At 71.4% G+C, this 56829-nt stretch carries 48 protein-coding genes and 1 riboswitch (1 of these 49 only partly in view); of the genes, 22 read left to right on the forward strand and 26 right to left on the reverse strand.

Going from position 1 to position 56829, the window contains the following annotated elements; translation table 11 throughout:
* Nucleotides 1-1410: 1410 nt before the first annotated feature.
* Together ACFRCG_RS24825 and ACFRCG_RS24830 are read left to right on the forward strand one after the other, a co-directional pair.
* Nucleotides 1411-2442, forward strand: a complete 1032-nt coding sequence (locus tag ACFRCG_RS24825) for a DUF916 domain-containing protein (protein WP_380034927.1) — start codon at nucleotides 1411-1413, stop codon at nucleotides 2440-2442.
* A 42-nt stretch (nucleotides 2443-2484) separates the two neighbouring features.
* Nucleotides 2485-3633 carry a hypothetical protein gene (locus ACFRCG_RS24830; protein ID WP_380034930.1) on the forward strand — a complete coding sequence of 383 codons (1149 nt, stop codon included), beginning with the start codon at nucleotides 2485-2487 and terminating at the stop codon, nucleotides 3631-3633.
* 73 nt (nucleotides 3634-3706) lie between these two features.
* Here the strand turns inward: ACFRCG_RS24830 and ACFRCG_RS24835 are convergent, their stop codons facing one another.
* Together ACFRCG_RS24835 and ACFRCG_RS24840 are read right to left on the reverse strand one after the other, a co-directional pair.
* A complete protein-coding gene (locus tag ACFRCG_RS24835; RefSeq protein ID WP_380034933.1) occupies nucleotides 3707-5188 on the reverse strand; it encodes a trehalose-6-phosphate synthase in 1482 nt (493 codons plus the stop codon).
* Between the two features lie 195 nt (nucleotides 5189-5383).
* Nucleotides 5384-6361 (reverse strand): glucosyl-3-phosphoglycerate synthase, encoded by a 978-nt coding sequence (locus ACFRCG_RS24840; RefSeq protein WP_380034936.1) that lies wholly within the window; start codon nucleotides 6359-6361, stop codon nucleotides 5384-5386.
* Nucleotides 6362-6553: 192 nt separating this feature from the next.
* Nucleotides 6554-6707: riboswitch (SAM riboswitch) on the forward strand.
* Between the two features lie 16 nt (nucleotides 6708-6723).
* Here ACFRCG_RS24840 and thrC point away from each other — a divergent pair.
* From thrC to ACFRCG_RS24875, 7 genes are all read left to right on the forward strand, one after another.
* A complete protein-coding gene (thrC, locus tag ACFRCG_RS24845; RefSeq protein WP_380034939.1) occupies nucleotides 6724-7998 on the forward strand; it encodes a threonine synthase in 1275 nt (424 codons plus the stop codon).
* Nucleotides 7995-8273: a MoaD/ThiS family protein gene (locus ACFRCG_RS24850; protein WP_078976705.1), complete on the forward strand. Its 279-nt coding sequence runs from the start codon at nucleotides 7995-7997 to the stop codon at nucleotides 8271-8273. The genes thrC and ACFRCG_RS24850 overlap by 4 nt, the downstream gene beginning before the upstream one ends.
* Before the next feature lie 421 nt (nucleotides 8274-8694).
* Nucleotides 8695-8898, forward strand: coding sequence for a cold-shock protein (locus ACFRCG_RS24855; protein ID WP_020557826.1), 204 nt, complete (start codon nucleotides 8695-8697; stop codon nucleotides 8896-8898).
* Between the two features lie 905 nt (nucleotides 8899-9803).
* Entirely contained in the window at nucleotides 9804-11432 is a 1629-nt protein-coding gene (gene groL / locus ACFRCG_RS24860) for a chaperonin GroEL (protein WP_379999334.1), read from the forward strand.
* 140 nt (nucleotides 11433-11572) lie between these two features.
* The gene (locus ACFRCG_RS24865; protein WP_380034942.1) at nucleotides 11573-11785 is read left to right on the forward strand and encodes a hypothetical protein; all 213 of its coding nucleotides are present in this window, start codon (nucleotides 11573-11575) and stop codon (nucleotides 11783-11785) included.
* A 238-nt stretch (nucleotides 11786-12023) separates the two neighbouring features.
* On the forward strand, nucleotides 12024-13544 hold the full coding sequence (locus tag ACFRCG_RS24870; RefSeq protein WP_380034945.1) for a hypothetical protein: 1521 nt from the start codon (nucleotides 12024-12026) through the stop codon (nucleotides 13542-13544).
* Nucleotides 13541-14548, forward strand: a complete 1008-nt coding sequence (locus ACFRCG_RS24875; RefSeq protein ID WP_380034947.1) for an ARPP-1 family domain-containing protein — start codon at nucleotides 13541-13543, stop codon at nucleotides 14546-14548. The genes ACFRCG_RS24870 and ACFRCG_RS24875 overlap by 4 nt, the downstream gene beginning before the upstream one ends.
* Here the strand turns inward: ACFRCG_RS24875 and ACFRCG_RS24880 are convergent.
* Nucleotides 14512-14895 (reverse strand): hypothetical protein, encoded by a 384-nt coding sequence (locus ACFRCG_RS24880; protein WP_380034950.1) that lies wholly within the window; start codon nucleotides 14893-14895, stop codon nucleotides 14512-14514. The two genes, ACFRCG_RS24875 and ACFRCG_RS24880, sit on opposite strands and share 37 nt — an antisense overlap.
* A 78-nt stretch (nucleotides 14896-14973) precedes the next feature.
* Here ACFRCG_RS24880 and ACFRCG_RS24885 point away from each other — a divergent pair, with 78 nt between their 5' ends.
* The gene (locus ACFRCG_RS24885; RefSeq protein ID WP_126640748.1) at nucleotides 14974-15243 is read left to right on the forward strand and encodes a DUF4031 domain-containing protein; all 270 of its coding nucleotides are present in this window, start codon (nucleotides 14974-14976) and stop codon (nucleotides 15241-15243) included.
* A 69-nt stretch (nucleotides 15244-15312) separates the two neighbouring features.
* On the opposite strand, the gene ACFRCG_RS24890 is transcribed toward ACFRCG_RS24885, so the two are convergent.
* Both ACFRCG_RS24890 and ACFRCG_RS24895 read right to left on the reverse strand, forming a co-directional pair.
* The gene (locus ACFRCG_RS24890) at nucleotides 15313-15975 is read right to left on the reverse strand and encodes a metal-dependent phosphohydrolase (RefSeq protein WP_380034953.1); all 663 of its coding nucleotides are present in this window, start codon (nucleotides 15973-15975) and stop codon (nucleotides 15313-15315) included.
* Between the two features lie 183 nt (nucleotides 15976-16158).
* Nucleotides 16159-18312, reverse strand: a complete 2154-nt coding sequence (locus tag ACFRCG_RS24895) for a HelD family protein (RefSeq protein ID WP_380034956.1) — start codon at nucleotides 18310-18312, stop codon at nucleotides 16159-16161.
* Nucleotides 18313-18647: 335 nt separating this feature from the next.
* Between ACFRCG_RS24895 and ACFRCG_RS24900 the strand changes: the two genes are divergently transcribed.
* Complete coding sequence (locus ACFRCG_RS24900; RefSeq protein ID WP_380034959.1) at nucleotides 18648-19967, forward strand: M14 family metallocarboxypeptidase; 1320 nt, start codon at nucleotides 18648-18650, stop codon at nucleotides 19965-19967.
* 8 nt (nucleotides 19968-19975) lie between these two features.
* Here the strand turns inward: ACFRCG_RS24900 and otsB are convergent, their stop codons facing one another.
* The 3 genes from otsB to ACFRCG_RS24915 form a co-directional block, all read right to left on the reverse strand.
* Nucleotides 19976-20827 carry a trehalose-phosphatase gene (gene otsB, locus ACFRCG_RS24905; protein WP_380034962.1) on the reverse strand — a complete coding sequence of 284 codons (852 nt, stop codon included), beginning with the start codon at nucleotides 20825-20827 and terminating at the stop codon, nucleotides 19976-19978.
* A gap of 124 nt (nucleotides 20828-20951) precedes the next feature.
* A complete protein-coding gene (locus ACFRCG_RS24910) occupies nucleotides 20952-21671 on the reverse strand; it encodes a LytR C-terminal domain-containing protein (RefSeq protein ID WP_380034965.1) in 720 nt (239 codons plus the stop codon).
* A 9-nt stretch (nucleotides 21672-21680) separates the two neighbouring features.
* Complete coding sequence (locus ACFRCG_RS24915; RefSeq protein ID WP_380034968.1) at nucleotides 21681-22016, reverse strand: DUF3263 domain-containing protein; 336 nt, start codon at nucleotides 22014-22016, stop codon at nucleotides 21681-21683.
* Nucleotides 22017-22177: 161 nt separating this feature from the next.
* Between ACFRCG_RS24915 and ACFRCG_RS24920 the strand changes: the two genes are divergently transcribed.
* Entirely contained in the window at nucleotides 22178-22522 is a 345-nt protein-coding gene (locus tag ACFRCG_RS24920) for a cupin domain-containing protein (protein ID WP_020557698.1), read from the forward strand.
* A gap of 120 nt (nucleotides 22523-22642) precedes the next feature.
* On the opposite strand, the gene ACFRCG_RS24925 is transcribed toward ACFRCG_RS24920, so the two are convergent.
* From ACFRCG_RS24925 to ACFRCG_RS24940, 4 genes are all read right to left on the reverse strand, one after another.
* The gene (locus ACFRCG_RS24925) at nucleotides 22643-23566 is read right to left on the reverse strand and encodes a carbohydrate ABC transporter permease (RefSeq protein ID WP_380034971.1); all 924 of its coding nucleotides are present in this window, start codon (nucleotides 23564-23566) and stop codon (nucleotides 22643-22645) included.
* On the reverse strand, nucleotides 23563-24444 hold the full coding sequence (locus tag ACFRCG_RS24930) for a carbohydrate ABC transporter permease (RefSeq protein ID WP_379999304.1): 882 nt from the start codon (nucleotides 24442-24444) through the stop codon (nucleotides 23563-23565). Before ACFRCG_RS24930 ends, ACFRCG_RS24925 begins: the two co-directional genes overlap by 4 nt.
* A gap of 78 nt (nucleotides 24445-24522) precedes the next feature.
* Nucleotides 24523-25848, reverse strand: a complete 1326-nt coding sequence (locus ACFRCG_RS24935) for an extracellular solute-binding protein (protein WP_380034974.1) — start codon at nucleotides 25846-25848, stop codon at nucleotides 24523-24525.
* Nucleotides 25849-26349: 501 nt separating this feature from the next.
* Complete coding sequence (locus tag ACFRCG_RS24940) at nucleotides 26350-27141, reverse strand: DeoR/GlpR family DNA-binding transcription regulator (RefSeq protein WP_379999300.1); 792 nt, start codon at nucleotides 27139-27141, stop codon at nucleotides 26350-26352.
* A 235-nt stretch (nucleotides 27142-27376) separates the two neighbouring features.
* Between ACFRCG_RS24940 and ACFRCG_RS24945 the strand changes: the two genes are divergently transcribed.
* Together ACFRCG_RS24945 and nagA are read left to right on the forward strand one after the other, a co-directional pair.
* Nucleotides 27377-28342, forward strand: a complete 966-nt coding sequence (locus ACFRCG_RS24945) for an ROK family protein (RefSeq protein WP_380034977.1) — start codon at nucleotides 27377-27379, stop codon at nucleotides 28340-28342.
* Complete coding sequence (nagA, locus tag ACFRCG_RS24950; protein ID WP_380034980.1) at nucleotides 28339-29481, forward strand: N-acetylglucosamine-6-phosphate deacetylase; 1143 nt, start codon at nucleotides 28339-28341, stop codon at nucleotides 29479-29481. Before ACFRCG_RS24945 ends, nagA begins: the two co-directional genes overlap by 4 nt.
* A 46-nt stretch (nucleotides 29482-29527) precedes the next feature.
* On the opposite strand, the gene ACFRCG_RS24955 is transcribed toward nagA, so the two are convergent.
* Together ACFRCG_RS24955 and ACFRCG_RS24960 are read right to left on the reverse strand one after the other, a co-directional pair.
* Nucleotides 29528-30631, reverse strand: coding sequence for an ADP-ribosylglycohydrolase family protein (locus ACFRCG_RS24955; RefSeq protein WP_380034983.1), 1104 nt, complete (start codon nucleotides 30629-30631; stop codon nucleotides 29528-29530).
* A 154-nt stretch (nucleotides 30632-30785) separates the two neighbouring features.
* Nucleotides 30786-33383, reverse strand: a complete 2598-nt coding sequence (locus tag ACFRCG_RS24960) for a bifunctional FO biosynthesis protein CofGH (protein ID WP_380034986.1) — start codon at nucleotides 33381-33383, stop codon at nucleotides 30786-30788.
* A 290-nt stretch (nucleotides 33384-33673) separates the two neighbouring features.
* Here ACFRCG_RS24960 and ACFRCG_RS24965 point away from each other — a divergent pair, with 290 nt between their 5' ends.
* Nucleotides 33674-34120, forward strand: a complete 447-nt coding sequence (locus ACFRCG_RS24965) for a hypothetical protein (protein ID WP_380034989.1) — start codon at nucleotides 33674-33676, stop codon at nucleotides 34118-34120.
* Nucleotides 34117-34374: a hypothetical protein gene (locus ACFRCG_RS24970; protein ID WP_380034992.1), complete on the forward strand. Its 258-nt coding sequence runs from the start codon at nucleotides 34117-34119 to the stop codon at nucleotides 34372-34374. The genes ACFRCG_RS24965 and ACFRCG_RS24970 overlap by 4 nt, the downstream gene beginning before the upstream one ends.
* A 76-nt stretch (nucleotides 34375-34450) precedes the next feature.
* On the opposite strand, the gene ACFRCG_RS24975 is transcribed toward ACFRCG_RS24970, so the two are convergent.
* The 3 genes from ACFRCG_RS24975 to ACFRCG_RS24985 form a co-directional block, all read right to left on the reverse strand.
* Entirely contained in the window at nucleotides 34451-36226 is a 1776-nt protein-coding gene (locus ACFRCG_RS24975) for an amidohydrolase family protein (protein WP_380034994.1), read from the reverse strand.
* Between the two features lie 154 nt (nucleotides 36227-36380).
* Nucleotides 36381-37169 (reverse strand): glucose 1-dehydrogenase, encoded by a 789-nt coding sequence (locus ACFRCG_RS24980; protein ID WP_380034997.1) that lies wholly within the window; start codon nucleotides 37167-37169, stop codon nucleotides 36381-36383.
* A 35-nt stretch (nucleotides 37170-37204) separates the two neighbouring features.
* Entirely contained in the window at nucleotides 37205-38152 is a 948-nt protein-coding gene (locus ACFRCG_RS24985) for a TIGR03619 family F420-dependent LLM class oxidoreductase (RefSeq protein WP_380035000.1), read from the reverse strand.
* 171 nt (nucleotides 38153-38323) lie between these two features.
* Between ACFRCG_RS24985 and ACFRCG_RS24990 the strand changes: the two genes are divergently transcribed.
* Nucleotides 38324-39163: an enoyl-CoA hydratase/isomerase family protein gene (locus ACFRCG_RS24990; RefSeq protein ID WP_380035003.1), complete on the forward strand. Its 840-nt coding sequence runs from the start codon at nucleotides 38324-38326 to the stop codon at nucleotides 39161-39163.
* 331 nt (nucleotides 39164-39494) lie between these two features.
* Here ACFRCG_RS24990 and ACFRCG_RS24995 read toward each other — a convergent pair whose 3' ends face one another.
* Nucleotides 39495-41126, reverse strand: a complete 1632-nt coding sequence (locus ACFRCG_RS24995) for a FadD3 family acyl-CoA ligase (protein WP_380035006.1) — start codon at nucleotides 41124-41126, stop codon at nucleotides 39495-39497.
* 135 nt (nucleotides 41127-41261) lie between these two features.
* Between ACFRCG_RS24995 and ACFRCG_RS25000 the strand changes: the two genes are divergently transcribed.
* The gene (locus ACFRCG_RS25000; RefSeq protein WP_380035009.1) at nucleotides 41262-42038 is read left to right on the forward strand and encodes an enoyl-CoA hydratase/isomerase family protein; all 777 of its coding nucleotides are present in this window, start codon (nucleotides 41262-41264) and stop codon (nucleotides 42036-42038) included.
* A 118-nt stretch (nucleotides 42039-42156) separates the two neighbouring features.
* On the opposite strand, the gene ACFRCG_RS25005 is transcribed toward ACFRCG_RS25000, so the two are convergent.
* Together ACFRCG_RS25005 and ACFRCG_RS25010 are read right to left on the reverse strand one after the other, a co-directional pair.
* Entirely contained in the window at nucleotides 42157-43185 is a 1029-nt protein-coding gene (locus ACFRCG_RS25005; protein WP_380035012.1) for an acyl-CoA dehydrogenase family protein, read from the reverse strand.
* A 13-nt stretch (nucleotides 43186-43198) separates the two neighbouring features.
* Nucleotides 43199-44341 (reverse strand): acyl-CoA dehydrogenase family protein, encoded by a 1143-nt coding sequence (locus ACFRCG_RS25010; protein WP_380035015.1) that lies wholly within the window; start codon nucleotides 44339-44341, stop codon nucleotides 43199-43201.
* Nucleotides 44342-44532: 191 nt separating this feature from the next.
* Between ACFRCG_RS25010 and ACFRCG_RS25015 the strand changes: the two genes are divergently transcribed.
* Nucleotides 44533-45699, forward strand: coding sequence for an acetyl-CoA C-acetyltransferase (locus ACFRCG_RS25015; protein WP_380035018.1), 1167 nt, complete (start codon nucleotides 44533-44535; stop codon nucleotides 45697-45699).
* A 93-nt stretch (nucleotides 45700-45792) separates the two neighbouring features.
* Here ACFRCG_RS25015 and ACFRCG_RS25020 read toward each other — a convergent pair whose 3' ends face one another.
* The 5 genes from ACFRCG_RS25020 to ACFRCG_RS25040 form a co-directional block, all read right to left on the reverse strand.
* A complete protein-coding gene (locus tag ACFRCG_RS25020) occupies nucleotides 45793-47988 on the reverse strand; it encodes an MMPL family transporter (protein ID WP_380035021.1) in 2196 nt (731 codons plus the stop codon).
* A gap of 236 nt (nucleotides 47989-48224) precedes the next feature.
* Entirely contained in the window at nucleotides 48225-49337 is a 1113-nt protein-coding gene (locus ACFRCG_RS25025; protein ID WP_380035024.1) for an NAD(P)H-dependent flavin oxidoreductase, read from the reverse strand.
* The gene (locus tag ACFRCG_RS25030) at nucleotides 49334-50107 is read right to left on the reverse strand and encodes a CoA-transferase subunit beta (protein ID WP_380035027.1); all 774 of its coding nucleotides are present in this window, start codon (nucleotides 50105-50107) and stop codon (nucleotides 49334-49336) included. The genes ACFRCG_RS25025 and ACFRCG_RS25030 overlap by 4 nt, the downstream gene beginning before the upstream one ends.
* On the reverse strand, nucleotides 50104-50973 hold the full coding sequence (locus ACFRCG_RS25035) for a CoA transferase subunit A (RefSeq protein ID WP_380035030.1): 870 nt from the start codon (nucleotides 50971-50973) through the stop codon (nucleotides 50104-50106). Before ACFRCG_RS25035 ends, ACFRCG_RS25030 begins: the two co-directional genes overlap by 4 nt.
* A gap of 35 nt (nucleotides 50974-51008) precedes the next feature.
* Nucleotides 51009-51767: an enoyl-CoA hydratase family protein gene (locus ACFRCG_RS25040; protein ID WP_379999262.1), complete on the reverse strand. Its 759-nt coding sequence runs from the start codon at nucleotides 51765-51767 to the stop codon at nucleotides 51009-51011.
* 214 nt (nucleotides 51768-51981) lie between these two features.
* Between ACFRCG_RS25040 and ACFRCG_RS25045 the strand changes: the two genes are divergently transcribed.
* A complete protein-coding gene (locus ACFRCG_RS25045; protein ID WP_380035033.1) occupies nucleotides 51982-52785 on the forward strand; it encodes an SDR family oxidoreductase in 804 nt (267 codons plus the stop codon).
* 4 nt (nucleotides 52786-52789) lie between these two features.
* Complete coding sequence (locus tag ACFRCG_RS25050) at nucleotides 52790-53440, forward strand: TetR/AcrR family transcriptional regulator (protein WP_078976670.1); 651 nt, start codon at nucleotides 52790-52792, stop codon at nucleotides 53438-53440.
* Nucleotides 53441-53991: 551 nt separating this feature from the next.
* Here the strand turns inward: ACFRCG_RS25050 and ACFRCG_RS25055 are convergent.
* Nucleotides 53992-55146: an acyl-CoA dehydrogenase family protein gene (locus ACFRCG_RS25055; RefSeq protein ID WP_380035036.1), complete on the reverse strand. Its 1155-nt coding sequence runs from the start codon at nucleotides 55144-55146 to the stop codon at nucleotides 53992-53994.
* A 218-nt stretch (nucleotides 55147-55364) separates the two neighbouring features.
* Between ACFRCG_RS25055 and ACFRCG_RS25060 the strand changes: the two genes are divergently transcribed.
* Nucleotides 55365-56829, forward strand: the 5' portion of a protein-coding gene (locus ACFRCG_RS25060) for a class I adenylate-forming enzyme family protein (protein WP_380035039.1). 53 nt of this gene lie beyond the right edge of the window; only the first 1465 of its 1518 coding nucleotides appear in the window; it begins with the start codon at nucleotides 55365-55367; the stop codon falls past the right edge of the window.

The following is a 56829-nucleotide window of genomic DNA, read 5'->3' on the forward strand; positions in this document are numbered from 1 at the left end:
GACCGGGCCCGGCGACCGATCACGGCCGGGGCCACGCCCACCCCCGTGGCGCGTCAGCGCCCACGGCCCGGGCCGTGGGCGTGATCGACGCGCGCAGCGCGGAGAGCGGCGGAGCCGCGGAACTTGGGCTGGGTGACCCGGAGCGAAGCGGAGGGGCAGCCGGCCCCGAGCGAGGGGCCGCTTTTTTCTCGGAGGAGCGAAGCGGGGGAGAGAAAAAAGTGGCCCCTCGCGAGCCGGCGCGAAGCGCCCAAAAAAAGGAGCAACGCTGCGGACACGACTCTGGCTCCGCCCTTTGCTTGCGTCGCGACTCCGGTTATCCGATCGGCTTGCGTCGCGACTCCGGTTATCCGATCGGCTTGCGTCGCGACTCCGGTTATCCGACCGGCTTGCGTCGCGACTCCGGTTACCCGACCGGCTTGCGTCGCGACTCCGGTTACCCGACCGGCTCACGTCACGACCCCGACTCCCCCACCGGCTCGCATCACGACCCCGGCTACCCGACCGGCTCACGTCGCGACCCCGGGTTACCCGACCTGCTCACGTCCCGACTCCGACTCCCCCACCTGCTCGCATCGCGACTCCAGTTACCCGACCTGCTCACGTCGCGACCCCGGCTCCCCCACCTGCTCACGTCCCGACTCCGACTCCCCCACCTACTCACGTCGCGACCCCGGTTACCTGACCCACTCACGTCGCGACCCCGGCTCCCCGACCCGCTCACGTCCCGACTCCGGTTACCCGACCGGCTCGCGTTGCGACCCCGGTTACCCGACCCGCTCACGTCACGACCCCGACTCCCCGACCGGCTCGCGTTGCGACCCCGGTTACCCCACCCGCTCACGTCCCGACCCCGACTCCCCGACCCGCTCACGTCCCGACCCCGACTCCCCGACCCGCTCACGTCACGACCCCGGTTACCCGACCCACTCACGTCCCGACCCCGACTCCCCGACCCGCTCACGTCACGACCCCGACTCCCCCCCACTGGCTCGCATCACGACCCCGGCTACCCGACTGGCTCGCGTTGCGACTCCGGTTATCCGACCGGCTCGCGTCGCGACCCCGGTTATCCGACCGGCTTGCGTTGCGACTTCGGTTGCCCGACCGGCTTGCGTTGCGACTTCGGTTGCCTGGAACCCTCTGTCCGAGTCCTTGGTAAGGCCGCGGTCGGCGCGGTTGTGAAGTGGTTTCTCCTCCGCTTCGCCTCCGTCGGGCGCGGAAGGGGGGCGTTGCCGCTGCGCGGCGCCTTTCGGATTTCGGCTCCGCTGCGCTTCACCGGTTGTGCAGTGGGGTGCGGCTCCGCTGCGCTCCGCCGGCGGTGCGCGGATCCGCTCACCACACGTCCGACTCCGACCCACTCGACTCACCGTGCCACCCACCCCGCAGCAAAGCCGCCCCGGGAGCCCCGCAATGCTCGCCCCCCTCCCCCGCCTCCTCTACGTACTCCTGGCCGCCCTACTCCCCCTGGTCGCCCTCACCACCCCCGCCCGAGCCGCCGACGAGTTCACCTGGGGGGTGCAACCAGCCGGCGGGCGCGATCACTTCGTGCTCACCGCCGCTCCGGGCCAGACCCTGGTCGACGTGGTCGGGGTGTCCAACTTCGGTGCCGAGCCGCTGACCCTGCGGGTCTACGCCACCGACGCGGTGCTCGCCGTGGACGGGGGGATGACCCTGCTGACCGGCGCCGAGCAGCCTCGGGACGTCGGCTCGTGGATCGGTTTCGACGCCGAGTCGTACACGATCGCGCCGGGCAAGCGTGCGGACATCCCCTTCCGGCTGACCGTCCCGGCGGGCGCCACGCCCGGCGATCACACCGGCGCCATCGTCGCCTCGATCAAGGCCGCCGCGACCGGGCCCGGTGAGCAGCGGTTCGACGTGGACCGGCGGGTCGGCGCGCGGGTGTACCTGCGGGTGGCCGGTCCCGCGCTGCCGGGGCTGGCGATCGAGGACCTGCGGGTGTCCTACGACAACCCGCTCGCGATGTTCGGCGGTGCCGAGGCGGTGGTGCGCTACCGGGTCCGCAACACCGGCAACGTACGGACCACCGCCCGGGCACGGACCACGATCTCCGGCCTCGGCGGCCGGCAACTCGGCGGTCCGAAGCACGCCACGTTGCCCGAGTTGTTGCCGGGGGCCACGCACGAGGTGGTGCAGCGTTTCGCCGGCGTCGTCCCGGCCGGGCGCCTCACCGTCGACGTGAAGGTGACGGGTGATCCGGCGACCGCGGCCACCAAGTCGACCGCCATATGGGCGCCGCCGTGGTTGCTCCTCGGCGCGATCGTGCTGCTGATCGGCGCGCTGATCGGCCGGATCGTTCGGGGCGTGCGGCGCCGCCGACGGGCCGCCGCCGAGGGCGCAGCGACCACCGAGGCCGGCAGCCCCGCCGACGGGTCGAAGCCCGCCGACACCCGCACCGAGGCCACCGCCGACCCGACCGGCTGACGACCCGCCGTCGTATCGCCCGAAATCCCTTCAGGAGCCGCCATGTTCACCCCGCACACCCCGTCCGCCCGGCGCATGGTCACCGCAGCCGCCGCCGTGGGTCTGACCGCCGGCATCCTCGCCGCGCCGGCCGTCGGCGCCGCCCCGTCGACCTCGACGCCATCGACCACCGCCCCGTCCGCCGCCCCCACCGCGACCGTCTCGCGCGGCGCCGAACTGGCCCCGGGCGGCGACGAGATCACCGTGACCGCTCGCGGCTTCGCCCCCGGCGCGAAGGTCACCGTCGCGCTGTACGGCGGCGACACCGTCGACCCCAAGGGCGGCCGCGTGCTCACCGCCGACGGCAACGGCTTCGTCGCGACCCCGCTCGTGGTCGGCACCGGGTTCGCCCCGGACGCCCCTGCGTTCGAGGTCCGGGTCGGGGCCGAGGGCGGGCCCACCGCGAAGGTCGGGCTGACCTTCGCCGCAGCACCCCGATCGTTGCGCGCGGCCACGGCGGCACAGGCCGCGCCGGCCGCGGCCCCTCAAGCGGCCGATGGGGTGAAGCTGACCGTGACCCCGAGCACCGGCCTGGACCCGGCGGGCGCCTCGATCACCGTCAAGGGCTCCGGCTACGCGGCCGGCAGCGGCAACGGGATCTACGTGGTGTTCGGCCCCAAGGAGGCCGACTGGACCACCAACGCGGGCAACTACGGCGCCTCGAAGTGGATCAAGGCGTACGGCGCGGACGGAATCAACCCGGACGGCACGTTCTCGGTCACGCTCACCGACGTCAAGGCCGCGTACAGGAACGGCGCGGGCAAGGACGTCGACTGCCTCAAAACGGCGTGCTACGTGCTGACCATGGCCGCGCACGGCTCCCCCGACCGCAGCCAGGACGCCTTCGTGAAGGTCGCCTTCAAGGGCGGCTCGACCACGACCACCGGCGGCGACACCGGCGCCGGCGCCACCGGTTCGGCAAGCACGGGCGGCACCTCGGGCAGCGCGTCCGCCGGCACCTCCGGTGGAGCCGGCGGGGCCGCGGGAGCCACCGGCGGCTCGGGCGGCACGTCCGGCGGCGGCAACCTGGCACTCACCGGCCCGGCCGGCCTCGCCGCCGCGGGCGCCGTCGGCGCGGCCCTGGTCGCCACCGGCACGGTCGCGGTGGTGATCACCCGCCGACGCCGCGCCGCCGCGCCGACCGCGACCTGAGCACCGAGCCACCCGCCACACGCCGGCCGAATCGCGCGATTCGGCCGGTGTGGCGGCCCGGTCGCCCACCCGGTCAGACGTCCAACGCGTCCAGTTGCTCCAGGAACCACTGCTGCGGGTTGAGCGCCACCGCCGCCGCGGCCAGCCGCTTGGTGCGCTGGAGCCGCTCGGTGGTGTCCATCGTCAGCGCCTCGTGCAGCGCCTCGGTGGTCCGCGAGACGTCGAACGGGTTGATCACGATCGCGTCCTCGCCCAACTCCTCGCACGCGCCCGCCTCGCGCGAGAGCACCAGCGCGCAGCCCCCGTGCCCCTCGTCCAGGAGGGAGACCACCGGCACCTCCTTGGCGACCAGGTTCATCCCGTCCCGGATCGGGTTCACCAGCGCGACGTCGGCCAGCCGATACGCCGCGAGCGAGCGCGGGAAGTCGTCGTTGACGTGCAGGACCAGCGGCTGCCAGTCGCCGGTGCCGAACTCGTCGTCGATCTCCTTGGCCACCCGCTGCACTGCGGCGGTGTACTCGCGGTACTCCGGCAGGTCGTGCCGCGACGGGTAGGCGAACGCCACGTGCACCACCCGGCCGAGCCATTCCGGTCGGGTGCGCAGCAGTTCGCGGTAGGCCAGCAGGCCCCGGACGATGTTCTTGGACAACTCCGTACGGTCCACCCTGACGATCACCCGACGGTCGCCGACCACCTCGCGCAGCCCCGCGAGGCGGGTGTCCACGTCGGCCCGGGACGCGCGCTCGCGCAGGAACTCGGCGTCGGCGCCCAGCGCGTGTACGCCGATCTCGGTCACGTGGCCCGCGTGCGTGACGGTCATCGCGTCCCGGTCCACGTCGGCGCCCAGCACGTCGGCGCAGCAGTCCAGGAACGCCAGCGCCCAGCGTCGGGAGTGGAATCCGGCGTGGTCCGCGCCGAGCACCCCTTCGAGCACGTAGCGGGCGATGTCGTCGGGCAGCAGCCGGAAGTAGTCCGGCGGCGCCCAGGGGGTGTGCGCGAAGTGGCCGATCCGCAGGTCGGGACGCAGTCGGCGGAGCAGTACCGGCACCAGCGTCAGGTGGTAGTCCTGTACGACCACCTTCGCGCCCTCGGCCGCCTCCTCCGCCAGGGCCTCGGCGAACGCCTGGTTGTACGCCTCGTAGGAGGCCCATTCCTTCCGGAAGCGCGCGTCGAAGACCGGCTTGGAGGGGGTGTCGTAGAGCAGGTGGTGGACGAACCACAGGGTCGAGTTCGCTATGGCGTTGTACGCCCGCGCGAACGTGCCGGGGTCGATGTCGAGCATCCGTACGGCCAGCCCGCCGGTGTCGTGACCGGCGAGATCCAGCCGGCCCGAGGGCGCGGCGCGGGTCGCGGTGCGGTCGGGCTCGCCGAGCGCGGAGCACACCCACACGGCGCCGGTGCCCTGCCCGGCGGTGGACAGGCCGGACACCAGTCCGCCGCCGCCGCGCCGCACCGTGAGTGTGCCGTCGTCCTCCAGGGAGAAGGACACGGGACCGCGGTTGGAGGCGACCAGCACCCCGGCGGGAGCGGGGGTGGCGGGTTGGGGAGCACTCATGCCCCGACCCTAGCCACGCATCCCGGTGCGCAAACCCGGGCCGGGCGAGCCCTGGGTTCGAACGGTGTGGCGAGTATCACGCCCACCGGCCACTACCGCACGTAGTCGGACTGTGCCTCTCGGATATCGGCGAGCCCTTGGCCACCGAGGCGGAAACCCGGGCCGAACGCCGGGGAAACTCTCGGGCCGGGGGGGTCAGCGCCCGACCAGGCGGGTTCGCGCCCGGTACTCGGGCACCTCGGCCATCGGCGGTCGCTCCCGGACGGCGATGTCGTGGGTGCGTACGCGAAAGCCCGCCTCGTCCCGTTCGAACTGGGTCAGCACGGTGTTCGGCGTGGCCGGGTGCGCGCCGGCGGGAGCGCGGCGCAGGCGGCGCTCGACGGCCTGGAGTATCTCCGCCGCCATCCGCCCCAGGCCCGCCTCGTCCTGGTGGTTGTGCCGCCGCACACCGACGTCCACCTGGGCCATCGCGTCCAGGCCGACCAGGCGCAGGGTGTCCACGAGCATCGCGGTCTCGATGCCGTAGCCGCAGGGGAAGGGCAGCTGTTCGAGCAGCGTGCGGCGGGCCGCGTATTCGCCGCCGAGCGGCTGCACGAAGCCGGCCAGTTCGGGCCAGTGCAGGTTGAGCAGGGGACGGGCGACCAGTTCGGTCACCCGGCCGCCGCCGGCGGGCACGATGGTGTCGCCGATCTCCAGCGGCCGGTCGTACATGGCCTTGACCAGCTGGACCGAGGGGTCGGTGAGCAGCGGGCCGAGGATCCCGGTGACGAAGTCCGCCGAGAAGTCCTTCAGGTCGGCGTCCACAAACGCGACGATGTCGCCGTCGGTGACCAGGAGCGAGCGCCACAACACCTCGCCCTTGCCGCGCACGGCCGCGAGCGCGGGCAGGATGTCGTCGCGGTGCACCACCCGCGCGCCCGCGTCGGCGGCCACCCGCGCGGTGTCGTCGGTGGAGCCGGAGTCGACCACCACCAGCTCGTCCACCAGTGGTATCCGCTCGATCAGCTCGGTCCGGATCACCTTGACGATGTCGCCGACGGTCGCCGCCTCGTTCAACGCGGGCAGGACGACGCTGACCCGGGTGTCGCGTTTGGCGTCGAGAAGCCTGTCGACGGGCCAGTCGGCGGCGGCGGAGGACCGCCGTCGGAGCCAGTCGCCCACCTCGTGCGTCACGTTCGAAGATCCCCTGTCGTCGCCGGTGTTCCGGCCTCGGTCGTTCCACCCTTTATCGTCTCGCGAGGTGGACCGGATGATCGACGCGGCACCGGTTCGGTTACAGTCGTCGTCACCGGTTACGACGATCGCACGTCGGACCGGACAAACGCGGACCGGCCACCCGGCGAAGGGTGTGTCCACCGCCATAGCAGCTCATCCAGAGGGGCAGAGGGAACGGCCCGTTGAAGCCCCGGCAACCATCCGATCGTCATTCCTCGTGACGCGCTTTCGGCGCGAGCGAGCGGCCGACGAGTCGGACAGGTGCCAAGTCCGGCCCGTGGGACCCCACGGGTAAAGATGAGGACAGAAAGGCCCTCGCCATGGCGACACCCACCGCCACCCGCACCACCAGCGCCACCCCCACCTCCTTCGGTCCGGCCGTCGCGCTGTCGTGTCGCGAGTGCGGCGAGCGCACGGAGCTCGGCCCGAAGTACGCCTGCGAGTCCTGTTTCGGCCCCCTCGAGGTCGCCTACGAGTTCGGCACCGTGACGCGGGAGCGGATCGAGGCCGGGCCGCACAACATCTGGCGCTACGCGCCGCTGCTGCCGGTGTCCGCGGACGTCGCGTCCCGGCCCAGCCTGAACCCCGGCTTCACCAAGCTCGTCCGGGCCGAGAACCTGGGTCGCGAGCTGGGCGTGCGCAACCTGCACGTCAAGGACGACTCCGGGAACCCGACGCACTCCTTCAAGGACCGCGTGGTGGCGATCGCGGTCGAGGCCGCGCGCACCTTCGGCTTCACCACGCTGTCCTGCTCGTCCACCGGCAACCTGGCCGGCGCGGTGGGTGCCGCCGCCGCCCGGGTGGGCCTGCGCAGCTGTGTGTTCATCCCGTCCGACCTGGAGGCCGGCAAGGTCGTCACGGCGGCGGTCTACGGCGGCGAGCTGGTCGCCATCGAGGGGACCTACGACGAGGTCAACCGATTCTGTTCGGAGCTGATCGGCGACCCGGCCGGCGAGAGCTGGGGCTTCGTCAACGTCAACCTGCGGCCCTACTACGGCGAGGGTTCCAAGACGCTCGCCTACGAGATCGCGGAACAACTCGGCTGGAAACTGCCGGAGCAGATCGTCATTCCCATCGCGTCGGGGTCGCAGCTGACCAAGATCGACAAGGGCTTCCGCGAGTTGATCGCGCTGGGTCTGGTCGAGGACGCGCCGTACAAGATCTTCGGCGCCCAGGCGACGGGGTGCTCCCCGGTGGCCGCCGCGTGGAAGGCCGGGCACGACGTGATCCGCCCGGTGCGGCCGGACACGATCGCCAAGTCGCTCGCGATCGGCAACCCCGCCGACGGCCCCTACGTGCTCGACGTGTGCAAGCGCACGGGCGGCGCGGTGGAGGACGTGAACGACGTCGAGGTGGTCGAGGCGATGAAGCTGCTCGCGCGTACCGAGGGCATCTTCGGCGAGACCGCGGGCGGGGTCACCGTGGGCTGCCTGCGCAAGCTGCTCGAGTCCGGCGCGCTGGACCCGGACGCCGAGACGGTCGTGCTCAACACGGGCGACGGCCTCAAGACGTTGGACGCGGTCACGCCGACGACCGGACCCACCGCGACCATTCGACCCACCCTGGACTCCTTCCGAAAGGCCGGCCTCGCATGAGCGTCTCCGTTCGCATCCCGACCATCCTGCGCACCTACACGGGTGGGGCGGCGGAGGTGTCCGCCGAGGGCACCACGCTCGCCGAGGTCCTGGACTCGCTGGAAAAGGACCACACCGGAATTCGCGCGCGCATCCTCGACGACGAGGGCAAGCTGCGTCGCTTTGTGAATCTGTACGTGGACGACGAGGACGTGCGCTTCGCCGACGGGCTCGCCACGGCGATCCCCGACAAGGGCACCGTTTCGATCATCCCGGCGGTCGCCGGGGGTTGCTGACGCGATAGGCCGAGCGTCCCGATCTTCCTCGATCGGGCACGAAACGGAACCGGGAAATCCGCCGCGCGAGCACCGCGCGGCGGATTTCTTCGTTCCTGCCGAAGGTTGTGCGTAACCCGGGTTTAACCGGCTCCATTTCCCGTCTTTGGCGGCGGCGCGTCGGTAAACCCGTGGTCGGGATCACATCCGATATGTGCTCAAAGTCGTTTTCCTGGTGGATTGAAATACGGCTTTTCCGGAGACTCGCGAAGAATGCGAGTTTTATTCGCTCGGGAATTCTCGTCCGATTGACCTGTTGCTCCGGGCATCCGTCCGGATACATTCAGCCGCGGTCGTAGCAGAGGGCCGGGTCCTTCTGGATACGAACCCGGAGCTGCGGCGTGCAGTATCCGTGAAAGGGCCAGTAACAGGGGAGTTAGGAATGGCTCAGGGCGCCGTCAAGTGGTTCAACGCGGAGAAGGGGTACGGCTTCATCGCGGTCGACGGTGGGGCGGACGTTTTCGTCCACTACAGCGCGATCCAGATGGACGGGTACCGGACGCTCGAGGAGGGGCAGCGAGTCGAGTTCGAGATCTCGCAGGGGCAGAAGGGGCCGCAGGCCGACATGGTCCGCGTCACCGCCTGAACCGGGAGCCATGCGCTCCTCTGCTCCTCTGCTTGAAACGGTCCACACCACGGACTGCACGACACATCGCGGCACACAACGCGCCCGATCCTGTCGGATCCATGACCGGGGCCCGGCCTTCCCGCCAAGCGGGGGCCGGGCCCCGGTCGTTGCCCCCCGGCCCCGACGTGCGGGCGGCGGCGAGGCACGCGGGTGCGGCGGAGCACGGGTCGGGGCCGGACGCGCGAATCCGCTCCGGCGGGAGGCGGCCCACCAGAGCGACGCGGGCACAACCTACGCGGCCGAACCCGCCCCCCGCGCCCGCGCAACCCACAGGCACGGCACCCGAACCCGGCATGGCCACGGACGACCCGGCGGCGCGACCGGCCCCGGGGTGAGCCAGGGCGGGCGCGACGCCCGCACCGGATGCGGGCCCAGAGGCGGCACATCCGAACCCGTCCCGGCCGTGCGGGCGACGCCCAGGGCCCGAACCACGCAACCGCGCAACCACCGCGGGCCCGGCAGCCGGGATTCCCGTTCCGGGCCGGGACGTGCCGGGGCGGGCGGGCCCGGCCGGGGGCCGTGCGGGCGGGCGGGGGCGCACACGTACCCGTGTCGGGCGGCCGAGGCCAGGGCCCGCGACATGTGGATGGGCTGCGCCTCGGGGCCCGGGTGAGGGGTGGGGGTGGGGTGTGTGACACGCGCGGGTGTGGGTCGGGGAGCCCGGACCCGCTCGTTGCGCTTGCACTCGGCATGGTCGAGTGCTAATCATTGGCGTTAGCACTCTGGATGTGAGAGTGACAGAAACGGACCGGGCCGGTGAGGCTCGGCACCCGTGAGGGAGGGATCCTCGCGGTGGTCGGGTCGTCCGTCGCGGGCGCCTGTGCGGTCCGGCACTCACCCCCGTTCTGGGAGGACTTCACCACATGGCCAAGATCATCGCGTTCAACGAGGAAGCGCGCCGCGGCCTCGAGCGCGGGATGAACCAGCTCGCCGACGCCGTCAAGGTCACGCTGGGCCCCAAGGGCCGCAACGTCGTGCTCGAGAAGAAGTGGGGTGCGCCCACCATCACCAACGATGGTGTGAGCATCGCCAAGGAGATCGAGCTCGAGGACCCGTACGAGAAGATCGGTGCCGAGCTGGTCAAGGAGGTCGCCAAGAAGACGGACGACGTCGCCGGTGACGGTACGACGACCGCGACCGTCCTCGCCCAGGCGCTCGTCCGCGAGGGCCTGCGCAACGTGGCCGCCGGCGCGAACCCGATGGCCCTCAAGCGTGGCATCGAGAAGGCCGTCGAGGCCGTCTCCGAGCAGCTGCTCGCGCTCGCGAAGGACGTCGAGACGAAGGAGCAGATCGCCTCCACCGCCTCGATCTCCGCCGCTGACCCCCTGATCGGCGAGATGATCGCCGAGGCCATGGACAAGGTCGGCAAGGAAGGCGTCATCACCGTCGAGGAGAGCAACACCTTCGGTCTCGAGCTCGAGCTCACCGAGGGCATGCGCTTCGACAAGGGCTACATCTCGCCCTACTTCGCGACCGACATGGAGCGCATGGAGGCCGTCCTCGAAGACGCCTATGTGCTCATCGTCAACTCGAAGATCACCTCGGTGAAGGACCTCCTCCCGCTCCTCGAGAAGGTCATGCAGTCGGGCAAGCCGCTCATGATCATCTCCGAGGACGTCGAGGGCGAGGCCCTGGCCACGCTCGTCGTGAACAAGATCCGCGGCACCTTCAAGTCCGTCGCCGTCAAGGCTCCGGGCTTCGGCGACCGTCGCAAGGCCATGCTCGGCGACATCGCCATCCTCACCGGTGGCCAGGTCATCTCCGAGGAGGTCGGCCTCAAGCTCGACACCGCCGGTCTCGAACTCCTCGGCCGCGCCCGCAAGGTCGTCGTCACCAAGGACGAGACCACCATCGTCGACGGCGCCGGTGACTCGGACCAGGTCGCGGGTCGGGTCAACCAGATCCGCGCCGAGATCGAGAACTCCGACTCGGACTACGACCGCGAGAAGCTTCAGGAGCGCCTGGCGAAGCTCGCGGGCGGCGTGGCGGTCATCAAGGCCGGTGCCGCGACCGAGGTCGAGCTCAAGGAGCGCAAGCACCGCATCGAGGACGCGGTGCGCAACGCGAAGGCCGCCGTCGAGGAGGGCATCGTCGCCGGTGGTGGCGTGGCCCTGCTCCAGGCGTCCACCATCGCGTTCGACAAGCTCGACCTGGACGGCGACGAGGCCACCGGCGCGAACATCGTGCGCCTGGCCGTCGAGGCCCCGCTCAAGCAGATCGCGGTCAACGCCGGCCTCGAGGGCGGCGTGGTTGTGGAGAAGGTGCGCAACCTGACCCCGGGTCACGGCCTCAACGCCGCGACCGGCGACTACGTGGACCTCATCGCCGAGGGCATCATCGACCCGGCGAAGGTCACCCGTTCCGCGCTGCAGAACGCCGCGTCGATCGCCGCGCTGTTCCTGACCACCGAGGCCGTCATCGCCGACAAGCCGGAGAAGAACGCCGCTCCGGCCGGCGGCGGCGCCCCGGACATGGGCGGCATGGACTTCTGATCCGCTGAGGATCGGTAGTCCCGACCCACCCGGTCGGTAGGCTCCACGAAAGAGGCGGTCCCCTTCGGGGGGCTGCCTCTTTCGCGTCCCACCGGGCCCTTCCACCACTGTTCGCGTTTCGGCATCTCGGTGTGGAAATCATGTCGGTTGGTCGCCTGTGTGTTCCCGACCCGGTGGTGATGGCCCGGGAAGACGTGGCCACGCCGACTCCGGCGCATCGGATTCTTCTCGTCGCCGAGATCACCTTCCCGAGTAACGCGAGCACCGATCGCATCGACAAGTTGCGGGCGTACGCACACGCCGCCGCGGTGAAATTCGCCGGCATCGCCGGTCGCTCGCTCGTAGGCTCGTGAGGCGACTTCGGGAACTACGTGTTCCTTCTGTCTTGGCGTACAGGCGCTTTTGGGGTGCTTGGGGTTCGAATCCCTGTCCGGGACCCGTGACCTGCCCGAAGTCGCGTGCCATCGCACCCGGGGAACTGCGTGTTCGTACAGTGCCGTTTCCCATGGGTTGGAAGCGGTCCCGGCTCCGTACCGAGACCAACACCGGACCCGCGACCTGCCCCGGGTGCCCACGGGGGAGCCCATTTCGATGACCGAGACCGAGATCGTGCGCGCGCTCAGCGCCGACAACCCCGCCCGTGCCGAGGCCGCCGCCACCGTCGTGCGTTTCCTGGACGTCGCCGTGGCGGCGACCGGACGGGCCTCCTTCTACAACACCCGCGACGAGCAACTCGCCCTCGAAGAGGACGCGCACCGGGCGATGGCCGCGCTGGACCGGCGGCTGTACGCGGGCCTGGTGTGCTCCCCCGGGGCCACCGACCGCAGCCGGCAGCTCGGCGTGTTGCACCTGCTCGGCACGCCCGCCCGCGAGCACGACGGCGACGCCGTCCACGCCGTGGTCGCCGCGCTGACCGTGCCGCGCCGGCTCAAGCTGTTCGCCCTGCTGGCCGAGCGGCGGGTGAACAACGCGCGGGTGCGCCGACTGATCCTGCGCACCGTGCTCGGCTCCACCTCCCTGGAACTGTGGTCGGTGCGCTACCGGGACAAGCTGGCCGCCGCCCTGCGGCACGCGTGGGGTTTGCGGCTGAGCGGCATCCTGCGCGCGATCTTGACCAAGCGACTCGCCGGAGGCGAACTCGACCCGAAGGAACACCGCATCCTCGCCCGCGAGATCGACCGCTGGGCGGCCGACCGGACCGATCCCGCCGCGGTGCGCGAGTGTGTCGCGTTCGTGCTCGGCGCCGAGGGTCCGTACACACTGCCGCTCCCGGTCGCGTATCGGGCCGCCCGCACCGACCTGGCCGCGGGCGCGGCGCTGCCGCTCGAAACCCTGGAGGGGCTGCGCGGCCGGTACCACCCGGACGAGAAGCCGGCCCGCGTCCTGGAGCTGACCGCCGCCCGGCTCACCGTCGGACAGCGGCTGGCCGGACAGCGGCAGGCCGCTCGGGCGGGCGTGACGGTCGAGGTCGACCTCGACCGCTACGACGCGGTCCGGCTCTACCTGTACGCGTTCGCCGAGGGCATGACCGCAGAGGTCGCCGCCGCGCTCGACCGGCGCGCCGCGCGCACCGCGGCCGGGCTCGACCTGGCCGGCCGCCGGGTCGCCCTCGTCCTGGACGGTTCCGCCTCCATGCGCGGCGGCACCGACCAGCCGCTGCGGCCGATCGCCGCCGTGCTCGCCCTGCGCGACGCACTGCGGGCGGCGGCGGGCACCTGCCACGACGTGTGGATCGGCGGCGTCCCGGACGGCCGGCTGGTCCACCCCGCCGGGCCGACCGCCGCCGCCGAGGCCCTGGTCGCCGCGCTGCGTACCGGCGCGGAGCTGATCGTGGTGGTCGGCGACGGCTACGAGAACGCGCCCGCCGGCCGGTTCGCCCAGGTGCTCGACGCGGCGCGCACCCTCGGCGTCGCGGTGCCGGTGGTCCAGCTCTCCCCCGTCCTGGCCGCCGAGGCGGCCGGCCTGCGCGGCTACGCGCCGGACCTGCCGCTTGCCCCCGTGCACCGTCCCGAAGCCCTCGAACTCGCCTGGTGCCGACTGATGTTGGCCGCCGACCCGACCGCCGCGATACCCGCGCTGCTGCGCCTGGCCCACCCGGAGGTGACCGCATGACCACCCTCGCCCACGACACGCTGCCGATCGGCGACCTGCTGGCCGACTGCACCCTCGGGCGGGTGCAGAGCGTCGGTCGTATGCAGGTGCTGCCGCTGCTCGGCGACACCGTCGACGCGCCGACCGTCACCGTGCCCACCGACCTGTGGATCGGCACCAGCGGCTACGGCACGCTCACCTTCGTCAACCACAGCCCGCATGTCGCGCTGGTCCCGTGTCACCTCGCGGTGCTCGTCGAGCGCGGCGCGCAGGACCACGCGATGCCCCGGGCCGCGCTGGTCGAGCCCTCGGGCGAGCTGGCGTTCGACGCGGCGATGTGCGTGCAGCAGACCCAGTCGGGGCTGATCCCGGCGGGGCCGCAGCCGCTCGCCGTGTTGCCGCTCACGCTGCGCGCCGCCGCCTCGGCGAGTGCCGACGCGGACGGGTACAGCCGGCTGTGGCCGGCCGTACAGCGGTTCAACGCCTCCGCCGGCCTCGCCGAGACCGGCAACCTGGTGCTGTTCACGAAGCACTACGCCCTCGAGCTGGAGCGTTTCGTCGCCGAGTTCGAGTGCGTGCCGGACCAGGTCGGCGCGGTGGTGCTGCTCGACGGCGAGGTCGCCGGGATCGAGCGGGCGCCCTCGCGGGCGTACTGGTCGGCGATGTGGGCGCCGCTGATCCGGTTCTGCTACGGCGCGGAGGCGATCCGCCACGGCCTGCACGACCCGGCCGACCCGCCGCCGAGTCGGACCGTCCTGGCCCTGCCCGGCGGCGACGGCGCGGCGGCCGGCGACCCGTACGACGTGCTCGCCGAGGCGCTGCGGGCCGCCGACGCCGAGGAGCAGCGGCGGGCCGAGGCGGCTCTGGGCGCCGGCGCCGACCAGGTGGTGACCACGACCCGGGAGGTCGCCCACGCCGGGGTCACCGTGGGTCGGGCCGAGGGCGAGGGCTGGGTCGGCGCGTACGCGGTGGGCGCCGACCGGCCGATCTACGCGTCCTTGACCGCGCGCTCGTTCGGCGGCTGAGTCGAGGCCAGCGCGCCGAGCGGGGCGATCACGGTGCTGGCCCGCTCGCAGACCCAGTGCGGGTCCTCGCCGAGTTCGGGTTCGAGGTAGAGCGGGTGGTCGTCGTGCAGCGGGCACGGCGGCCATACCCGACCCTGCTCGGCCAGCGCCTCCTGCACGTCCTGGCCGATCAGGCCGGGCACGTAGGCGGCGCCGTCGGGCCACTGCTCGACCCACCACTTGCGCTCGACCAGGGCGTGCTCGACGACGGTCACCGTCTCGGGGGTCTCGGCGCCGTGCGTGCGCAGGTCGGCCAGGACCAGGGCGCGGGCGGTCAGCAGGGCGACGTCGGTGGGATCCTTGCTCATGTGCCCAGTGTGGGTGATCACGGCGGGCCGGCGGGCGCCCGACCGCGGCGGAGCCGAATGTGTACGAGAATCGAGCCCGTGGCTCTTCTCATCGATCCCCCGGCCTGGCCCGGACGCGGGCGGCTGTGGTCGCACCTGGTCAGTGACGTCTCGCATGCCGAGCTGCACGAGTTCGCGCGCGAACTCGGCGCGCCGGAACGCGCGTTCGACCGGGACCACTACGACGTGCCGGCCGATCTGTACGCCCGTGCGCTGGAGCGGGGAGCCGAGCCGGTCTCCAGCCGGGAGCTGGTGGTCCGGCTGACCCGGGCGGGTTTGCGCCGGCGCAAGCGGTACAGCCCGCGCTGACCCCGGCCGGGCGCGCCGCGGGCCCCGGGCGCCGAGCCGGGGCTCGGACCGGGATCCGGCGACCCTGGCTCAGGACTGCTGGCGCGGGATGCTGCCTTCCAGACGCTCCAGTTCGGCGCGCATGTTGAAGCGGGCCGCCTCCTCGTAGCGCGCCGCGCCCAGGCGGGTGTGGAACAGCCGGGGCAGCGACATCAGGTCGCGCAGTACGGCGGCCCGGGCGGCGCGGAACGCCTCGTCCGGGACGAACGCGTACTCCTCGCGCACCGCCGCGGTGTACGCCTCGTAGCGCTCCCGATCGGCGGCCAGGATGGCCAGGTCGGCGTCGCACAACACGTGGGCGTTGTGGTCGTGCTCGCCGGGCGCGTGCTCGGCGGTCACCCGGACCAGGCGGGCCGTCTCGGCCACCAGGGCCGGCGCCACACCCGCCTCGCGCAGCCCGCGCTCGGCGAGGCGCGCGCTGCGCTCCTCGTTGTCCGCCCGGGCCGGGTCGTAGACCGCGTCGTGGAACCACGCGGCGAGCATGACCGCGTCGGCGTCGTCGGCCTCGTAGGCCAGTTCGCCGATCAGGTCGAGCACGGTGCGCAGATGGTCGGTGTCGTGATAGCGGCGGTGCGGCTCGGCATAGCGCGCCAGCAGGCTCTCGACGACGGCGCCGGCCTCGGCGTGCCCACCGACGAGCCGGGCCCACTGGTCCCGCAGCGTCACGGTCGCGGACTCCTGGATGCGTTCCACTCGGCCAGCATGGCAGAACGAGCGAGCGAAGCCGACCACCAACCGGTTCGACACACACGGTTCACTCGTTTTGTTGGGCGCTTCGCGCCGGCTCGCGAGGCGCCGACGCGCCACGGGGGTGGCCGAGTTGGGGGACCCGTGTGCCGGCCGTCGGACGCGGGCGGTGGGCCCGGGCGTGGTGGGCTAAGGGGTTGTCAGGGGGGTGGGCAGGGGGGCTGCGTGGAGAACGATCAGGCCGGAGACCGCGCGGGTGAGTACCACGTAGAGGCGGCGCAGGCCCTGGGCTTCGGCGGCGACGATTTCGGCCGGTTCGGTGACCGCTACGTGGTCGAACTCCAGGCCCTTGGCCAGCGATGCCGGGACCACGCTGATCCGGGCCGCGTCAAGATCGCCGTCCGTGCCCAGGACCCGGTGCGCGACGCCGGTCGCCCGCAGGACGGCGGCGATCTCGGGTACCCGCGCGTCCGCGCAGATCAGGCCGATCGAGCCCTCGTGGTCGAGCAGTTCGACGGCCGCCTCGGCGGACCGCGCGGCCAGCTCGTCCGGCTCGACCGCGCGCAGTTCCAGAGCGCCCGCCGCCTGCCGGACCGAGGACGCCGGCGCCAGGCCGGGGGCGATCAGCGGCAACAACCGGCTCGCGAACTCCAGGATCTGCAGCGGCACCCGAAAGCCCCGGGTCAGTTCCTCGATCCTGGCTCCCTCGTGTCCGAGGTGGTGCAGCGTCTCGGCCCAGCCGGGGGTGGCCCACGGGGTGGTGCCCTGCGCGATGTCCCCGAGCACGGTGGCCGAGCCGGTGGGGCAGCGCCGGCCGACCGCGCGCAGCTGCATCGGGGACAGGTCCTGCGCCTCGTCGATCACCACGTGCCCGTAGCCGCCGGTGCGGTGGAGCAGGTCGGCGGTCTCGTCCACGAGCACCGCGTCGGCCACGGTCCAACGCGCGGCACCCGCCGAGCGCGGGGGTTTGGCCCAGCCGACCGCGGCCTGTTCGTCGGCGGTCAGGATGCCGTCCGCGCAGGCGGCCAGGAACGCGGGTTCGCTCAGCAGCCGAAAGACCAGCTTGAGCGGGTCCACCGCCGGCCAGATCGCGTCCACCGCCGCCTTGACCGGCCGGCTGCGCGCGACCGCGTCCTGCACCCGGTCGTCGGGGGATTCGCCGCGCTCCTCCATCTTGGTCAACAACGCGTGCGCGATCCGCTGCCGGAGCATGTCGCGCGCGGCGCCGTAGCGCACGTCGCGCCCGCGCAGCGCGGTGACCAGCTCCTCGACCTCGTACACCGCGAGCCGCCAGGTGCGCGAGTCGCGGACCACGGCCACCGACTCCCGCGGTTCGCTCAGGCCGGACCAGACCGCGCGGCGCAGCACCTCGGCCATCCGCGCGTCGCCCTTGATCGTGCCGGGCACCGCCTCGTCGAGGGCCCGGACCTTGATCTTGGAGGTGCGGGTGACCAGGTCCTCGACGGTGGTCTGGCCGACCTCGACCTCGCCGAGCGCGGGCAGCACCTGCTGGATGTAGTCGAGGAAGGAGCGGTTCGGGCCGACCACGAGGGTGCCGCTGCGGGCGAGGCGGTCGCGGTAGGCGTAGAGCAGCCAGGCCACGCGGTGCAGGCCGACGGCGGTCTTGCCGGTGCCGGGCGCGCCCTGGACGCAGAGCGTGTGGCCCAGGTCGGAGCGTACGATCTCGTCCTGCTCGGGCTGGATGGTGGCGACGATGTCGCGCATCGGGCCGACGCGGGGACGCTCGATCTCGGCCGCGAGGATCCCACTCGCGCTCTCCGCCTCGTCGGGGTCGGTCAGGTGCTCGTCCTCGAACGCGGTCAACTCACCGGCGGTCCAGCCGAACCGGCGGCGCAGTTCGACACCCAGCGGATCGGCCCGGTTGGCCCGGTAGAACGACCGCGACAGCGGAGCGCGCCAGTCCACCACCATCGGGTCGCCGAGTTCGTCGTGCACGTGCCTGCGGCCGATCCAGAACGACTCGACGGCCTTGTCCGGGTCGGCGGTGACCTCGATCGGCTCGACACCCTCGACGCCGTCGGCGAAGCGGCCGTCGATCCGGCCGAAGAACAGCGGGGATCCGGCGTGGTCGCCGAGCGCGGCGAGCCGCTTGGCGATCAGGTGCCGGGCGGTCTCGGTGGCGACGGCGGTGGCGCCGACGTCGCGCAGGTCCAGTGCCTCGGTCTCCTCGCGCATGCGGCGCAGGGCGGCGCGGGAGGCGTCCAGGTAGGCGCGTTCGACGGCGAGCGCGTCGGTGCCCGGGTTCGCCCCGGCCCGGTCGGCGGTGGTCGGGGCGGGGTCGGCGGGCAGGGTGGGGTCGGGGACGGCGGCGGGCGCGGACATGACTGTCTCCGATTCGTGGCGCTGACATATCGGAGCCCGGCCGGGCTCGGCGGCCCGTCCTGGTGCGCCCCTGCGAGGGCGCGGGCCGGCTACCCGATCCGGGTGGCGGCCCGCGCGGCCCACCGGTGCCGGGCACCGATCACGGCTCCCGATCACTGCACTGGGTGGGACAGCGGAATCAGCGAGCCTAGGCCAGTCGGGCTCTGCCATCAACTCCCTTTGCCGGGCCATGCTCGGTGTCCCGGGTCCGCGATTCCCGCTGTTCCGGGTGTGGATTTCGGGCAAGTCCCGCAGGGGTCGCGGGATTTGCGCGTGGGAGGGGCGGTGGTGCACGGATGAGGGCGTGGCGGACGTGGACGATGTGCGCGGCGAGATCGATGCTGCTGGTGGCGCTGGTGGCCGGCGTCGCGCTGGGCCCGGCGCCGGCGAGCGGCGGTCGCGGCGGCCGGAGCACCACGGGGTTCGAGCGTCGGGGCGGGTTGTCCTGGACCACCCCGGCGGAGGAGCGGGAACTCCTGCGCGAGCTGATCGCGGCGGCGCCGGGCCCCGATCGCGCCGGGTGGGCGCCGGCGCGGGTGACGCTGACCCGGGTGGGCGGCAGCGCGCGCGGCCGGGACGTGGAGCTGATCACGGTGTCCGGGGCGCGTACGGTGCCCGAGCCGATCCGGGTGTTGTTCGTCTGCGGCCAGCACGGTGACGAGCCGGCCGGCCGCGAGGCGTGCCTGAAGCTGGTCCGGGACCTGGCCGACGACCGCTCGGCCGCCGGTCGCCGACTCCTGGAGCGGGTCACCGTTTTGGTGCTGCCCACGCCCAACCCCGACGGCCTGGCGGCGGGCACCCGGGCGACGGCCGAGGGAGTGGACCTCAACCGCGACCACCTGGCGGTGGCCTCACCCGAGGCGCGGGCCGTCCGGCGGGTGCTGCGGGAGACGCGCCCGCACATCGTGCACGACCTGCACGAGTTCGACGTGCCGGCGGACGCCCGTACCGCGCCGACCCTGTACCTGTGGCCGCGCAATCTCAACGTGGACCCCGAACTGCGCGGACTGGCCACAGAGTTGGCGCGCGATCGCATCGGATCGGCGCTGCGCGCGGCGGGGTGGGCGTCGGACGTGTACGGCGTGGATCCGACGGGTCGCCGACTCGGCGGCGACGGGGACGAACGCCTGCTGCGCAACGCGGCCGCGCTCGACCACGCGGTCGCGGTCCTGGTCGAGGTCGACGCCAATCCCACGTCGGCTCTGGAGCGGGCCGACGCGGCCCTGCTCCACCGCCGTCGGGTGGGGGCCCACCTGGTGGCCGCCCGCGCCACGCTGCGGATGGCGGCCGAACGCGGCGAGGCCCTCGCGTCGGCGGTCCGCGCCTCGCGCGCCCGATCCGAGCACGGCCCGGAGCGGGTCTACCTGGACGGCGCCGACAACCTGCCCGCGCCCTGGGCGGCGGCGCTCGAACCACCCTGCGCCTACCGCCTGACCCCGGACCAATACGCGACCGCGCGCGCGACGCTGACCGAACACGGGATCCGGGTCTCCCCGGACCTGAGTGTGCGTACGGCTCAACCGGAGGGCGTCAAGGTCACGCTGCTGCTCGACCCGAGGGCCCGCTTCGCGATCGCGGACGGCACACCGGAGCCGTGCGGGGAGGGGGATGCGTAAAGGGGGCCCTACCGGCCCTCCACCGCGTCGGCGAGCGCGCCGAGCAGGTCGGCGATTCCCTCCGGGCCGGCCACCACCAGGTCGGCGCGTTCGGCGAGGGCGTGCACCTCGGCCGAGCCGCTGCACACGGTGAGCCCGGCCACGCCCTGTCCGCGCAGGTCCTCGACGGCCTCGAACGCGGCGAGGTCGCCGAGATCGTCCCCGGCGAACAACACCGTCGCGGCCCGGCGTTCGGCGAGAAAGCCGGTCAGCGCGCGCCCCTTGTCCATCCCCCGGGGGCGCAACTCCAGCACGTAGCGCCCGGGTTCGACGACCAGGTCGTGCCGCTTCGCCAGTTCGCCGAGCGGGCCGCGCAGCAGGTCGAGGGTGGCCTGCGGATCGGGGGCGCGGCGGGTGTGCACGGCCAGCGCGCTGCCCTTGTCCTCGGTCCACGTGGTGCTCCACGCGTCGAGCGAGCGCAGCAGGTCGGGCAGTTCGAGCCGCACCTCGTGCACCCCGCGCGGCGGCTCCGGGGCGCTGACCCGGCCGGTCGCCGCGTCCCAGCGCTCCAGGCCGTAGTGGCCGAGCACGACGAGGTTCTCCAGACCGGCGACCCCGCGAAAGCGGCCGTACTCCACCGCGACCGCGGCGGGCCGCCCGGTGACGATCACCACCGCGGCCAGATGCGGGGTCAGTCGGGACAGCGCCAGGACCGCGCGCGTATCGGCGCGGGCGTGCTCCGGATCGTCGACGATCGGGGCGAGCGTGCCGTCGAAATCGAGCGCGACGACCGCCCGGGCGGGTGCGTCGAGCAGCGCGGCGAGGCCGACCCGGCCGGCGGGCGTGGTGGGTTCGGGCAGCGTGGACCGGTTCGAGGTCATGCCGACCAACCTAACCCGAGGCCGCGGTGCGACGCGGATTCCCGGCCACGCGGCCGGGCCCGCACGGACGCCGCGCTCTCCACGAGCCCCGCGCAAGCACCACGTTCCTCCCGCGCGCCGTTGGCTACCGCGTGGTCAGCGACCCCAGCATCCGATCCGCCAACGGGACCACCTGGTCGTCGACCACGATCACCGTCAGTCGGTGCCGCGGGATGCCGGCGAAGGCGGGCTTGACGCGGCTGATGCCCGGGAGGTCGGCGGCCAGGGCTCGGGCCTGGGGTGCCAGGTCGGCGGGGTGGTAGACGGTGGTCGCCGGGACGGCGCCGCGGAAGGTGTCGGTTCCGGTCACCTCCCAGCCGGCCGCCTCCAGGCGGCGGGCCATGCGCTTGGCCAGTGCCGGGACCTTGGTCTGGTCGAGCAGGACGACCTTGCCTCGGCTGCCCCTCGGGACCGGGGGCGCGTGGGCGGGCGGTACCGGGCGGGCGGACGCCGGCGCGGGGAAGGGGACCGGGGCGGGCGCCGCCGCCCGAGTGTGCTGGGCCGCCCGACCCGCCGCCGCCCGCGTCGCGGGTTCCTCCCGCGCGATGGCGAGCGCGCCGGCCAGGGCCAGGGCCGCCAGTACGGCCACCGGCACGATCAGGCTTCGCCGGGACCGGGTCGGCGCGGGCGAGTCGTCGATCCGCAGGCCGCCGATCAGTTCGCGCCCGGACTCCCCCTCGGACTCCTCCTCCCCCGGGGCGGCCTGCTCCGGGTCGGGTGCTCCCGAGTCCTCGTTGGTCCAGATCAGGCCGTAGCGGCCGAAGCCGTCGAATTCGTCGTACTCGTCCTTGCGGCGCGTGAACACCCGGGCCTCTCAGCGCCCGGCACGACGCACGGTGGAGCGGGCCTGCTGGCGGGCCTCGCGCAGCCGACGCAGCCGCTGGACCAGCATCGGGTCGTGTTCGAGTGCCTCGGGCCGGTCGAGCAGGGTGTTCAGTACCTGGAAGTAGCGGGTCGCGGAGAAGCCGAAGCGGTCGCGCACGGCACGTTCCTTGGCGCCGGCGTGTTTCCACCACTGGCGCTCGAATTCGAGGATGTCCCGGTCCCGCTCGGACAGGCCGCCGGCCGAAGTCGCGTCGGGTGCGGTCGCCGCGGCGCCCTGCCCGGGAATCACCGGCGGCTCCGGCCGCACGTCGTGCTCCTCACCCATCGGTCTTCCCTTCGGTGCCTCGGGCGGGCCCGTCGACCCGCTCTCGGGCATTGTGCCCGGCGATGCCGACGCAGGACCGCACCGGCGCGGTGATTCGCCGGAAAAGCCCACGAATCACCCGGCAGGCGGCGGCCGAACGGTTGGGCTATATGCTCCGCCGCATGTCTACCTTTGCCGTCCATATCCCCGCCGCCGAACTCGAAGCCGACCCGCTCGACCCGGCGCAGATCGTCTCCGGCACGCCCGAGGTCTCGGGCAAGGTCCTGTGGGAGTCCGAGGACGGCAGGCAGATCCGCGGCATCTGGCAGATCACCCCCGGCGTGGTGACCGACACCGAGGCCAACGAGCTGTTCGTGGTGGTCTCCGGCCGCGCCACGATCGAGATCCGCGGCGGCGCGACGATCGAGGTCGGCCCCGGCGACGCGTGCGTGCTCCAGGAGGGCGACGAGACGGTGTGGACCGTGCACGAGACGCTGCGCAAGGCGTACCACATCACCCTGCCGTAACCGCCCGCCCGGGCCCGTGCCCGAAAACGACGAAGCCCACAGGCCCCCGAGACCTGTGGGCTTCGCGTCGTCCGGGGTCGACCACGACCGCCCGAAACGATTCGGGCGACCGCTCCCGACCTACTTCACCGACCCGGCCGTCAACCCCGACACGACGTGCTTCTCGATGTACGCGAACAGGATCACCACCGGCACGATCGCCACCACCGACCCGGCGAACAGGTACTGCCACTCGACCCGGTAGGCGCCGAGGAAGCTGTTGATCCCGACCGTCAGCGGCTGCTTGTCGGGGGTGGTCACCAGGACCAGCGCGACGGTGAACTCGTTCCACGCCGCGATGAAGGTGAAGATGACCGCGGTGACGATGCCCGGCATCGCCAGCGGCAGCGTGACCCGACGCAGTGCCCCGAGACGGGAGGCACCGTCGATCATCGCGGCCTCTTCCAGCTCGACCGGGATCGCGCTGAAGTAGGCGGTCAGGATCCACACCGAGAAGGCCAGGTTGAACGCGCCGTTGACCAGCACGAGCGCCCAGTACGAGTCGAGCAGATCCAGGATGTAGAACTCGCGGTACAGGCCCACCAGGAGCGAGGTCGGCTGGAACATCTGGGTGACCAGTACCAGCATCAGGAAGACGCCCCGGCCGCGGAACCGTTTGCGCGCGGTGTAGTAGGCCGCGGGCAGCGAGACCACCAGCACGAGCAGCGTCGACATGCCCGCGACCAGCAACGAGACCTTGAGGTTGTCGCCGAGCGTGGACTTGTCCCAGACGTCGACGAAGTTGGCCCATTCGAACTTCGACGGCACATAGCCGTCGCTGGTCAACTCGTCCTTCGGCCGCAGGGCGGTGATCGCCATCTCGATGTACGGAGCCACGAACACGATCGCGATCACCCACGCGAGCGCGCCGAACCACAGCTGCTTCTGGCTGTACTTCGAGCCCCCGAGTACGGGCTTACCGCGCCTGGTCCCCTTGCCGCGGGCCACGCCCGCGGGCCCTTGCGGGGCGCCGGCGTCCGGCTCGGCGGTCACGACGGTGCTCATCGGTCGGTCTCCTTGTTCCCACGGCTGACGACGAGGAAGAACGCGACCAGGATGATGATCATCGCGAAGTTGGCCACGGACATCGCCGCGCTCTCGCCGATGTCCGACGCCTTGAGCTGATACATGAACACCGTGGTCGTCGCGGTCTCGTAGCCCGGACCACCGTTGGTCATCGCCCAGATGATCGGGAACGAGTTGAACACGTTGATCAGGTTGATCACGACCGCGACCAGGATCGCGGGCTTGAGCAGCGGCAGGGTGATCGACAGGTAGGTGCGCCACGTGGACGCGCCGTCGATCCGGGCCGCCTCGTACACCTCACCCGGCACCGTCTGCAGTCCCGCGAGCAGGGTGTAGGTGGTGAACGGCAGCGAGACGAAGACGGCGACCGCCATCATCCACGGCATCGCGGTGGACGGCCTGCCCAGCCAGTCCTTGCCCGCGTCCATCAGGTGCAGGTCGACCATCAGCGTGTTGATCACGCCGTGGGTCTCGTGCAGCATCCACTTGAACACGACGGCGGTCATGAAGACCGACGCCGCCCACGGCACGATCATCGCCCAGCGGGCGAAGCGTCGGCCCGGGAAGTGCTGGTTGAACAGCTGGGCCAGGAACAGCGACAACACGAGCGTGATGGCGACCACCACCAGCACCCAGACCACGGTGTTCCACAACACGGCCACGAAGTCCGGTTCGTCGAACAGCTTGGTGTAGTTGTCGGTGCCGTTGGGTCCCACCACGATGCCGGTGCGGCGGATGCGCTGGAAGGAGCTCCAGACCATCACGACCACGGGCCACAGGACCACGAGACCGATCAGGAGGACGGCCGGGCCGATCCACGGCAGCGGGGCGAGCGCCTTCTTGACTCTGGTGCCCACGGAAGGCGCTCTGCGTACGGCGGTTTCGGCCACGGGGCCGTCCTCCTCGTTCGGTGCGCGGACTTGTCCGGTGCGGCGTCAGCTCTTCTGCTGGGCGACGGCCGACTCGGCTTCCTTCTGGAGCTGGTCGAGCACGTCCTTGGGGGACTTGCCGGAGACCGCGCTGCCGAGCTGCTCCTTGATCTTGGGCGAGAGCACGTCCCACGCGACGTCGTTGAGCGGGTAGAACTTCGCCTTGGGCAGCAGGTCGATGTACGGCTTGAGACCGGCGTTGGCGGGGTTGGCCGTCATCTTGGCCATCACCGACTTGGTCACCGGCGGGAAGCTGTACTGCTCCTGGAACTTGATCTGCTGCTCGGTGCTGAACGCGTGGTCCACGAACGCCCTGATCTGGTCCTTGTGGCCGTTCTTCTTGAACGCCATCATCCAGTCGCAGACACCCAGCGTCTCGTTCAGCGGGCCGGTCTTGCCGGGGATGGGCGCCGTCGCGTACTTGAGGTTGGGGTAGTCCTTCTTCAGCGTGGCGATCATGGTGGGGTTGCTGTTCACCATGCCGACGCTGCCGCCGTAGAAGTCGGTGTAGACGTCCTTGCGGTTCTTGGTGCCGGGGTTGGACTCGGTCAGTCCGGTCTTGACCAGGTTGTCGTTGACCCAGTTCAGCGCCTCGACGTTGGCCGGGCTGTTGACCGTGTACTTTCCGTTGGTCTGGTAACCGCCGCCGTTGCCCAGCGCCCAGTTCATGAACTCGCCCTGGGCCTCCTCCTTGCCGAGCGGCAGGCCGAAGGGGGTCGCCACGCCGGCGGACTTGAGCTTGGTCGCGGCGGCCTTGAGATCGTCCCAGGTCTTCGGCGGCTCGGTGATGCCGGCTTTGGTGAACAGATCCGTGTTGTAGATCAGTTGCCGGGTGCTGGAGGTGAAGGGAATGCCGTACTGCTTGCCCTTCACGGTCGCGGCCGGGGTGAAGGACTCCACGAAGTCGGCCTTGGTCTCGGGCGACATGATGTCGTCGACCGGGTAGAGCAGGTCGTCGACGACCTTGTCCGCGTAACCGCCGGTCTGCAGCAGGTCGGGCATCTCGTTGTTCTGGACCATGGTCGCGACCTGCTTGTCGATGTCATCCCAGTTGATGACCTGCAGGTTCACCTTGATCCCGGGGTACTTCGCGTTGAAGCTCGAAATCACCCCGTTCCAATACTTCTGCATGCTGCCGTCGCCGCTGCCGTAGTCCGCCACGACCAACTTGATCGTGCCGTCCTTCGGGGCGCCGGCGGGAGCGCCGGGCGCGGAGGCGCCGGGGGTCGCCCCCTTGCTGTCGTCGCTGTCGTCGTCCGACCCACCACACGCTGACAGAAGCAGTGCGGCCGACAGTCCTGTCGCCGCCAATGCCATCTGGTGCCGCTTCATCGCAGAACCGCCTTCATGCCTTCGGGAAAACAGGACCGTTGGGCAGGGTTTCGTGGCGCTAACCCCATGCGTGCACATGCGCAAAACTGTTCGCAACACGGATTTGTAGAAAACTCTTGAGCAGCATCGAGCATTTTGCGGACTCGCCGTGTCGGCAGTCAACACCTCGCCGGAAGAAAGGTCTACACCAATCCTGCGATTGGTTGGAGAGGTCGCGGCACTTTGCCCGGCAATTCGTTACCCGTGCGGGCGCGGATGCGGAGAACCGGCGCGGAGGACGCCTATTGGATCTTGAAGTGGTCCATCGACGCTTCTTCGAATGATCCATTCCGGTTGTGCACGAATTTTGCGTCGCACCGGCCGGGGGGTTGGTTGGAGAAACGATCCGGCAGCATTGACAGGCGACAATGCCCGGAGTTTCGGCCGGAGTTTTGGTGGGTCTCGGACCCGAACAGCCCGAAAAACCCCAACGGACCCGAACGGACCCGAACGACCCGCGCGTCAGACCCGGATGACCCGCACGCCCGCGTCCACGAACGCCGCGGTGGCCTCCTCGGGGGCGGCGGTGTCGGTCACGAGCACGCCGACCCGGTCCAGCGGGCAGATCCGGGCGAACGCGCGGCGACCCAGCTTGGACGAGTCGGCGGCCACCACGACCCGACCGGCGCCGGCGGCCATCAACTGGTTGATGCTCGCCTCGCCCTCGTGGTGCGCGCTCGCGCCGTGCTCGACATCGATCGCGTCGACGCCCAGGATGGCCACGTCCAGGGCCACCTCGCGCAGGATCCCGGTGGCGAGCGGGCCGATCAGCTCGTACGACTGCGGACGCGCCACCCCGCCGGTGAGCACGATCTTCACGTGCCGCCGCACGGCGAGTTCGCCCGCGATGTTGAGCGCGTTGGTGACGATGGTGAACGCCTGCGCGTTCGAGTCGCCCTCGGTGTACAGATCGGCCCGGGCCACCAGCGCGCGGGCCACCTCGGTCATCGTGGTGCCGCCGTTGATCCCGACCGTCTCCCCCGGCTTGACCAGGGCCGCCACCGCCTGCGCGATGCGCTGCTTCTCGGACGCGTGTCGGGCGGTCTTGTAGCGCAGCGGCAGGTCGTAGGAGACCGCGTGCGCGACCGCGCCGCCCCGGGTGCGGGTCAACATCTGCTGCTGCGCGAGCTGGTCCAGGTCGCGGCGGATCGTGGCGGGCGAGACGTCCAGCTCCGAGGCCACGTCCTCGACCTCCAGCCGACCGTGCTTGGCCAGCAATTCGAGGAGTGCACCCCACCGCTCGTAACGACTCACCCGCGACCTCCCGCCCGGTCCGACAGCCTGCCCGACTCGTGTCGGATCGTTGCGACCATCCTCCCCGGCCACCCGCGCGTGTCACGCGTCGGGGTTTCGGTAAGGGTGCGCTCACTCAACGATGCTGTTGCATGTTCATGTTTTCAACTGCTATCCAGTGAGCACAAACGCGCATTCTCGGATCCACCCGCCCTCGGGCCGACAATCTGCCCCATCTACCAGACTTGAGACGCCGATGCCGCACGTGAACATCACGCCGTCCGACCTGTCCGGCGCGGACTGCGTCCTCGCACTCGACGTCGGCGGCACCGACATCAAGGGCGGCGTCGTGGACGCGAACGGCGGCCTGGTCTACTCCGAGCGGCGCCCGACCGGACGCACCGACGGGCCCGACACGGTGGTCGCGGGGATCGTCGACTTCGCCGAGGCACTGCGCGATCGGGCGCTCGAACTCGGCGGGGTGCCGCGCGCGGCGGGTGTGGTGGTGCCGGGCATCGTGGACGACGCGGCGGGCGTCGCGGTGTGGTCGGCCAGCATCCAGTGGCGCGAGGTGCCGCTGCGCTCGCTGGTGGCCGACCGGCTGGGGCTACCGGCGGCTTTGAGCCACGACGTGCGTACCGGCGCGCTCGCCGAGGGCCGACTGGGCGCGGGGCGCGACTGCGACAACTTCCTGTTCGTGGCGATCGGCACCGGGCTCGCCTCGGTGCTGGTGCTGAACGGACGCCCCTACCCGGGCGCGCACGGGCAGGCCGGCGAAATCGGGCACATCACGGTGCGCCCCGGCGGGGGTAAATGTACGTGTGGGGCGGTCGGTTGTCTGGAGGCGCACTTCTCCGGACCCGCGATCGCGCACGCGTTCGCCGAGGCCGCGCCGGGCGACGACCCGCCGCTGAGCGCGGCCCAGGTGGTCGCCCGGGTCGCCGCGGGCGACCGGGTCGCGGCCGCGGTGTGGGGGCAGGGGTTGTCCGCGTTCGCGGACGGCCTGCTCACCGGACTCGCCCTGTACGACCCGAAGTTGCTGGTCATCGGCGGCGGACTCTCGCTCGCCGGGGAGCAGTTGTTCAGCCCCTTGCGGACGCTGCTCGCCGAGCGCGCCGTGGTCCAACACGTGCCGCCGCTGGTCACCGCGGCACTCGGAGACGAGGCCGGTTGCCGAGGCGCCGGACTGATCGCGTGGGACACCTTGGAGGTGCGCGGGTGACGGTGCTCGGCAATGCGCGCGTGGTGCTGCCCTCCGGGGTGGTCGACGGCGCTTCGGTGCACGTGGTGGGTGAACGGATCGCCTTCGCCGGCCCCGGCCGGCCGAACGGCTCGGAACCGGTGGTCGACCTCGCGGGCGGCTGGATCGTGCCCGGTTTCGTGGACATGCACGTGCACGGCGGCGGGGGTGGTTCGTACACCTCCGGCGATCCCGACGAGGCGCTGCGGGTGGCCGAATTCCATCGCTCGCACGGGACCACGACCACGGTCGCCAGCCTGGTCACCGCGTCCCCGGCGGACCTGCTGCGGATCGTGACCACGCTCTCCCCGCTCGTGCACGACGGCCTGCTGGCGGGGCTGCACCTGGAGGGCCCCTATCTGAGTGCGGCCCGCTGCGGCGCGCACGACCCGACCCAGTTGCGCGCGCCGGATCGGGACGAGGTCGGCACGCTGCTCAAGGTGGCGAACGGCGCGATCCGCATGGTCACCCTGGCCCCGGAGCTTCCGGGCGGGGTCGATCTGGTGCGCCGGCTCGCCGACGAGGGGGTGATCGCCGCGGTCGGGCACACCGACGGCACGCACCGGCAGACCCACGCGGCGCTGGCCGCGGGCGCGAGTGTGGCCACCCACCTGTTCAACGCGATGCGCAGCGTGCACCACCGCGAGCCGGGGCCGGTCACCGCGCTGCTCCAGGACAGCGACGCGGTGGTCGAGTTGATCAACGACGGCGTACACCTGCACCCCAGCGTGGTCAACCTGGCGTACGCGAGCGCGGGACCGGACCGGGTCGCCTTCATCACCGACGCGATGGGCGCGGCGGGCATGCCGGACGGCGTCTACCCGCTGGGCGTGATGACCGTGGACGTGGTGGACGGGGTGGCCCGACTCGCCGGCGGCGACTCGATCGCGGGCAGCACGCTGACCCTGGACGAGGCGCTGCGCAACGGTGTCGCGGGAGGCCTGCCGATCGCCGACGTGGTGCGCTCGCTCTCGGCCACGCCCGCGCGGGCACTGGGCCTGGCCGACCGGATCGGCACCCTGGAGCCGGGCAAGCGGGCAGACCTGGTGGTCCTGGACGACGCGCTTCGGGTGCGCGCGGTGATGGTCGCGGGCGCGTGGGTGGACGAGCGCCGACCCTGATCGGGGCGATCCGGCCGCCTCGGGCAGTGCCCGGGGTGGCCGGCGCTCAGTTCGGCGGGTAGCGCCGGGTCCAGCTCGTGTCCCCCGCCTCGGGGCCGTGCAGCGTGGTGCCCTGGGTCATCTCCATCGCGAAGTCGTCGGCCAGCTGCAGGATCGCGCCGCGGCCCTCGAGTTCGGCGACCAGGTCGGCGGGCAGCACGGTGTCGCCGTGCATGGCGCCGAGCAGGTTGCCGCAGATCGACCCGGTCGAGTCGCTGTCCCCGCCGTGGTTGACCGCGAGCAGCAGTCCGGTGCGCATGTCGGGGGCCACCAGGGCGCAGTACAGCCCGATCGACAGCGCCTCCTCGGCGGTCCAGCCCTGGCCCAGCGCCTCGACCCGCTCGGCCGAGGGCACCCCGGCGCGGACCGCGGCGAGCGCCGCCTCGATCGCCCGCGCCGTCTCGGCGTGCTCCGGACGCGACTTCACCAACTCCAGGGCGATCCGTACGCCCTCCTCCAACGGCGCGCCCTGCATGACCGCGTGCACGATCACCGCGAACGCACCCGCCGAGAGGTAGCCGGTGGGGTGCCCGTGGGTCAACACCGCGCATTCCACCGCGAGTTGGAAGACCAGCTCGGGCCGCCAGCCGACCAGCAGGCCGAACGGCGCGGAGCGCATGACCGCGCCGCAGCCCTTGGAGTCGGGGTTCTTGGGCCGCTCCAGCGTGCCCATCACGCTCTCGTCCTCCAGCCCGCGCAGGCACGCGGATCCGGGCGCGCGCGAGCTGTACAGCCACTCCTCGCGGACCAGCCAGCCCTCGTCCTTGCGCTCGTCGGGGCCCCATTCGCTCTGGGTGGCCTTCCAGCGCAGGTAGGCGCCGTGCAGGTCGGTCGGCGGATGCCAGGCTCCGGTGTCCCGGCGCACGTGCGCGCGGATCAGCCCCTCCACCGTGAACAGGGTCATCTGCGTGTCGTCGGTGATCGCGCCGCGTCGGTGGTACGCCGTCACGTAGCCGGCGACCCCGTCGGATCCGTGCTGTTCGCGGATTTCCGCGAGACTCAGGAACTCGATCCCGGCGCCGAGCGCGTCCCCGATGGCGCCGCCGACGAGACAGCCCCGTACCCGTGCCCGAAAGTCCTGCAAACGGTCCCTGGACCACAGTGCGGCCATGTGTGTTCTCCCTCCCCCGAAGCCCCACCGCAGCGTACCGGCGCGGGCTCGCCGGGGGGTCGCACACGCATCCGATGGCACCGCGGAAGCAGCGACGGGCCGGAGGGGGAACGTGTCGCCCTCCGGCCCGCGCGGGCGCGGGTGCCGCCGTCGCTCAGTTGCTCAGGATCGGCAGCATGATCCGGTCGACGTCCTCGTCGTGGCGGCGGGCGATGGCCTGCCGCTCGGCGTCCACCTCGCCGTAGGTGGTGGTGCGCTGCCGGGCGCGGCGGCCGAGCGAGGCGGCCATCGCCTCCAGTTCGGCGATCGACTTCTTCGAGCCGTTGTCGGCGCCGGCCATCCGGGAGATGGTCTCCTCCATGAGCGTGCCGCCCATGTCGTTGGCGCCGCCTTCGAGCATCAGGTTGGTGCCCTCGACGCCGAGCTTGACCCAACTGGTCTGGATGTTGTCGATCTTGCCGTGCAGCAGGATCCGGGCCATCGCGTGCACGGCCCGGTTGTCCCGCAGGGTCGGGCCGGGGCGGGCGATGCCGGCCAGGTACACCGGCGCGTTGGTGTGCACGAAGGGCAGCGTGACGAACTCGGTGAAGCCGCCGGTCTCGTCCTGGATCCGGCCGAGCAGGCGCAGGTGGCCGAGCCAGTGCGCGGGGGTGTCCACGTGGCCGTACATCATCGTCGAGGAGCTGCGGATGCCCAGTTCGTGCGCCGTCTTGACCACCTCGACCCAGGTCGCGGCGGGCAGCTTGCCCTTGGTCAGGATCCAGCGCACGTCGTCGTCCAGGATCTCGGCGGCGGTGCCGGGGATGGTGTCCAGGCCCGCCTCCTTGGCGGCGGTCAGCCAGTCGCGGATGGACATCCCGGTGCGGGTCGCGCCGTTGACCACCTCCATGGGCGAGAAGGCGTGCACGTGCATCCCCGGGACACGCTTCTTGACCTCGCGGGCGATGTCGAAGTAGGCGGTGCCGGGCAGGTCGGGGTGGATGCCGCCCTGCATGCAGACCTCGGTCGCACCGACCGCCCACGCCTGTTCGGCCCGCTCGCCCACCTGGTCCAGGGAGAGGGTGTAGGCGTCGGCGTCGGTGCGGCGCTGGGCGAACGCGCAGAATCGGCAGCCGGTGTAGCAGACGTTGGTGAAGTTGATGTTGCGGTTGACGATGTAGGTGATCTCGTCGCCGTTCACCTCGCGACGCAAGTCGTCGGCGATCCGGGCGAGTTCGTCCATCGCGGGGCCGTCGCAGTGGAACAGCGCGAGGGCCTGGTCGTCGGTCAGCCGGGTCGGGTCGGCGGCGGCCCGGGCCAGTGCCTCGCGCACCTCCGAGTCGAGCCGGACCACCGAGCCGGCCGGGCCGGCGGCGACCTGCTCGCGCAGCGCGTCCCAGTCGCCGTAGACGTTGTCGAAGTCGTCGCGCCGGTCGGTGGTGCGGCCGGTGGTGTCGATGCTCACGTGCAGGTCGGTGCGGCCGGACGCGGCGGCGAAGATGTCCTCGGGTTCCTGCCAGGGCAGGCCCTCGGGGTTGCGGCCCTCGATCGCGAGGCCGGTCTCCGGGTCGGACAGCGCGCGCACGTGCGGCAACACCCGGGGGTCCACCCACGGTTCGCCGCGCAGGATCACCTCGGGGTACACGTTCAGCCGCTCGTGCAGCGTGAAGCCCGCCTCGGCGGTGCGCGCCGCCAGGAACTCGATCTGCGGCCAGGCGAGTTCGGGATTGACGTGGTCGGGCGTGAGCGGCGAGACCCCGCCCCAGTCGTCGATGCCGGCCCCGATCATCAGCGCGTACTCGTCGCCGATCAGGTTCGGCGGCGCCTGGACGCGCATCTTCGGCCCGAGCACGATCCGCGAGACGGCGATCGCGGCGGCCAACTCGACCAGGTCGGCGTCGGGGGTGCCGCGCATCGCCGTGTCCGGCTTGGCGCGGAAGTTCTGCAGGATGACTTCCTGGATCGAGCCGTACTGCCGGGCGATCCTGCGCATCGCGAAGATCGACTCGGCCCGCTCGGTCATCGTCTCGCCGATGCCGATCAGCAGGCCGGTGGTGAACGGCACGTTGGAACGCCCGGCGTCCTCCAACACCCGCAGCCGCACGGCCGGTTCCTTGTCGGGCGAGCCGTAGTGCGGGCCCGAGGGCTCGGACCACAGCCGGGTCGCGGTGGTCTCCAGCATCATCCCCATCGACGCGCTGACCGGCTTGAGCCGTTGGAAGTCGGTCCAGGAGAGCACCCCGGGGTTCAGGTGCGGCAGCAGGCCGGTCTCCTCCAGGACCCGGATCGACATCGCCCGCACATAGGCGAGCGTGTCGTCGTATCCGTGCGCGTCCAGCCACTCGCGGGCCTCGGGCCAGCGGTCCTCGGGTCGATCGCCCAGGGTGAACAGGGCTTCCTTGCAGCCGAGCGCGGCGCCCTCGCGGGCGATCTTGAGCACCTCGTCGGGGCTGAGGAACATCCCGTGGCCCTCGCGCCGGAGCTTGCCCGGGACGGTGACGAAGGTGCAGTAGTTGCAGCGGTCCCGACACAGCCGGGTGAGCGGGATGAACACCTTGCGGCTGTAGGTGATCACCCCGGGGCGGCCGGCCGCCTCCAGACCGGCGTCGCGCACGCGCGCGGCCGAGGCGCACAGGTCGGCCAGATCGGCGTCGCGGGCGTGCAGGAGCACGGCCGCCTCGGAGACGTCGAGCATGACCCCGTCGCGGGCGCGTCGCAGCGCGCGCCGCATCGAACTCTCGGTGGGACGTCCCTCGTTGGGAGTCGGGGTCATGCGACACCTCGCTGTCGTCGCTGCTGCTCGGGTGGTACCGGCGGCCCGAGGTGTGCCCCACCCCACCGCCGAACAGGGGCCGACCCGTACGCCGCCCCCGAAAGAACCAAGCGTAGGCGGCCCCGATCCATGCCCATCCCGACTCGTGTCGCACGTCACGTGGCGGGCGGCGTCCGCACCGACAGCGCGTCGACCGGGGCCGGCGCGGACCCATTCGGGTGACCCCGGGGCGGCTCGGTCGTTGAACCATTCGAACCGGGCAGGGAACGAGCGTCTGCGGGAGGGTGTGGATGTCCGAGGCCGTGATCGACATCGGTATCGCCGACTACAGTGAATGGCGGGCCGGGTTCGCCCGCGTCACGCCGATCGGAAGGGAGCCCGCGATGCCGACCGCCGAGTCCGAATACGGCACGCCCGTCATGCCCCGCCCCGAGCGCACCATCGAGGGGCTGCGGCGGGCGATCACGCTGCTCGCTCCCCATTGGCTCCCGGAGATGGACCGCTCCCAACGCGAGGCCACCGCCACCGCACTGAGGATCAACCGCCTCGACCCCCTGCGGGCGTGGCTCCGCCACTGGGCCGCGGTCGTCGAGATCGAACGCCACCCCGATCTCGCGTTCCGTTACCACCGCGCCGAGCAGGTCGACACCATCAGCGACGATGCCGAGGTGCGCGCCCGAGGTGTTCGGGTCGCCGAAGACCTGATGCGCGCCGCGTACGCGGCAGTCGAGACGTGAGCTGGAGCTGGGAATACCACCCCGATGAGCAGACCGTCGTCGGCGGAGCTCCCGAGGCGTTCATCGCCCAGGTCGAAACCAGAGCCGAGGAAATCGTCAGAGCTGCCGAGGCGCTCTACCTCGACGGGGCGACGTACCAGGGACCAAATCCCCCGATGGGCACCGCCTATCCGGAAAGTGGCATGTTCCGCTACTTGATCGTCGTCCGTAGCGAAAGCGTCCTTGTGCTCCAGGTGACCTACCTGCCCGCCTGACCACCACGCCCGTCGTCTCCGGCCGTGGAGCGGCGGCGTACGGGAGGACCCCCGTACGCCGCCGGGTCTTGCGCGGTCAGACCGAGACCGTGCGCGTGTCCTTGCCGCTGCGGAGCAGGGTGCCGTTGGCGGCGCCGGTGGTTCGGCCGTCGCGGATGGTTTCGACGCCGTTGACGCGGACGCTGACCACGCCGGTGGACTCGCTCGTCAGGCGCGGGCTGTCGCCGGGCAGGTCGTGCATCAGGCGGGCCGGGCCGGAGCCGACCGTGGCCGGGTCGAACAGGACCAGGTCGGCGTGGAAGCCCTCGGCGATCCGGCCGCGGTCCTTGAGGCCGAAGAGTTCGGCGGGCTCGGTGGTGAGCATCCGCACCGCGCGCTCCAGCGAGACCAGCTTGCGCCCGCGCAGCATGTCGCCGAGGAAGCGGGTGGTGTAGGTCGCGCCGCACATGCGGTCCAGGTGCGCGCCGGCGTCCGAGCCGCCCAGGATCACGTGCTCGTTGTCCCACACCTGCTGCCGCAGATCCCACGACGCCTGGTCGTTGTCGGTGGGCATCGGCCACAACACCGTGCGCAGGTCGTCGTTGATGCAGATCTCGATCAGCGTCCAGAAGTCGTCCTGGCCGCGCTCCTTGGCGATGTCGGCGACCACCCGGCCGGACAGGCCCTCGTTCGCCTCGGAGTAGGTGTCGCCGATCACGTAGCGGCCGAAGTCGGCCAGTCGGCGAAAGACGCCCGCCTCGGGGCTGTCCGCGTTGCGCAACATCTCCGCGCGCACGTCGGCGTCGCGCAGCTTGGCGATCCGCTCGGGCACCGGCAGGGACAGGATCGGGCCCCAGCCCGGGATCAGGTTGAGCGCGCAGTAGGTCAGGAACGACATGTTCATCGGGACCAGGACCGGCATGGTCAGGATCACGATCCGCCCGCCCGCCTCCTTGGCCTTCTCCGAGGCGTAGATCTGGCGCGGCGCGCGGTCGGGCGCGGCCGAGTCGACGGTGAGCACGTTCCAGTTCATCGGGCGGCCGGCCGTGGTGGTCATCTTGACCAGCAGGTCGATCTCGTCGTCGGAGAACTTGTCCAGACAGCCGGCCACGATGACTTCGAGCTGGGTGCCCTCGTGCCTGCCGACCTCCTCGCACAGCGCCAGGATCTCGGCGGGCGTGGCGTGCCGCGAGGGCACCGGGTTGCCGTCGCCGTCGGTGTGGTTGGACTGGCCGGTGGAGAAGCCGAGCGCGCCGGCCTCCATCGCCTTCCCCAGCTCCGCCACCATCGCCGCGACCTGCTCGGGCGTGGCCTCCTTGCCGACCGAGTCGGCGCCCATCACGTAGCGGCGGATCGCACAGTGGCCGGCCATGAAGCCCGCGTTGACCGCGATCCGGCCCTCCAGCTTGTCCAGATACTGGGCGAAGGTCTCCCAGCTCCAGTCCACGCCGTTCTCCAGCGCGGGCAGCGCCATGCCCTCGACCTTGGCCATCATCCGGCGCGTGTAGTCGGCGTCCTCGGCCTTGAGCGGCGCGAGGGTGAAGCCGCAGTTGCCGCCGATGATCGTGGTCACGCCGTGGTTGACCGAGGGGGTGGCGTACGGGTCCCAGTGCAGCTGGGCGTCGTAGTGGGTGTGCGGGTCGACGAAGCCGGGGGCCAGGACCAGGCCCTCGGCGTTCTCCGTGCTCGCGGCTTCCTCGGTGATGCCGCCGGCGGGGGTGACCGCGACGATGCGGCCGTCCCTGATGCCCACGTCACCCAGGAAGGACGGTGCGCCCGTCCCGTCGACGACGGTGGCTCCGGTGATGACGTGGTCCAGCATGGCGAAGCTCCTCTGCCCTCGGTGTTGCTGCCCTCGGTGGTGCCTGCGCACGCGGCCGGCGCACGCCGTCCGCACGTGTGGTCCGGCCGCCCCACGAAGCTGATGGTACGTCAGATATTCGGGGTCGCCAGGGGTCCGCACGGGATGAGACGGGGCTCACCCGAGATATGCCGCAGCGGCATATCCCGATGCTCCGAAAACGGCGTCAGAAGAGCTTCACGCCGGCCATCCAGCCGCCGTCGACGACGATGTGGGTGCCGGTCGTATAGGAACTGTCGGGCCCGGTGAGGTACAGCGCCGCGGCGGCGATCTCGTCGGGTTCGCCGATGCGGGCCAGAGGTATGCCGCCGAAGACCTCGCTCACCGGGTCCGGTTCGCCCGGCGCGGGCGGCCGGGTGGGCAGGCCCTCGATGTCCCCCGGATTGGTCATCGGGGTCCGGACGCCGCCCGGGCAGATCGCGTTGACCCGGATGTGCGGGGCGGCCTCCAGGGCGGCCACCCGGGTCATCGCCAGGACCGCGCCCTTGGTCGAGGCGTACGCGACCAGGCCCTCCATGCCGGCCAGGCCCGCGTAGGAGGCGATGTTCACGATCGTGCCCGGGCCGCCGGCCGCGCGCATCGCGGGCAGCGCCGCCTTCATGCCCAGGAACGTGCCGAGCTGGTTCACCTCGACGATCCGCAGATATGCCTCCCGGGACATCTCCTCGATCGGCTCGAAGGCCAGGATCCCGGCGTTGTTGACCAGTCCGTCGAGCCGGCCGAACGCGGCGACGGCGCCCTCCACCGCCCGCCGCCAGTCGTCCTCGCTCGACACGTCCAGGTGCACATAGCGCGCCGCGTCGCCGATCTCCTTCGCCGCCGCCTCGCCCGCCTCGTCCAGGATGTCGCCGAGGACCACCCGCGCGCCCTCGGCCGCGAACATGCGGGCCTCCGCCACGCCCTGTCCGCGTGCCGCGCCGGTGATCAGGACCACCCTGCCGTCCAGCTTGCCCATGCGAAGACCTTTCGGAGAAGGGGACTGATGGTGCGTCAGGACAGGTGCGGAGCCACCTCGGCGGCGAATCGGGCGATCTGGTCCAGCAGTTCGGCCAGGTCCCGGCTGCGGAAGCGGACCTGGATCTGGTTCGCGCCCTGCTCGCCGTACCAGCGCAGCGACTCGGCGATCTTGTCCGCGCCGCCGGTGAGGGTGTGTGCGCCGACGTCCCAGCCGGCCTCGCCGACGTAGATCATCTCGGTGATCGCGCCGATGTCCAGGCGCTCGTCCGCGCGGCCGAACTCCTCGCGGTAGCGCCGCAGTTCGGCCAGCTGCGCCGGGTAGGTGTCGCGCGGGCTGCCCTGCGGCAGCCAGCCGTCGCCGTACTTGGCCACCCGCTTGAGCGCGGCGCCCGCCGAGCCGCCGATCCAGATCGGCGGGCGGGGGGTCTGCACCGGCCGCGGCCGGGCGCCCATGTCGTCCACCCGCCAGTGCTGCCCCGCGAAGGTCACGTATTCCTCGCGCAGCGCCAGGTCGAGCAGTTCCAGTGCCTCGTTCAGCGCCTTGCCCCGGGTCTTGAAGTCGACCCCGAGCATCTCGAACTCGGCCTCGACGTGGCCCGCGCCGGCGCCGACGATGGCGCGGCCCTTCGAGATCCGGTCCAGCGTGGCGAACGCCTTGGCGGACATCATCGGGTGCCGGTAGGCGAGCACCGACACGTGCGAGATCAGCCGGATGCGCTCGGTGACCCCGGCGAGCCAGCCGAGCGTGGTCATCGTGTCCCACCACTCGGTGCCCATCGCGCCGGCGTGGCTGCGCGGGATCGCGGTGTGGTCGCAGACCGCGATGTAGGCGAAGCCGGCCCGGTCGCAGGCCCGGGCGAGCGCGGCGAGTTCGTCGGGGCCGGCGCCGTCCTCCCAGGCTTCCGCGTACAGCCGGCTCTGCGACTGGATGGGCAACTGCATGCCGACGTGCAGGGTGCCCGGGGGCAGGATCGCGGCCATGGGGGTGCCTCCGAAGGTGCGAGAGGAGTCGAGTGGGGTCGAGTGGGGGCTCGGGAAAGAGGTCGGGCGAGATCGACGGACATCGATGGACTGTGCCGAACGCGTGTCACATACTCCGATCTAACGGGTCGTCAGACAAGGCCGAAAAACCGCTCCAGGAGGAACCGGACCGTGATCAACACCACCGACCCGAGCATCGACGCGACCGAGGAGCGCATGCGCCTGGAGGTCGACGAGGGCACGGGCATCGCGTCGTTGACCCTGTGCCGGCCGGAGAAGTTGAACGCGTGGAGCTGGGAGGCGACCCGACAGTTGGGCATCATGGCCGACCGGATCCGCTTCGACGAGCGGATCCGGGTGGTGCTGCTGCGGGCCGAGGGGCGGGCGTTCTGCGCGGGCATCGACGTGACCGCGCCCGGCGGTGCGATCACCGGGCGCTCGGGGGCGGAGCGCACCCGCAACTACTACGAGGGTCTGCGCTGGGTACACGAGCGGTTTCGCGCCTTCGCGCGGCTGCCGCAGCCGGTGGTGGCGGCCGTCCAGGGCTACTGCCTGGGCTTCGGGTTCGAGCTGGCGCTGATGGCGGACATCCGGATCGCGGCGGACGACGCACGGTTCGCGCTGCCGGAGGCGCAGATCGGGGTCGCGGTGGACGCCGGCGGCGACATCCGCATCGCCCGCGAGGCCGGCGCCGGGTGGGCCAAGCTGCTGTCGCTGACCGGGCGACGGATCGACGCGGCGCTCGCCGCGCGGTTGAACCTGGTCCAGGAGGTGGTACCGACGGCCGGCCTGGACGGGGCCGCACGGGCCGTGGCGGAGGAGATCGCGGCCAACGCGCCCCTGGCGGTACAGGGCATCAAACGCAGCATCGACACCTTCGCCGACGCGAACCTGGACGCGGCCCTGGGCCTGACCGCGATGTCGGCGGCGCTGACCCTGGTGTCGGACGACTCGGTGGCGGGCTACGCGGCCAAGGCCGCCCGCCGGCCGGCGGAGTTCGAGGGCAAATAGAAGCCGGCCGCGATCCGTTCGACAAACCCCTTGTTGTCCACTTTGACCGGGAGTATCATGAAAGAAGCCTACGGGGCGAGCGAGGGAGCTTGACCGAACAGCGCCTTCGGAGCGGTTGGCCGAGGACGGATGGTCAGGCTGAGAGGCCCGAAAGTCGAATGGACCGGAAGGCGACCCCTAGCACCTGTTCGGACAATGCCGACGCAGGGAGCCCACCTCGTAGGTTTTCATCCGCGTGACGCTCGTGTTCGACCTCGGTCGGCACGGGCGTTTTGTCGTTGCGCCGCCGGCCGCGCGGCCCGAAGGACCGGCGGCTCGGCGGCGCGGGGGTTCAGCGGCGGGTCGCCTCTTCGGCCGCGCGGGCCCGGAGTTCGAACTTCAGGACCTTGCCGCCCGGGTTGCGCGGCAGTTCGGTGACGAACTCGACCGTGCGCGGCACCTTGTAGTTGGCCATCTCCCGGCGGCAGAACGTGATGATCTCCTCGGCCGTGACCTCGGCGCCGGGACGCAGCAGCAGGTACGCCTTGCCGACCTCGCCCATGCGCGCGTCCGGGACGCCGACCACCGCGGCCTCCGAGATCGCCGGGTGCCCCGCCAGGACCGACTCGATCTCCGCCGGGTAGGCGTTGAACCCGCCGACGATGAACATGTCCTTGATCCGGTCGGTGATCCGCAGGTTGCCCCGCTCGTCCAGGACACCCACATCGCCGGTGTGCAGCCAGCCGTCCGCGTCGATCGCCTTCGCGGTCTCCTCGACGTCCTCGAAGTAGCCCGTCATCACGTTGTATCCGCGCACCCACACCTCGCCCGACTCGCCGACCGCCGTCGGCTTGCCGTCCGCGTCCGCGGTGATCACCTCGACCCCGGGGATGGCCCGGCCCGAGGTGGACGAGATGGTCTCGGCGGAGTCGCCCCGACGACACATCGTCGCGGTGCCGCACGACTCGGTCAGCCCGTACGCGGTGAGCACCGCGTCGAAGCCCAACTCCTCGGCCATCCGGGTGACCAGGGACAACGGCACCGCCGCCGCCCCGGTCACCGCGAGCCGCAGCGAGGACAGGTCGTACTTCCCCGCCCCCTCGCGCGCCACCGCGTCCAGCAGCGAGGTGTAGATCGTCGGCGCGCCCGGCAGCACGGTGACCTTCTCCTGCTGGATCAGCGCCATCGTGGCATCCGCGTCGAAGACCGCCTGCGGGATCAGCGTGGCGCCCTTGATCAGGCTCGCGATGATCCCGGCCTTGTACCCGAAGGTGTGGAAGAAGGGGCTGACCACGAGATACCGGTCGCCCTCGGTGACCCCGACCACCGACGCCCAGGTGTCGAAGACCCGCAACGTCTGGGCCTGCGTGGTCATCACGCCCTTGGGGGCGCCGGTGGTGCCGGAGGTGAAGATGATGTCGCCGGTGTCGTCCGGGCCGACGCTCGCCTTGCGGGCGTCCACCTCGGCGGCGGTGATCCGCTCGCCGCCGGCGAGGAAGTCGGCCCAGGGGAGGCAGTCGTCCGGCGCGGTGTCCGCGAGCACGACCACCCGGCCCAGGTCCGGCAGGTCCGCGAACGGGCGACCCTCGGCCGCGCCGCCCGCCGCCTGACGCAACATTCCCACGTAGGACGAGCCGAGGAAGGTGCCCGAGACGAACAGCAGCCTGGCCCGCGTCCTGGCCAGCACGTACCTGGCCTCGGCGCCCTTGTACCGGGTGTTCATCGGCACCACGACGCCGCCGGCGGTGAGCGCGCCGAGCGCGGCCACCATCCAGTCCAGCGAGTTCGGCGCCCACACGCCGACCCGGTCGCCCTTGCCGACACCGGCCGCGATGGCGGCGGCCGCGGCGCGCCGGACGCGGTCCCGCAGTTCGGTGTAGGTGACCCGTACATTGCCGTCCACCACGGCCTCACGGTCACCGAAGCGGTCCGCCGCACTGTCGACGAGAGCAGGAATGCTGCCCCACTCGAGGTCCCCTTGCATGATCGCTCCCGGAGAGGCCAGAGGTTGATTGAACCTGACGGTACGTCAGATCATGGCGGCGAGGGAAGCGGCATCGCGGCGATCGAGACGCACACCACCGCGAAGCGGTGGCGACCGATGATTGAGGGCTGAACTATGCGCAAGTTCGAGACGCTGGGCTACGAGCAGGAGAACGGCGTCGCGTGGGTGACGCTGAACCGCCCCGACCGGCACAACGCGTTCGACATCACCATGATCGACGAGTTGCACACGTTGTGGCGGGACCTGCGGCACGACGACGACGTGCGCTGCGTGGTGCTCACCGGCGCGGGCGACAAGGCGTTCTGTACGGGCATCGACCGCGGTGTGGACATCCCGCAGCCGTCGTCGCCGTACATGATGGACGACCCGATGCTCCGGGTCGGCCCGAAGTTCTCCGACCTGTGGAAGCCGGTGATCGTCGCGGTCAACGGGATGGCCTGCGGCGGCGCGTTCTACCTGCTGGGCGAGTGCGAGTTCGCGATCGCGGCGGAGGGGGCGACGTTCTTCGACCCGCACACCACGTACGGCATGGTCTCCGGGTTCGAGTCGATGCACTTGGCGCAGCGCATGCCGCTGGGCGAGGTCATGCGACTCACCCTCCTCGGCAACGCCGAGCGGATGAGCGCCGAGCGGGCGTACGAGACGGGCCTGGTCTCGCAGGTGGTCCCCGCCGCGGACCTGCTCGACACCGCCCGCTGGGCGGCCGAGACCATCGCCTCCTATCCCCCACACGGCGTCCAGGGCTCGATCCGCGCGATCTGGGCGGCCCGCGACCTCACCCGCGCCCAGGCCCTGACCATGGCCCCGCACCTGATCGAACTGGGCAACCTGGACTGGTCCGAGCAGGCCGGCCTGTTCCAGGGCCGCAGCAAGGAGTTCCGGGTGCGCTGAGGCGGCGCCCGGGGCGCCGGCGCCCCGAACGCACGAATGCCCCCGATTCGCCAGGGAACCGGGGGCGTTCGCGCGTGACGACGGCCGCCTGATGCGTCGTCAGTCCAACGGGGGTGGGTCAGAACGCGGGTGTGGGCGGGGCCGGCGCGTCGCCGAGCAGGTCCGCCGCGATCCGGTCGCGGTGTACGCCCGCGTCGCCCCACGCGGTGCCCAGCGCCCACGCGCGCTTCATGAACAGTTGCAGGTCGTGTTCCTCGGTGTAGCCGATCGCGCCGTGCACCTGGAGGCAGTTGCGGGCCGCGAGGTCGGCCGCCTCACCCGCGTAGATCTTCGCCATCGACACGTCGCGGCCCGCCGAGGGCAGGTCACGGGCCAGCGAGTAGGCCGCGCGCAGCACCACCGGGCGGGCGAACTCCAGCTTGATCAGCACGTTGGCCAGGTGGTGCTGGACCGACTGGTGCGAGCCGATCGGCACACCGCGCTGGACCCGCTGCTTGGCGTACTCGACGGTGGTGTCCAGCATCCGCCGGGTCAGGCCGAGCAGTTGCGCCGCGGCGCCGAGCGCGCCCCGGTCCGCCGCCCGGGCCAGCGCCCGCTGTGTGCCCGAGGCCACCAGGGTGCGCGCGGTCGGCGTGAAGTCGACCGTGAACAGCTTGCGGCTGCGATCGACCGAGCGCCGCGCGGTCAGCACGCAGTCGGCCGGCGTCACCACGTGCAGGTCGCCGTCGGCCAGGCCGATCACCAGGACGTCGGCGGCCGCCGCCTCGACCGCGAAGCGCTGCCCGGGCAGCAGCACGGAGGCCGCCGCCCGACCGGCCGCGATCTCGGCCAACCACCCGGCGTCGGGCGCGAACTCGGCCAGCAGGCCGGCCGCGACCGCGGATTCCAGCAGCGGTTCGGGCAGCGCGGCCCGGCCGGCCTCGACCAGCACGGCGGCCAGTTCCTCGTCGCCCATGCCCAGGCCGTCGTGCTCCTCCGGGACCACGATGCCGGTCACGCCGACCTTGGCGAGTTCGACCCAGCGCGCGGAGATCGCGGTGTCGGCGGCCCACGCGGCGCGCACGTCCGCCGTGGTGCACCGGTCGGCGAGGAAGTCGCGGACCGTGTCGCGGAACAGTTCCTGGTCTTCGGTGTATGCGAGGCGCATCGTCGGGACCCTTCTACTTCGCTCGGGGCAGGCCGAGGATGCGCTCGGCGATCGTGTTGCGCTGGATCTCGTTGGTGCCGGCGTAGATCGGGCCGCCGAGCGCGAACAGGAAGCCGTCCAGCCAGCCGCCGTCGCCGTCGTCCAGCACGCCCGCCTCGCCGAGCAGGCGCAGCGCGGTCGCGTGCAGCTCGACGTCCATCTCGGACCAGAAGACCTTGTTGATCGAGGAGTCGGCGCCGATCGCACCGCCCGCCTGGAGCTTGGTGACCGTGCCGAAGGTGAACAGCCGGTACGCGTCGGCGTCCATCCAGGCCCGCACCACCGCGTCCCGCTCGGCCGGGCGCGGGTCGCGCCGGTACAGCTCGATCAGCCGGTTCGCGGGGGCCACGAAGCGGCCCGGGCTGCGCAGGTTGAGGCCGCGCTCGCTGCCGGTGGTGGCGATCATGATCTTCCAGCCCTCGTCCACCCCGCCCAGCACGTCGGCGTCGGGGACGAAGACGTCGTCCAGGAAGACCTCGGCGAAGCCCGGTTCGCCGTCCAGCTGCGGGATGGGCCGCACCGTCACGCCCTCGGCGGCGAGGTCGACCATGAAGTAGGTCAGGCCCCGGTGCCGCTGCGCCTGGGGATCGGTGCGGAACAGGCCGAACAGACGGTGTCCGTAGGTGCCGCGCGAGCTCCAGATCTTCTGGCCGCTGAGCCGCCAGCCGCCGCGCTCCTCGTCGCGCTCCGCCCGCGAGCGCACGTTGGCCAGGTCGGAGCCGGCCTCGGGCTCGGACCAGCCCTGGACCCAGATCTCCTCACCGGCGGCCATCGCGGGCAGGTAGCGGTCCTGCTGCTCCCGGGTGCCGAACTCGAAGAGGGTCGGGGCGAACAGGAAGATGCCGTTCTGGCTGACCCGGCCGGGGGCGCCGGCGCGGTAGTACTCCTCCTCGAAGATCAGCCACTCGGTCAGGCCCGCCTCGCGGCCGCCGTACTCCCGGGGCCAGGACACCACCGCCCAGCGCGCGTCGAAGAGCTTGCGCTCCCACGCGCGGTGGGCCAGGAAGCCCTCGCGGGTGTCCATCGACGGCAGTGGCTCGGCGGGCACGTTGGCGGTCAGCCACGCGCGCGCCTCCCGGCGGAACTCCTGCTCCTGCTCGGTGAATTCGAGATCCACTGGGCGACTCCCTCGACGGGTGTGAGACCGAGGACACACAGGTCGAAACCCGGTCGGACACGGGTAGCATAACTGACGGGTCGTCAGGTTAGCTGCTGTACGCGGTGTGGCGACAGCGTGCGCGGCGTGTGATCGGACACGCGGACCGAGGCGGTCGGCCGCGGAAACAACGAGGATCAAAGGAGGCCCCAGTGGCCGAGGCATACATCGTCGACGCGGTCCGTACGCCGGTCGGTCGCAAGAAGGGCGGCCTGTCCGGAGTGCATCCGGCCGACCTGGGCGCGCACGCGCTCACCGCGCTGGTCGAGCGCAGCGGCATCGACCCGGACGTGGTCGAGGACGTGGTCTTCGGCTGCGTGGACACCATCGGCCCGCAGGCGGGCGACATCGCCCGTACCGCGTGGCTCGCGGCCGGCTACAGCGAGGCGGTGCCCGGGGTCACCATCGACCGGCAGTGCGGCTCCTCGCAGCAGGCGATCCACTTCGCCGCGCAGGGTGTGCTGTCCGGCACCCAGGACGTGGTGATCGCCGGCGGTGTGCAGAACATGAACCAGATCCCCATCGGCGCGGCGATGACCTCGGCGAAGCCGCTCGGGTTCACCGACCCGTTCTCCGGCTCCAAGGGCTGGACGGCACGCTACGGCGACGAACCCGTCGACCAGTTCCACGGCGCCGAGCTGATCGCGAAGCGGTGGGACATCTCCCGCGAGGAGATGGAGCACTTCGCGCTCGCGTCGCACGAGCGGGCGATCCACGCGATCGACAACGGGTGGTTCGAGAAGGAGATCGCCCCGATCGACGTGGACGGCACCGTGGTCGCGGTCGACGAGCCGCCGCGCCGGGGCACCACCTTGGCGAAGATGGCGGAGCTGAAGGTGCTGGTGGAGGGCGGCCGGATGACCGCCGCCGTCGCGTCGCAGATCTCCGACGGGGCGGCGGCGCTGCTGATCGTCTCGGAGCGGGCGCTGAAGCGCTACGGTCTCACCCCGCGTGCCCGGATCCACCACATGAGCGTGCGCGGCGCGTCCCCGATCGAGATGTTGTCCGCGCCGATCCCGGCCACGGAGTACGCCTTCGCCAAGTGCGGCCTGGGCATCGACGACATCGACGCGGTCGAGATCAACGAGGCGTTCGCGCCGGTGGTGCTGTCCTGGATGAAGGACATCAAGGCCCCGCACGAGAAGGTCAACCCCAACGGCGGCGCGATCGCCCTCGGCCACCCGCTCGGCGCCACCGGCGCCCGCCTGATGACCACCCTGCTGCACCACCTGGAGCGCACCGGAGGCCGCTACGGCCTGCAGACCATGTGCGAGGGCGGCGGCCAGGCCAACGTCACCATCATCGAACGCCTGGGCTGAGCCCCTTCCGCCCGCGCGCTTCGCCGCGCACACGCGAAGGAGCGCGGCCACCGGGGGGAACGGTGGCCGCGCTCGCTGGGGGGAGGTGCCGGATCAGAACTGGCGCTGGTATCCCTGGCGTTCGTACGTCGGGTACTGGGCGGCCGGCTGCGGGGCGTGGACCCGCGGGACGCGGCTGGGCCACCAGTTGGCCCGGCCCAGGATGGTCATCAGCGAGGGCAGGATCACGATCCGAACCACGATCGCGTCGATCAGGACCGCGGCGGCCAGGCCGACGCCCATCTGCTTCATGTCGAGCATGCTCAGCGTGCCGAAGACCCCGAAGACCGAGACCATCACGATCGCCGCGCTGGTGATCACGCCGGCCGAGCTGGTGATGCCGCGCTCGACCGCCGCCTTGGTGGACATCCCCTGCATGGCCGCCTCGCGGATCCGGCTGACCACGAAGACGTGGTAGTCCATCGACAGGCCGAACAGGACCACGAACAGGAACAGCGGCAGCCAGGAGATGATCGCGCCGCTGGAGTGGAAGTCCAGGTACTTCTCGGCCCAGGTGTGCTGGAAGACCACGACCAGGAAGCCGAAGGAGGCCAGCGCGGAGAGCAGGTTGATCGCGATCGCGGTGAGCGCGACCACCACCGAGCGGAACGTCACCGACATCATCACGAAGGTCAGCAGCAGCACGAAGCCGATCACCAGCGGCAACTTGTCCTGCACGTGGTCGGCGAAGTCCTTGTTCAGCGCCGTCTCGCCGGAGACCGCGAACTCCGCTCCCGCCACGGTGCCGACGGTGTTCGGCAGCACGGTGTCCCGCAGTTGCTTCAGCGCCGTCTTGGCCTCCTTGGAGCTGGAGATGTGCGGCACGATCACGTCGGCCTTGAACGCGCGGCCGTCCTGGGAGACCAGCACCTCGACCGGGTCCTTGGCGAACAGCGGGTTGGTGCGGGTCTGCGCGATCGCCTTGTCCAGCGCGGCGCGGGTCTCCTTCTCCTTGCCGGCCGGGGCGAGGGCGATCAGGTTGTACGGGCTGTGCTTGCTCGGGTAGGCGTCGGTCATCCGGTCGTAGGTCTGCATCGTGGCCATCGAGCGGGGGAAGTCGTCGTCGGAGGTGTTCTGCAGCTTCATGTCGAAGGTCGGCAGGGCCAGCGCGCCGAGGGCGATCACCGACACGAGCAGAGTGGTCTTGGGGTGGTTCAGCGCCGGGCGCAGCATGGCCTTCCACACGCGCGGCTCGCGGTCCGCGCGGGCGGTCAGCCGCCACAGGATCGGCACCCGGGGCCGGTCGATCTTGTTGCCCAGCTTGGCGAGCAGCGCGGGCAGCACGGTGAGCGAGCCGACCATGGCGACCGCGACCACGATGATGCCGCCGGTGGCCAGGCTGGAGAAGATCGCGTCGTCGGCGATGTACATGCCGGCCATCGAGACGATCACCGCGATCGCGGAGACCACCACGGCGTGTCCGGAGGTGGCGGCGGCGATCTCGATCGCGTCGATCCGGCCGCGGCCCTTGGCCCGTTCCTCACGCTCGCGCTTGACGTAGAAGAGCGAGTAGTCGACGCCGACCGCCATGCCCATCATCAGGATGATGCTGGACACGGTGCCCGCGTCGGGCACGAGCGTGGAGGCGAGGCCGTACAGGCCGATCGAGGCACCCACCGCGGAGATGGCCAACAGCACCGGCACCGCGGCGGCGATCATCGCGCCGAACGCGACCATCAGGATGACCAACGTGATCGGCAGGCTGAACAGTTCGGCTTTGCCGAGGTCCTCGGCGATCTGGTCCTGGATGCCCTTGCCGAGCGAGGCGTCACCGATCTCCTCGACCCGCAGGTCGGGGTGTTCCTTCTGGACGCTCGCCGTCGCCTTCAGCAACGGGTCGATGTGGTCCTTGGCCTTCTCGGCGTCACCCTTCATGGTGAGCGGCACAAGGAGCGCCTTGCCGTTCGTGGCCGGGATCGGCTCGGAGACCTCGGCGACCTCGGGGAGTGCCTTCAGCTTGGTGGTGACCTCGGCCGCGACCTTGTTCGCCGCGGTCCGGTCCAGCGCGCCGCTCTTCGCGGTGATCAGCACGTTCTCGCTCGCCGCGCCGTCCAGGCCGTACTGCTTGGCGATCGCGTCGGCCCGGCCGGACTGGCCGGTGCGCATGTCGGCCTTGGTGGTCTTCTCGGTACCCGCCGCACCGCCGACGACCAGGCAGATGGCGACGAACGCGATCCACATGGTGATCGCCCGCCACGGGTGGGTGGCGCTCCATCGTGCGACGCGAACGGTCGCCGGCTGCTTGGCCATTGTCAGGTCCCCTCTTGAATGCGCTCTGCTTCCCGCTGACAGTTCGAGTCTGTCGGCGGACAGGTCGCGGAACACTGCGCCGGGACCCCGAGCAGGGGTGGGTCCAGACCCACCCCCAAACCGGTGAGGGGCGTCGGCGGGGCGGGGTCGTTTCCGGCGAACTCGGCCCAATACGGCCGGACATGCCGCCGGCACCGCCCACAGGGGACGGTGCCGGCGGTGGGGGCAGCCCGAGGTCAGACCCGGGCGGCCTCCAGGTCGTACAGGATCCCGCTCGCCTGCGCGGTGATCCGGTCGATCAACTCCGCGCACGAGGGCAGGTCTTCGATCACCCCGACCACCTGGCCGGAGGCCATCACGCCCAGGTCCGGTCGGCCGTCCACCATCGCGGCCTTGAGCAACATCGGCGTGTTGGCCGCCATCAGCACCTGCGGCCAGCTCAACCCCTGCGACTTCTTCATCGCCAGGCCCTCGCGGGCCATGTCGGTGAGCCTGGCGCCGCTGAGCCTGCGGAACCGCAGCGCGTTGGCGATCGAGCGCGGATAGCGGGCGAGCACCGAGCGCTGTTCGAGCCGCTTGACGAAGTCGGTGGCCAGCACCCGGTGCGGGACGCCGTCCACCTCCTTGGACACCACCGTGCCGCCCACGTCGGTGGCCAGGTAGACGTCCTTGACCGCGTTGCCCACGGGGCTGTCCGAGGTGAGCAGGAAGCGGGTGCCCATCGCGATCGCGTCGGCGCCGTACGCGAGCGCCGCGACCAGGCCGCGCCCGTCGAAGAAGCCGCCGGCCGCGATCACCGTGACGTCGCTGCCCCGGAGCACGTCGGTGACCTGCGGCAGGAGCAGCGTGGTCGGGATCGAGCCGGTGTGCCCGCCGCCCTCGCCGCCCTGCACGATCACCCCGTCGACGCCCCACTCGGCGACCTTCTGCGCGTGCCGCTTGGCCCCGATCGAGGGCACCACCAGCATGCCGAGGTCGTGGGCGCGCGCGATCAGGTCCTTCTTCGGCGCCTGCGCGAACGACGCGACCTTGATGCCCTCGCGGCCCATCAGGTCGATCCGCTCGGCCGCGTCCGGCGCGTCCGCGCGCAGGTTGACCGCGAACGGCTTGGCGGTGCGCTTCTTCACCGCCGCGATCGCCGCGACCAATTCCTCATAGGTCATCGTGGCCGAGGCCAGGATGCCCAGACCGCCCGCCTCGGCGGTGGCCGCGACCAGGCTCGGGTAGGACACGTAGCCCATGCCGGTCTGCACGATCGGATACTCGACGCCGAACTTCGCGGTGAAGCCGTTGCGCAGGGCCGGGTGCAGGCCGGCGTCCGCCCCGCTCGCGCCGTTCGCCCCGCTCACGCCGGCACCTCGCGCAGGCGCATCCCGCGCGGGTCCAACACCTCGCGCACGATCCGCAGTTCCTCGTCCGAGGGCACCCGCGAGGTGGGCACCTCGGCCGGGACCACCAGTTCGAAGCCGGTCGCCTCGACCACCTCGTCGACGCTCACCCCGGGGTGCACCGACCGCAGCCGCATGACCTTGGTGTCGGTCTCGAAGTCGAGCACGCAAAGGTTGGTGACGACCCGTCGGATCTCGTGGAAACGACCCGCCGGACCCGTCGCCGCGGCCCGGTCGTAGCCGACGCAGGAGACCATGTCCACCTTCGGCGTGAGCACCCGCGCCGAGTGTTTGGGGATCCAGTAACTGGTGGTGTGGTTGATCGTGTTGCCCGGTCCGCCGCGCGAACCGAGCACCTGGCGCTTGGGCCTGGCCCAGTCGCCGATCGCGGAGATGTTGGCGTTGCCGTGCGCGTCGATCTGCACCGGGCCCATCATCACGTGCCGGCGTCCGGAGGCGAGCACGTCCAGCACCTGGCGGTACGGGATCCAGCCGACCACGGCGAACTCGTCCGGCTTGGCGCCCAGTCGGGCGTCGCCCTCGAAGAAGTACGACTCGCCGTTGGACAACATCAGGTCCGGCTCGAAGGTGGCGCGGGCAAGGCGGGCGCCGATGGTGGGGATGGTGCCCATCGGGCTGCCGATGATCTCGCCGTCGCCGCGGAAGCAGTCCGCGACTGCGGCCACGCACACGTCGGCGCGCGTCGCCTCGGTCAGGGTGTCGGTGCTCACTTGGCGTTCTCCTTCGCGAACTCCGCGACGGCGGCCTGATACGCCGCTTCGCTCTCGACCTTCAGGAAGCGCTGCTCGAACGCGGCCCACGCCTCGGGGTCGGCGGCGGCCGTCGCGTACGCCTTCTGGAACGCCTCGTCGCGGCCGTACTCCGGCGGGCACTCGGTGAAGTGCGCCCCGTTGGGCGCCTCGACCACGCCGTGTGTCATGTAGCGGTGCACGGTCAGGGTGTGTACGCAGCCCGCCGCCTTGAGCAGTTCCTCGCTCGGCACCACCCGCTCCGCCGAGACGTACGCCTTCCGCGCCGCCAGGCAGAACAGGTCGTCCATGAACTGGTCCGGGCCGGTCAGCGCGGCGTTGCCGCGCTCGTCGGCGACGTTGGCGTGGATCAGCGCGACGTCCAGGTTCAGCGCGGGCATCGCGACCAACGTCTCGTCGCCGTACGGCGATTCGATCGTCTTCAGGTGCGGCGAGACGGTGAGGATGTCCGAGCCCAGGCCCGCGCGGGTGGGCAGGAACGGCAGTCGCTGGGCGGCGGCGCGCAACCCGGTGAGGAACATGCCCTCGTCGTACTCGACCGCCTCGACCAGGCCGTTCTCCCGGACGTGCCGGAAGTTGGGCTCCAGCGGGATCGAGTCGAGCGAGACGAACGCGTAGACGAGCTTGCGCGCCTTGCCGGCGCGGGCGAGCAGTCCGACGTCGGGGCCGCCGTACGAGACGACGGTCAGGTCCTTGAGGTCGGATCGCAGGATCGCCCGGACCAGGGCCATCGGCTTGCGCCGCGACCCCCATCCGCCGATTCCGACGGTCATGCCGTCGGAGAGTTGTGCGACGACCTGATCGGGCGTCATGCGCTTGTCGGCCATGGATGGTTGCTCCCGTCTCTGATGCGAGGTCCGCGTCACTTCGAGGTGTCCGCTTCGCGGCCCTCGGTGAAGGCGTCGCGCAGTTCGTCCGACACGCCGGTCAGGTTCAGCTCGAACGTGAAGCCCTGCTCGTAGCGGTACGAGCGCTTGACGTCGACCGGGTCGATGCCGTTCAGCGACGCCTTCGCGGCGCGGATCACGGTCGGGCTCTTGGCCGCGATCGTGCGGGCCACCTCGAACGCGGTCTCGACCAGCTTGTCCCGGTCGACCAGCTTGTAGATGGAGCCGTACGCGTGCAGTTCGGCCGCCGGGGCGTTCTCCGACGTGTAGACCATCTGCCGCATGCGGTGCTGCGGGACGAGCCGGGCCAGGTGGGTGGCCGCGCCGAGCGCGCCGCGGTCCACCTCGGGCAGGCCGAAGAACGCGTCGTGCGAGGCGATCACGATGTCCGCGTTGCCGACCAGGCCGATGCCGCCGCCGACGCAGAACCCGTGCACGGCGGCGATCACCGGCACCTCGCAGTCGTACACCGCCGCGAACGCGTCGTAGCAGCCCTTGTTGGCTCCCACGAGCGCGTCGAAGCCCTCGGTGTTGGACATCTCCTTGATGTCGACGCCGGCGTTGAAGCCGCGTCCCTCGGCCCGGAGCACCACGACCCGGACCTGCCGGTCGCGGCTCGCCTCGCGGAGCCGGTCCGCGAGTTCGAACCAGCCGGCGACGGTGAGCGCGTTGACGGGGGGTGCGTCGAGCACCACCTCGGCGATGCCCTCACGCACCTCGTAACGGATAGCCATGGCAACCAGATCCATTCGGCCGCGTGCGTCGGATCGGCCGGTCATGCGCCCGGTACCGGCGGGTGCGGCCGACGCGGCCGTCCGGTCGTGAGAGGCACATCACCACCCGATCTGACTGATCGTCAGATTTCTGCCACCATAGTTGACCCCGAGCGACCCACGCCAGACGAACCGAGCGTGGCGCCCACGACACCGCAGACCTCCGGGAGCCGCCATGACCTCCGCCACCGACCCGCTCGACATGGGCGGACGCGTCGTCCTCGTCACCGGTGGCGGCAAGGGCATCGGACGGGGCATCAGCGAACGTTTCCTGGCCGCCGGCGCCGACGTGGTGGTGTGTTCGCGCCAGGCGCCGGACACGCTGCCGAGCGTCGGCGGGCGCAGCGCGGTGTTCACCCCGGCCGACGTGCGCGACCCCGACACCGCGTTCGCGGCGGTGGCGTTCGCCGAGGAGCGGTTCGGCCGGCTCGACGTACTGGTGAACAACGCGGGCGGCGCGCCGCAGACCGACGCGGCCACCGCATCGCCGCGCTTCTCCCGCGCGATCATCGAGTTGAACCTGCTCGGCCCGCTGTATTTCGCCCAGGCCGCCCACCGCTTGATGCACCGTCAGGAAACCGGCGGGGTGATCGTGAACATCTCCAGCGTGAGCGGCGTACGCCCCTCGCCGGGCACCGCGGCCTATGGCGCGGCCAAGGCCGGGATGAATTCGCTCACCCGCTCGCTCGCGGTCGAGTGGGCGCCGAAGATCCGCCTCAACTCGGTGATCGTGGGCCTGGTTCGGACCGAACAGGCCCACCTGCACTACGGGGACGAGGCCGGCGTGCAGCGCGTCGCGGACACCATCCCGCTCGGACGGATGGCCGATCCGAGCGATGTGGCGGACGTATGTCTGTTCCTCGCGTCGCCGATGTCACGGTACGTCAGCGGAGCGGAACTGCTCATGCACGGCGGCGGGGAAATGCCCGCTTTCCTCCGTGCGGCGGACAGCGGTACGGATCATGCGCCCGTAAACTGACGGCATGACAGGACAAGTTCGCACCGTCGACGGCCGCGTCGCCGGGCGACGCGGACAGGCGACGCGGCAAAAGCTGCTCGACTGCCTCCGCGAGATGCTCGACACGTCTCCGTACCGGGACGTCAAGGTCATCGACGTCGCCCGTATGGCAGGCACCTCTCCCGCCACCTTCTACCAGTACTTCCAGGATGTCGAGAGCGCGATCCTGGAGATCGCCAACGACATGGCCAAGGACGGCCAGCGGCTGAAGACCCTCGCCGAGGACCAGAGCTGGGCGGGCAAGGGCGGCTACGCCGCCGCCGAGGCCCTGGCCGACGGATTCCTGGAGTTCTGGCGGGACTACGAGCCGATCCTGCGCGTCGTCGACCTCGCGTCGGCCGAGGGCGACAAGCGGTTCTACAAGGTGCGCCAGAAGATCCTCACGGCGGTCACCGGTTCGCTCACCGAGGCGATCGAGAACATGCAGGCCAAGGGCAAGGTCGGCGAAGAGGTGCACGCCAACGCCATGGCGGGCACGCTGGTCGCCATGCTGGCGGCGGTGGCCGGCCACCAGAAGGGCTTCGAATCCTGGAACATCAAGATGAAGGACGTCCGCCCGGCACTCTCCACGCTGGTCTACATGGGCGTCACAGGAAAGAAGCCCCCGACGCGGTAACCCCACGTGTCCTCGAACGCCGGACGGGCTGACACCGGCCCGCCCGGCGCGCGAGCACAACCGCCGAACCGAAACCAAGCAAAAACCCGGAGTCGTCCGGCGCTTGAAGACAACCACCAAACCGCAACCCACGGATCGGGGCCGGCAACCCCAGCCCGTCGCGCCTGAGGACAACGGCTCAAACCGCAACCCTCGAATCCGAAAGAACAACGGTTCAAACCGCAGCCCACGGATCGGGGCCAAGCAATCTCAGCCCGTCCGGCGCCTGAGGACAACGGTTCAAACCGCAACCCACGGATCCGAGCCAAACAACCCCAGCCCGTCCGGCGCCTGAGGACAACGGCTTAAACCGCAGCCCACGGATCGGGGCCAAGCAACCCCAGCCCGTCCGGCGCCTGAGGACAACGGTTCAAACCGCAACCCACGGATCCGAGCCAAACAACCCCAGCCCGTCCGGCGCCTGAGGACAACGGTTCAAACCGCAACCCACGGATCCGAGCCAAACAACCCCAGCCCGTCCGGCGCTTGAGGACATGGCGAGCCGGACCCGGTCAGATGCCCGCGAGCGCCGCGATCCGCTCGCGCTGCAACCCGCGCTCCCCGAGCAAGTGCGCCGAGGTGATCGCCCGCTTCAGATACAGGTGGCAGTCGTACTCCCACGTGAACCCGACGCCCCCGTGCAACTGGATCATCTCCTCGGCGACATGCCGATACGCCGCGGTGGCCGTCGTCATCGCCAACGGCGCCATCACCGGCAACTCGCCCGGCGACCCAAGCCCCGCGGCCTCCGCCTCCGCAGCCGCCCACGCCGCGTAGTACAGCGCCGAGCGCGCCGTCTCGACCTCGACGTACAGATCCGCGCAGCGGTGCTTGATCGCCTGGAACGACCCGATCGGCCGCCCGAACTGCACGCGCCCCTTCGTGTACTCCACGGTCGCCTCCAGGCACCGCCCCGCCCCGCCGACCGCCTCCGCGGCCACCGCGATCTCGGCCAGAGCCAGCACCCGCTCCAGGGCCGCGTCCGCGCCGACCGCGCCCAACAGCCGCGCGGGCGTGTCCGCGAAGGTCAACCGGGCCTGCTTGCGCGTCTGGTCCAGCGTCGGCAGCGCCGCGCGCGTCAGCCCGGCCGCGTCCCGCTCCACCGTGAACAGCGCCAGGTCGCCATTGACCCGTGCGCCCACCACGATCAGATCCGCGATCAGCCCGTCGATCACGTGCGTCTTGACGCCGTCCAGGCGCCACCCGTCACCGTCGGCCCGCGCCGCCATCTCCACCGCGCGCACATCCCGCCGCCCGGGCTCGGCCAGCGCGAGCGCCCCGAGCGTCTCCCCGGCGGCCAGGCCCGGCAGGTATTCGGCCCGCGCCGCCTCGTCGCCCGCGTGCACGAGCGTGTACGCGGTCAGCACCGACGACGCCAGGAACGGCGAGGGGAAGAGCGCGCGGCCCATCTCCTCCAGCGCCACCACCAACTCGGTGAAGCCGAAGCCGACCCCGCCGTACTGCTCCGGAATCGCGAGACCGGCCAACCCGGTCTGCTCGCACACGCGTCGCCACACCTCGGCGTCGTAGCCGGTCTCGGTGGCCATCACCGCCCGGACGGCGGGCGAATCGCTGTGCCGATCGAACACGTCCCGTAGCGCTTTGCGAATCTCCTGCTGCTCGTCGCTGAACTCGACGTCCACGTGGCGCAACTCCTTGACACTCATGTCGCGCGGGGTCCGGGTCGGTCGCCCGGCCCGAGTTCCGGTCGGCCCCATTGACGATCCGGCAGCCCGCGAGCACCAGTATCTGACACACCGTCATACCTTTAGAACATTGCTTTCGTCACACCTCTGAAACGTCGCCTTACCCCGGGCGTGTCGTGTTGTGTGGCATACACCACCCCCCACGCCGATACTTCGCGCGCAGGCCGAAGGGACCCGTTGTGACCGTTCTCGCCCAGGTGCTTCGTGAGGCCGCCCGACGCTTTCCCGAGCGGCGGGCCCTCGTGCACGGCGGAAGCGGGTTCACCTACGGCGGCTTGGACGCGGTGACCGATCAGGTCGCATCGGGCCTGGCCGCACGCGGTGTGCGGGCCGGGCATCCGGTCGCCCTCGTGCTCCCGTCCGGGCTCGAGTACGTGATCGCCTACACCGCCCTGGCCCGGCTCGGCGCGATCACCACCGGGGTGGGACCGCGCTACACCCCCACCGAGCGCGCCGCGATCCTGGAGCGCGCCGCGCCGGATCTGGTGCTGGCCGGGGAGGACCTGCTCGACGGCATCCCGGCCGGCCCCGAGGTCGTGCGCTGCGTGCCGGCCGCCGACGCGGCGAACGTCTGGGCCCGGTTGCGACTCGACGCGATCCCGCCCGCGCCGCCGGTGACGGGGGATCAGGACCCGGACCTGCCCGAGACGGTCGTGTTCACCTCGGGCACCACGGGCACTCCGAAGGGCGCCCTGTTCACCTCCCGGCAGATCGCCGCGATCACCGCGATGGACACCGGCGACCGCTGGGGCGACGGCGGCCCGCAACTGATCGCCACCGGCCTGCCGCACGTCGGCTTCATGACCAAGCTGGCCGGCTACCTCAAGTCCGGCGCGACCCTGCACATCCTCGGCCGCTGGCGGGCCCAGGACGCGTTGCGCGTGGTGGCGCGCGAGCGCATCCCCTACCTCGGCGGCGTGGCCGCGCAGGTCTCCCTCCTGCTCGGCCGCCCGGAGTTCGAGCGCTACGACCTCGCCCACGTGCGCGGTCTGATCGTCGGCGGCGGGCCGTCCCCCGCCCCGCTCGTGCACGAGGCCCGGACCCGATTCGGGGCGGGCTACTCGATTCGCTACTCCTCCACCGAATCCGGGGGGCTGGGCACGCTGACCGCGTTCGACGCCCCCGACTCCGAGGCGCTGTACACGGTCGGCCGCCCCCGACCGGGCACCGAGGTGGAGATCCGCGACCCGAAGACCGGCGCGATCCGACCGGCGGGCGAGGAGGGGCAGATCTGCCTGCGATCGCCCGCCGTGATGGCGGGCTACTGGCGCGACCCCGCGGCGAGCGCGGCGGCTCTGGATGCGGAGGGCAGGCTGCGTACCGGCGATCTCGGCCGGATCGACGAGGCCGGCTGCCTGCGGATCACCGGGCGGATGACGGAGATGTACATCCGCGGCGGATACAACGTGTATCCGCAGGAGGTGGAGGCGGTCCTGCTCGACCATCCCGATGTGGCCTCGGTCGCGGTGATCCCGCGACCCAGTCGGGTGATGGGCGAGATCGGGGTCGCGGTCGTGGTGTCACGTGCCGCATCCGAGCCGTCACTGGCCGCGTTGCGCGAATTCGCGGCCACCCGGCTGTCCGCCCACAAGCTCCCCGAGGCGATCCGCATCGTGCCAGCGCTGCCGTTGACCGGCATGGACA

Origin of the sequence: Embleya sp. NPDC056575, from assembly GCF_042793325.1 — a bacterium.
Lineage (GTDB): Bacteria > Actinomycetota > Actinomycetes > Streptomycetales > Streptomycetaceae > Embleya.

What these genes read in the sequence shown, in the direction of transcription:
- ACFRCG_RS24825 (WP_380034927.1), top strand. Translation starts at nt 1,411, where the DNA reads ATGCTCGCCCCCCTCCCCCGCCTCCTCTACGTACTCCTGGCCGCCCTA.
- ACFRCG_RS24830 (WP_380034930.1), top strand. Translation starts at nt 2,485, where the DNA reads ATGTTCACCCCGCACACCCCGTCCGCCCGGCGCATGGTCACCGCAGCC.
- ACFRCG_RS24835 (WP_380034933.1), bottom strand. Translation starts at nt 5,188, where the DNA reads ATGAGTGCTCCCCAACCCGCCACCCCCGCTCCCGCCGGGGTGCTGGTC.
- thrC (WP_380034939.1), top strand. Translation starts at nt 6,724, where the DNA reads ATGGCGACACCCACCGCCACCCGCACCACCAGCGCCACCCCCACCTCC.
- ACFRCG_RS24850 (WP_078976705.1), top strand. Translation starts at nt 7,995, where the DNA reads ATGAGCGTCTCCGTTCGCATCCCGACCATCCTGCGCACCTACACGGGT.
- ACFRCG_RS24855 (WP_020557826.1), top strand. Translation starts at nt 8,695, where the DNA reads ATGGCTCAGGGCGCCGTCAAGTGGTTCAACGCGGAGAAGGGGTACGGC.
- groL (WP_379999334.1), top strand. Translation starts at nt 9,804, where the DNA reads ATGGCCAAGATCATCGCGTTCAACGAGGAAGCGCGCCGCGGCCTCGAG.
- ACFRCG_RS24865 (WP_380034942.1), top strand. Translation starts at nt 11,573, where the DNA reads ATGTCGGTTGGTCGCCTGTGTGTTCCCGACCCGGTGGTGATGGCCCGG.
- ACFRCG_RS24870 (WP_380034945.1), top strand. Translation starts at nt 12,024, where the DNA reads ATGACCGAGACCGAGATCGTGCGCGCGCTCAGCGCCGACAACCCCGCC.
- ACFRCG_RS24875 (WP_380034947.1), top strand. Translation starts at nt 13,541, where the DNA reads ATGACCACCCTCGCCCACGACACGCTGCCGATCGGCGACCTGCTGGCC.
- ACFRCG_RS24880 (WP_380034950.1), bottom strand. Translation starts at nt 14,895, where the DNA reads ATGAGCAAGGATCCCACCGACGTCGCCCTGCTGACCGCCCGCGCCCTG.
- ACFRCG_RS24895 (WP_380034956.1), bottom strand. Translation starts at nt 18,312, where the DNA reads ATGTCCGCGCCCGCCGCCGTCCCCGACCCCACCCTGCCCGCCGACCCC.
- ACFRCG_RS24900 (WP_380034959.1), top strand. Translation starts at nt 18,648, where the DNA reads ATGAGGGCGTGGCGGACGTGGACGATGTGCGCGGCGAGATCGATGCTG.
- otsB (WP_380034962.1), bottom strand. Translation starts at nt 20,827, where the DNA reads ATGACCTCGAACCGGTCCACGCTGCCCGAACCCACCACGCCCGCCGGC.
- ACFRCG_RS24915 (WP_380034968.1), bottom strand. Translation starts at nt 22,016, where the DNA reads ATGGGTGAGGAGCACGACGTGCGGCCGGAGCCGCCGGTGATTCCCGGG.
- ACFRCG_RS24920 (WP_020557698.1), top strand. Translation starts at nt 22,178, where the DNA reads ATGTCTACCTTTGCCGTCCATATCCCCGCCGCCGAACTCGAAGCCGAC.
- ACFRCG_RS24925 (WP_380034971.1), bottom strand. Translation starts at nt 23,566, where the DNA reads ATGAGCACCGTCGTGACCGCCGAGCCGGACGCCGGCGCCCCGCAAGGG.
- ACFRCG_RS24935 (WP_380034974.1), bottom strand. Translation starts at nt 25,848, where the DNA reads ATGAAGCGGCACCAGATGGCATTGGCGGCGACAGGACTGTCGGCCGCA.
- ACFRCG_RS24945 (WP_380034977.1), top strand. Translation starts at nt 27,377, where the DNA reads ATGCCGCACGTGAACATCACGCCGTCCGACCTGTCCGGCGCGGACTGC.
- ACFRCG_RS24955 (WP_380034983.1), bottom strand. Translation starts at nt 30,631, where the DNA reads ATGGCCGCACTGTGGTCCAGGGACCGTTTGCAGGACTTTCGGGCACGG.
- ACFRCG_RS24960 (WP_380034986.1), bottom strand. Translation starts at nt 33,383, where the DNA reads ATGACCCCGACTCCCAACGAGGGACGTCCCACCGAGAGTTCGATGCGG.
- ACFRCG_RS24965 (WP_380034989.1), top strand. Translation starts at nt 33,674, where the DNA reads ATGTCCGAGGCCGTGATCGACATCGGTATCGCCGACTACAGTGAATGG.
- ACFRCG_RS24980 (WP_380034997.1), bottom strand. Translation starts at nt 37,169, where the DNA reads ATGGGCAAGCTGGACGGCAGGGTGGTCCTGATCACCGGCGCGGCACGC.
- ACFRCG_RS24985 (WP_380035000.1), bottom strand. Translation starts at nt 38,152, where the DNA reads ATGGCCGCGATCCTGCCCCCGGGCACCCTGCACGTCGGCATGCAGTTG.
- ACFRCG_RS24995 (WP_380035006.1), bottom strand. Translation starts at nt 41,126, where the DNA reads ATGCAAGGGGACCTCGAGTGGGGCAGCATTCCTGCTCTCGTCGACAGT.
- ACFRCG_RS25000 (WP_380035009.1), top strand. Translation starts at nt 41,262, where the DNA reads ATGCGCAAGTTCGAGACGCTGGGCTACGAGCAGGAGAACGGCGTCGCG.
- ACFRCG_RS25005 (WP_380035012.1), bottom strand. Translation starts at nt 43,185, where the DNA reads ATGCGCCTCGCATACACCGAAGACCAGGAACTGTTCCGCGACACGGTC.
- ACFRCG_RS25020 (WP_380035021.1), bottom strand. Translation starts at nt 47,988, where the DNA reads ATGGCCAAGCAGCCGGCGACCGTTCGCGTCGCACGATGGAGCGCCACC.
- ACFRCG_RS25035 (WP_380035030.1), bottom strand. Translation starts at nt 50,973, where the DNA reads ATGGCCGACAAGCGCATGACGCCCGATCAGGTCGTCGCACAACTCTCC.
- ACFRCG_RS25040 (WP_379999262.1), bottom strand. Translation starts at nt 51,767, where the DNA reads ATGGCTATCCGTTACGAGGTGCGTGAGGGCATCGCCGAGGTGGTGCTC.
- ACFRCG_RS25045 (WP_380035033.1), top strand. Translation starts at nt 51,982, where the DNA reads ATGACCTCCGCCACCGACCCGCTCGACATGGGCGGACGCGTCGTCCTC.
- ACFRCG_RS25050 (WP_078976670.1), top strand. Translation starts at nt 52,790, where the DNA reads ATGACAGGACAAGTTCGCACCGTCGACGGCCGCGTCGCCGGGCGACGC.
- ACFRCG_RS25055 (WP_380035036.1), bottom strand. Translation starts at nt 55,146, where the DNA reads ATGAGTGTCAAGGAGTTGCGCCACGTGGACGTCGAGTTCAGCGACGAG.